Source organism: Burkholderia arboris (genome assembly GCF_038723655.1).
Lineage (GTDB): Bacteria > Pseudomonadota > Gammaproteobacteria > Burkholderiales > Burkholderiaceae > Burkholderia > Burkholderia arboris.
In genome coordinates this window covers 1,646,704-1,704,374 of record NZ_CP109822.1, presented here as the reverse complement: position 1 = coordinate 1,704,374, position 57,671 = coordinate 1,646,704, and the positions used below count along the sequence as shown (strand labels likewise).

Genomic DNA, 57,671 nt, shown 5'->3' with positions numbered 1-57,671 from the left:
CGGGCGCTCGACGCCGCATGCGAGCCTCGAGAACAACACGACGTGGCATCTGGTCGCCGATATCGAACGCCTGCGCGAGATGGTCGGCGCCGAGCAATGGCTCGTGTTCGGCGGATCGTGGGGCAGCGCGCTGTCGATCGCGTACGCGGAAACGCACCCCGAACGCGTGAGCGCATTGATCGTGCGCGGCATCTTCACGATGCGCCGCGCAGAACTGCTGTGGTACTACCAGGAAGGCGCATCGTGGCTGTTCCCCGATCTGTGGGAAGACTTCCTTGCGCCGATTCCGGAAGCCGAGCGCAGCGACCTGATGGCCGCCTATCATCGCCGCCTGACCGGCGACGACGAAGTCGCCAAGCTCGAAGCCGCGCGCGCATGGAGCATCTGGGAAGGCCGCACGATCACGCTGCTGCCCGATCCCAGGCTCGCCGCGCATTTCGCGGACGGCCACTACGCGCTCGCGTTCGCGCGGATCGAAAACCACTACTTCGTGAACAAGGGCTTCGTCGAGGAAGGCCAACTGCTGCGCGACGCCCATCGCCTCGCCGGCATTCCAGGCGTGATCGTGCAAGGCCGCTATGACGTCGCAACGCCCGCACGCACCGCGTGGGAACTGTCGAAGGCGTGGCCGGAGGCGACGTTCGAGATCGTGCCCGGCGCCGGGCATGCTTACAACGAACCAGGGATCCTGGAAGCGTTGATCGCGGCGACGGACAGGTTCGCCGCGTAGTCCGCACAAGCGCAACACAACGCAACGCAACGCGGCGCGTGCTGCCGTGCCTGCCGGCACGCCCACGCGCCGCCCGGTCAGAGCGCGGTTTCGACGATCGTCCTGCCGCTGATTGCCCGCTCGACGAGTTGTTCGTCTCCGACCTTGCGGATCGCGTCGTCGAGCAGCCCCTCCGGTTCTTCGGTCGCCACCTTCAGCAAGCCCGACAGCCCGCGCGCGTCGAGCACGACCAGCGTCTCCATCGAATCCGCGCGGCTCACGAGCACGCGGCGCAGCGCCGGCCCCGCGCCGAAGCTCGCGCAGAGTGCAATCGTCTCGCTGCCGAGCGTGTAGTCGAAGTGCTTGATCATGGTCTGCCGCCGTTGCAAGGACAGGGTGACGCGCGACGGCGCGGCGCCGTGACGTCGACGCACCCGCGCGTGCCGCCGACGCGCCGGACCAGGGCCCGGACCGTTCGCCGGCATCACCATGCTAGGCGTGCAGTATTAACGAAGACTTAAAGCACCGGCCCGGTATCCGGCGCCGCTCGGACGAGCATGGTGGAGAGCCAAACCAGCCGGCCGTTGCACTGCCAACACTCACCACGAATAACCCTGCATGCCGTAGTCGGTGTCGTGCCGGCGTCCCCACCACGGCAGGTAGGCGTTGTTTCCGCCGCGTGCGCGGAACCAGTCCTTGTCCGGATCGATCGTCGTAAGCGTCGACGGTGGCAAAACGACGACCGCAACCGGATGGTCTGGATCGGTCGTACCGGCGACCAGCGCATTTCCGCCATAGTGGTTGATCCGCCCGATCGCGAGCGCAACATCGGTCAATGCGCTCCCTGTACCCATGTCACCGAGGAGTGCGGCCGTGTTGAACGACTGCTTCGAGTGGTCGTATTCGGGAATCGTTTCCGTCAAGGTCTGGGCGAGCGCGGCAAGACGTGCCGACGATGCATTGCTGCCTGTACCTGCGTCGTGAACGATGAAATGGAGGTCCGGTACCGCGACACCGGCATTGCGTGCGGCTTGATCGATGGTCGCCTTCCACGCCTGCACGATGCGCGTCGTGCCGACCTTCGGCGGAAAGTCACGCGAGTTGCCGGTTGCGGCCCGGCCGATCCAGGCGAGCGGTTCGCGCTCGGTGTTGAAGGTTGGGCCCGTGAGAAACAGCACGACAAGGTTTTCGTTGATCTGCGCATCCGTGGGCGGGAAGCTCGGTGCATCCCAGTTCATTACCCAGACGCTCTTGTCGGGGTTCGCCTGCAAGTAGTCCAACGCCTTGTTCAGCGATGTGAAGCCGGCGTTCGCACCGCCTTGCGTGATTTGTACATCGGGGAGCGTGCCGCTGCTCCACATCGTCGGGAAATTTGGATTACCGATCGAGAAGGTCTTTCGAATTGAGTCCCGCAAGTAGCTTTGCGACTCGGTTGCGTCAAGTCGCTCCGGAATGGCAAGTTCGACACGGATGCCAGCCAATTCGCGCCAGTCGTGTTTATTGTCAGGTTTTACCGTGTAGAAATATTTCGCGTTGCTCGCATAGCGTGAGCGAAGCAGCAGCGGAAACTTGTACATGTACTTGTGATAGAAACCCTTGAACGTCTCCGTTCCACGATTACCGTATACCAGCGCGCCAATTGATTGAAGCTTCGCAAATGACTTCGGATCGGTGCGAACCATGTCATCGTTCGTATTCGGCGCGGCAAGCCCCTGTGTCCACAACAATTGCCATTCGGTTGGGTAGTCCATGCGTTGCAACGGATTCAACCAGATCAGGCCGACAACCTGTGCAACAAATGGCTTCGCTGGCGCTTCTGCAGTCGGGGTTGCATTTGACGCTGGCTCCGGGACAGGTGCGGAATGTGCCGAACGCACTATGGCCGTCGTGAACAGAAACGCCATGAGCGCCACCAGGCTGGGCACAACGACAAATCGCTTCATCCAATCTCCTACTTCCAATTGTGTTGGATCTGGTTGTTCTACGTGCGCCATCAGCGAGGCCATGACCAGGGCCGCGATCGTCCATGCTGCGACCGCAACAGCGACACGTCGCGGCCATGTAGCGATCAGCGCCTTCATACCGCCCTACCGACCTTCAGATAAAACTGCCCTTCGCGCTCATCCACGATTGCGGTCGGCATCCTGCCTTCGCTGTTCTCCTCATGTATCCAATCCTGTATCGATAGATCGTCAAGTTCACCACGTGCAAAATAGTCGTAGTACTTCTTGTTCGGATTGTCATCGGGGACGCCGTCCCCCATCCTCCAATCTGCCTCAATCCGCAAGTCGTAGAGCTGATCCGGCGTCAGATAGCAAAGCCCGACCGCGACGTCGTACGCAAGCGCCTTTTCAGCATGCTCCGGATTGGTCATCGTCGTGGAGTGGTTCGTCGGGCTGTTGGTCGAGCCACGATCGAGCCAATCGACAATTTGCTTGTCGCGCCATTCCTTGTAGCCATCGGGCATTGCGCTCTTGCCGTCCTCGCCGATCACGCGGCCTTCGCCATCGAGCCAATCCGTGTTCAGTGTCCGCCGCGCCCCCATCCGCATCAGCGCGCGGTCCTCATAGCGCTGTCCGGCTTCACTCTCTGCCGTCCCTTGCGCGACGCTGTCCTGATTCCTTGCCTTGTACTGATCGTACGGATCGTCGGCCCGCTTGTCGGTATCGGTCTTGCTCGCGTCGCGCCATGCAGCGGGCGGATCATTGCCTTCGTTGAAATCGCTTGTCGCGTCGCCGTCCTTCGTTTCGACCGGCTGGCCGAACCGCAACGCCTTCGGCTGGAACGGCTCGTCAAGTGCCGGGGCGTCCGCCACCACGGTCCAGCCCTTCGGCGGATCGGCATTCACGCGGAGCATATTCAACGCCGAACTGATCCCGGTCACGACGAACATGAGCGGCGCAGTTGCTAGCGTCGCCGCCACGCCCCAGACAGTCTCGTTCCCTTTGAGCGCACCGACGAGATTGAATTTGGCGGGTGGCGAAGGCGGATACCAGAATCCCGACGTCTTTCCCTTCTGCACGCGCCGCCAGTCATCTTCCCAATACCGGTAGGGCTTCTGCACGCCAACCGGGAAACCAGACGCAAAGACGCGCTGCGTCAGAACGCCAGCCGCACCGATATCGTCGAGTTCGTGCTTGCCGATGCCGCGCCAGCCGATGCCTTGCACCGTCACCGCCGAAATCACCTGATCGTGCGGGCAGCAATAGGCCGTGACGCGCCCATACGTCGATTCATTCAGGCCGTACCGCACACGATCCTCTTGTGTCGCGTAAGACCTGTTGCTTGTCGGTGATACCCGCTCGTTGGCCATCTCTTCATCGATCCTGCTGGCGGGTAGCCCGTGGGCTTTGCGCGTGCCGACGATCGACAGAAACGTGCCGAACGTTATCGCGCGCGCGGCGTAGGTCTGCCGTCCGCGACGGCCGCTGCCGTCCTTCGTCGCGCGTTGCGACCATGTATCCATGAACGTATCGGATGGGTTGGGGCCGTCTGCGCGCGCCAGACTATACGGCGCATTCGCCAGCACGTAGGCGTCCGCCACGCAATGCCCGCTGCGTCCCCAGGGATCTTCGGCATCCGGCAGCGCATCGCCGAAGAACGCGGCCGTCAGGCCCACGATATTGCCCTGGCTATGGCATACGACGGTAATCGGGACGTCGGCCTGCATTCGACGAATCGACTCGATCAGACGGGCCAGGCGCAACGCGGCGAGCACGCCATACGCGCGGGGCGGCGCGCGATACAGGGGCCGGTTGGTCGGATTGATACCCTGCACGGTCATCCATCCGGCCGTGCGATCGTCGAGGCCCCCGTGCCAAAGATCGGGCAGACTCGCACAGCCATTCGTGAACGGACCGCCGCCCCAATAGTCCTTCTCGTTCAGGAAAATCTTGTCGCCGTACTCTTTCAGCTCTTCGGCTGTCGCCCGGTAGCCCCACCGGAAATGGATGACGGGCGAAAACGACGGATCCGGCTTGACGTAGTTGTCCGCAAGCAGCTTCGGATTCAGGAATCCGTCCGGCGTCACGCTTTTCGTGTACTTCGCAGGCTTCAACTGCCCGGCATCGATGCCGCGATACTTCAGTTGATCGTCCAGGCGCCCGAGCCGCCGATTCAGGCCGTCGCACAGTCCCTGCTCGGATGCCGCGAACCATTCGCCTTCGGAATTCACACCGTGTACGAAGATGACGATACCGGGCAACGGCAATTGCTTGATGCAAATCAGCCGGGTGTCCTTTGTCAACATCGCCACCCCTTCGCCCCGGCCGACCATGATCGGTGGAGGCTTGCGTGACGTCGCGGTGCGGCCTGATTCGGTTGCATCGACCGATCGTGCGACGGGTTCTGCCGTCGTCGATTGAAGATCGGGATAAAGCTGGGTCACCCTGGCTCCTGCGCGCGGTTCGGTGTTGTTCTGCCGTTCTGCCGCCAGTCATTCAAGCTGACCGTACATGAACGTAGACCCGGATCATCGGAAATCCGCGCACCAGCGCACAAGTGCAGTTTTCTCTTTTCCTAAGAAATTGAACCCGTCTGATTAAATTGCCGCGAATGTCATCCGACATTCCGGTCATGTCTCACGGTCGAGTACTAAGCCTCTACCGAGCCACGAGGTTGCGACTGTCAAATTCGTGTCGCCGTCATCGGCATATGCACCCACCGGCCGCAGTCAACCAACGACCGGTCCGATCAGCGAGCCCGCGCTGCAGACCCGCGTCAATCGACGTCGAGCGGTTCGACCGTCACCCCGACCTTCAGCTCCTGATCCGCGCCACCGCCGCGAATCACGCCGCGCAACGGCGTCACGTCGGCATAGTCGCGGCCGATCGACAGCATCACGTAATCGTCGCCCGGCGCACGATCGTTGGTCGGATCGAGCTGCAGCCAGCCGTTGTCTTCGGGCCACGCCGGGTCGTACACCTCGACCCACGCATGCGACGCATCGGCGCCGATCAGCCGAGGCTGACCGGGCGGCGGCTGCGTGAGCAGGTAGCCGCTCACGTAACGCGCGGCCAGCCCGAGCGAGCGCAATGCGCCGATCATCACGTGCGCGAAATCCTGGCAGACGCCCTTGCGCAACCGCAGCGCGTCGAGCGCCGACGTCGTGATGTCGGTGCTGTTCGGCGTGTACGCGAAATCGGCGTGCACGCGCCGCATCAGGTCCCAGGCGGCCTGCACGAGCGGCCGCTGCGGCGTGAAGCTCGCGGCCGCATACGCGGCGAGCTCGGGATCGCACGCGACGTGCGGCGACGCGAACACGAATTCACTCGCCGCGTCGTACGGCTGCCCCGCGCGGAACCGCAAGCGGTCGCGCACGGCCTCCCACGTGGTCGCACGTTTTGCGTCGGGATTCGCGATCGCGGGCGGCGGCTCGCCGCGCGCGCCGAGCGACCACACGGGCGGCGTCACGCGCACCGTGCTGCGGCTGCGCACGAGCAGCGCGTCGTGCGGCTGGTTCAGCGCAAACGACGCACGCGCATTGCCGAATGCGTCGATCTCCGTGCCGACCGATTCCGGTGCGGGCTCGATGTCGAGCGAGAACGACAGCACCTGCTGGCGCGGCGTCACGAGCGGTTGCAGGCGCGCCTGGTGCTGCGCGGATTCGACACGCGCCGCGTAACGGTATTCGGTGTCGTGCGTGACGCGCAGCAACCGGCCGGGTGCAACGGCGGCGGGTGCAGCCGCTGCTTGTCGTGCATTGCCGGCGCCAGGCGGCGCCTTTCCCGCGCCTTTCGTTGTCACCATAGCGTCCTGCCCGCCTCGCGCACGTGGCTGAAGTAGCGCTCGCCGATCCGGTTCGACAGTTCCCAGACCGCTTTCACGGTCGTGTCGAGCGCGGCGAGCAGCTTGTCGTGCCGGCCGCCTTCCGCGGTTTCGCACAGCTCGTGCAGCGACCACGCGGGCACGTCCGGAATCGTCTCGGCCAGCTCGGACAGCGCATAGCCTTCGCTGCGCTCGACCTTCGTCAACCGGCCGCGCAGCGCCTGCACGACCCAGCCGAGCGAGCGCGGGTTGTCGGTATCGAGCACGACGAGCGACAGCAGCGGCGCGACGTCAAAGCCACGCTGGAACCGCGAACGGAACGTGATCGTGCTGTCGAACAGCTCCAGCACGAGTTCGAAACCATCCTGGCGATGCACCGCCCCTTCGTCGAATGCGAACTTCAGCACGCTGCACAGGAAGTCCAGCCGGTCGATCTGCCGGCCGATCGACAGCAAGCGCCAGCCGTCGTCGCGCGTCATGTTGTCGGTCTGCGCGCCGGTGATCGCGCCGAGCAGCAGGCCGAGGCGCTCCAGCAGCTGCAGCGCCTCGTTGCCGATCTGCTCTTCGGCCTCGGGCAAACCGGCACTGTCCGCGAACAGTTGTGTCGCATCGTCGATCAGCCGCCACTGATCGCTCGACAGCCGTTCGCGGATCGCGGCAGCCGCACCGCGCATCCCGAACAGGCACGACGCGATGCCCGACGTGCGATCCGCGCCGCGCGTCAGCGACGTCGCGAGCGCGTGCTGGAACGCGCGCGGCGCATCGACGGCATTCGGCGCGTCGGCTGCGATCAGGCCCGTGTCGCGGCACAGCGTGTCGATCAGCTCCAGATGCGCGGGACTGTCGACGTCGTCTTCGCCGCGCAGCCGTTCGAGCGCGGCGCGCGCCAGCCGCATCAGGTTGGTTGCGCGCTCCGTGTAACGACCGAGCCAGAACAGGTTCTCGGCCGCACGGCTCGCGATCGCGCGCGGCCGCTCGACGAGGTCGTCAGGGCCGAGGTGCGTCTGCAGCAGCGTCGTCGAATCGACGATGCCCTCGGTCATCACCCACGTATCGACGGTGCTGCCGCCGCGCGGCATCGGCGCATTGAACAGCGTGTCGCGCGTGCCGACCCGCGACAGCCCGCCCGGCAGGAGCCGCCAGCGCTGCGCGCCGTCGGCGAGCGCGAAGACGCGCATCAGCACCGGCTTCGGCACGATGCGGGCACTGCCGTTGCCGTCGGGTGCGTCTTGCCGCGGCCAGGTCGGCGCCTGCGACAGCGGCAGGTCGGCCTGCACCGTGTAGTGTTCGGGCCGCGCGAGGATACGTGCGCGCCATTCGGCCAGCTGTGCCTGCGTGAGCCGCGCGCCGATCACCGGCTCGAACGCGCCGCCGGCCTGCACGTCGGGTGGATAGGATGCCTTGACGATACTGCGCGCGAGCTGCGGCAACGCATCGTCGCAGGCAGCCGCCTCGCCGCACCACCACGAATGCACGGCCGGCAGCGTCAGCGTTTCGCCGAGCAGCCCTTCCGCGAGGCGCGGCATGAAGCCGAGCATCGCCGGCGATTCGAGGAAGCCCGAGCCGGGCGCGTTCGCGAGCAGCACGTTGCCCGCGCGCACGGCCTGCAGCAGCCCCGGCACGCCGAGCATCGAATCGGGCCGCAGTTCGAGCGGATCGAGCCACGCGTCGTCGACGCGGCGCAGGATGCCGTGCACCGGTTCGAGCCCGCGCAGGGTCTTCAGGAAGACGCGGTTGTCGCGCGCGGTCAGGTCGCCGCCTTCGACGAGCGTGAGGCCGAGGTAGCGCGCGAGATACGCGTGCTCGAAATACGTCGCGCTGTGCGGCCCCGGTGTCAGCAACACGATCCGCGAATTCTTGCGGGCCGGGCTGAGCGACTGCATGCTCTGCAGCAGCGCGCGATACGCGGACGCGAGCCGCTGCACGCGCAGCCCGCGAAACCCGCGCGGAAAGAGCCGCGACACGATCAACCGGTTTTCGAGCAGGTAGCCGAGCCCGGCCGCGCCCTGCGTGTGCTGCGCGACGATCCGCCACTGCCCGTCCGGGCCGCGCGCGAGATCGAACGCGACGACGTGCAGCCACGTGTCGCCCGGCACGCGCGCGCCGCGCATCGCGCGCAGGTAGCCGGGATGCCCGGTGACGAGCGCAGGCGGCAGCAGCCCGCGCTGCAGGATCGTCTGCGGCCCGTACAGGTCGGCCAGCGTCGCGTTGAGCAGCCGCACGCGCTGCAGCACGCCGCGCTCGATCGCGACCCAGTCCTCGGGCGTGACGATCAGCGGCAGCAGGTCGAGCGACCACGGGCCGGCCGCGCCGTCGCCCGCGCGCTGCTCGTGCAGCTGGTAGAACAGCCCGTTCTCGCGCATGCGCCGGTGCAGCGCGTCGGCGCGGCGATCGAGGTCGGCCACGCCGTCGCTGCCGATCGATGTGAAGAAACTGCGCCATGCGGGCGCGAGCGCAGGCGCGTTCAGGCCGGCGGCGCTGCCGCGCAGTTCGTCGTAACGGCCGGCCGCCGCCGGCGCCGCAAGCGCGGCGGCCAGTTCGGCAGCGTCCGGCTGCGCGCCGGAATCGAAAAGCGTGGGCATCGCGTCGGGGGCGGCGAGATGATCGGTGTCAATGGGCGGCACGATGTCGTTCCGTCGTCAGGGTGCAACCGCGCACGCGCGCCGCCGCACCGGCGGCAAGCTGCTGCGGTGCGCGGCCGCAATCTGCCCGCATCCTAGCATTCCGGCGAGGCCGCCGGGAGGTCGCGAGCCGCGCATCGTCGTCCGCCCCGTCATCGATGGATCAAGGCCGCCGCAAGTCGAGCGTGAACGGGAACTCGCGGCTCGGCGCAGCCGCCGCGACATCCATCCGCCCCGGCGTATGCCCCATCTCGACGAAGCGTGCGAGCCGGCGGCTCTCGGCTTCGTATGCATTGACCGGGAACGTCGCGTAGTTGCGCCCGCCCGGATGCGCGACGTGATAGCGGCAGCCGCCGAGCGAGCGCTGCAGCCACGTATCGACGATGTCGAACGTGAGCGGCGCATGCACGCCGATGGTCGGATGCAGCGCGGACGGCGGCGACCACGCCTTGTAGCGCACCCCCGCGACGTACTCGCCGACGGTGCCGGTCGGCTGCAGCGGCAGCGCGCGGCCGTTGACGGTCACGACGTGCCGGTTGTCGTTCAGCCCCGTCACGCGCACTTCGAGCCGCTCGACCGACGAATCGACGTAGCGCACCGTGCCGCCGGGCGCGCCCTCCTCGCCCGTCACGTGCCACGGTTCCAGCGCACCGCGCAGCGACAGCTGCATGCCGTTCACCGCGATCTGGCCGAACAGCGGGAAACGGAATTCGAAGTGCGGCGCGAACCACGCCGGATCGAACGCGAACCCGGCATCGCGCAGTTCGGCCAGCACGTCGTCGAAATCCATCTGAAGAAACTCGGGCAGCATGAAGCGGTCGTGCAGCGCGGTACCCCAGCGCGTGAGCGGCGTCGTGTACGGCGCGGCCCAGAAACGCGCGACCAGTGCGCGCAGCAGCAGTTGCTGCACGATGCTCATCCGCGCATGCGGCGGCATCTCGAACGCGCGCAGTTCGAGCAGGCCGAGCCGGCCCGTCGACGAATCCGGCGAATACAGCTTGTCGATGCAGAACTCGCTGCGGTGCGTGTTGCCCGTCACGTCGATCAGCAGGTTGCGCAGCACGCGGTCGACGAGCCACGGCGGCATGTCCTGCCCGAACAGCAGCTTGTTGCGCTGGATCTCGGCGAATGCAATGTCGAGTTCGTAGAGCTGGTCGTTGCGCGCCTCGTCGACCCGCGGCGCCTGGCTCGTCGGTCCGATGAACAGCCCCGAGAACAGGTAGGACAGCGACGGATGGTTGTGCCAGTACGCGATCAGGCTCGCGAGCAGATCCGGGCGGCGCAGGAACGGGCTGTCGGCCGGCGTCGCGCCGCCGAGCACGAAGTGGTTGCCGCCGCCGGTGCCGACGTGGCGGCCATCGACCATGAACTTCTCGCTGCACAGCCGCGACTGCCACGCGGCGTCGTACAGGAATTCGGTGTGGTCGACGAGTTCGTCGAAGCTCGCGGCCGGATGGATGTTCACCTCGATCACGCCGGGGTCGGGCGTCACCTGCAGCAGCTTCAGCCGTGCATCGCGCGGCGGCGGATAGCCTTCGAGCACGAGCTTCACGCCGAGCGCGTGCGCGGTCAGCTCGATCGCGCCGAGCAGGTCGAGATAATCCTCGAGCGCGGCGAGCGGCGGCATGAACAGGTACAGGATGCCGTTGCGCACTTCGACGCACAGCGCGGTGCGCGTGATCCACGCGGCCGATTCGAAGCGCTCGGGCCGGCGCTGCGGATCGTGCGCGGCGGCTCGACCGCCCGCGGCCGTGCCGTCGCTGCGCCGCTGCATGACCGTCTGCGCGGACGCTTCGCGATGCACGCCGGACAGGTAGCGCGGCGCGTCGGCCGGGCCCGCGTAGTGCGCACGGATCGCGGCGGCTTCCGGCAACGCGGTGCGCGGCGCGAACGGATCGCGTTCGACCAGATACGGATAGTCGGCACTCGCGGCCCACGGCAGCGAATCGAGCGGCAGCCGATAGCCCATCGGCGAATCGCCCGGCACGAGGTACATCCGCTCGTCGCGGAAGAACCACGGGCCCGTCTGCCAGCGCGGCCCGTCGAGGCCGGGTGCATCGTCCACACGCTTCACCGGCAGCACGTAGCCGACGACGCTGTCGAGCTGCTGATCGAACACCTTGCGCAACCGCGCGCGCTCGAGCTCGTCGTCGAGTCGCGAGTCGAACGGATCGACGTTGACGGGCAGCCGGCGCTCGCGCCACAGGTAGTACCAGACATCCTCGTAGCCGGGCCGGATGAATTCGCCGGTCAGGTTCAGCCGCGCGGCAAGCGCATCGATGAAGCGCTTCGCGTCGCCGGTCGTATACGCGGACGGCTCGCGCTCGTCGGCGAACAGCGACGGATCGTGCCACACGGGCTGGCCGTCCGCGCGCCAGAAAATCGACAGCGCCCAGCGTGGCAGTTGCTCGCCCGGGTACCACTTGCCCTGCCCGAAGTGCAGGAAACCGCCGTCGCCGTACTCCGCGCGCAGCCGCTGCACGAGTTCGGTCGCGTAGCCTCGTTTGGTCGGGCCGAGCGCATCGGTGTTCCACTCGGCGCCGTCGCGATCGTCGATCGACACGAAGGTCGGCTCGCCGCCCTGCGTGAGCCGCACGTCGCCGGCCGCCAGCGCGCCGTCGACCTGCGCGCCGAGCGCCAGCACGGCGCCCCATTGCGACTCCGTATACGGCTTCGTCACGCGCGGCGATTCGTACACGCGCGTCACGCCCATCTCGTGCTCGAACGACACCTCGCATTCGTCGATCAGCCCTTCGACCGGCGCGGCGCTCGTCGGCTGCGGCGTGCACGCGAGCGGGATATGCCCTTCGCCGGCAAGCAGGCCCGACGTCGGGTCGAAACCGATCCAGCCGGCACCGGGCAGGTAGACCTCGCACCATGCGTGCAGGTCGGTGAAATCGACCGACGTGCCGCTCGGGCCGTCGAGCGATTTCACGTCGGGCGTGAGCTGGATCAGGTAGCCCGACACGAAACGCGCGGCGATGCCGAGATGACGGCACAGCTGCACGAGCAGCCACGCGCTGTCGCGGCACGATCCGGACGCGAGCTCGAGCGTCTGCTCGGGCGTCTGCACGCCGGGCTCCATCCGCACGAGATAGCCGATGTCGCGCTGCAGCTGCTGGTTCAGCGCGACGAGGAAGTTCACGGTGCCGGCCGGCGTGAGGTCGACACCGTCCAGATACGTGCGGAACAGCGTCGACGCGCTCGTCTGCGGATCGCACGCGAGATACGGCGCGAGCTCGGTCTTCAGCGCGTCGTCATAGCTGAACGGGTATTGCTCGGCGCTCGCTTCGAGAAAGAAGTCGAACGGGTTGTACACCGACATCTCGGCGACGAGATCGATCGTGATTTCGAAATGCTCGGTGCGCTCCGGAAACACGAGCCGCGCGAGATAGTTCGAGAACGGATCCTGCTGCCAGTTGATGAAGTGCTGCGCGGGCTCGACCGTCATCGAATACGCGAGGATCGGCGTCCGGCAATGCGGCGCGGGCCGCAACCGCACGACCTGCGGGCCGAGATTGACGAGCCGGTCGTAGCGATAGCGGGTGGTGTGATGCAGCGCGACGTGGATGGACATGGGAGCTCGGTTCGGGTTGGGCCGGCCGCGCACGCCGCGTCGCACTCGACGCGGCGGCCCGGCATGGCGGATTCGGCGAAAGCGTGCGCCGGGTCAGACGAGCTCGGGCGTCTGCACGACGCTGATCTCGACGCCGACGGCCGTCGCGCCGAGCCCCGTCACCGGCTGCGCGTCGCGATAATCGAGGCCGGCCGCGATGCGCACGTAGCGCTCGTCCGGGCAGCGGTTCATGAACGGATCGAACCCGACCCAGCCGAGCCCTTCCACATACGCCTCGGCCCATGCATGGCCGGCCGGCTGCTGCATCAGCGCGGCAGCCTGCGGCTGCGCGCCGAGCGCCGGTTGCGGCATCCCTTGCGATTGCGCGGCGTGCGACGCGCCGAGCGCCTGCTGCATGCCCTCGCCGCTCTGCAGCGCGAGCGCTTCCTCCTCCTCGACGTCGCCCGTGTTCTGCTTCGCATCGGCCATGCGCTGCATCGCGCTGTCGGCGAGCACGTAGCCCGAGATGTAACGCGCGGGAATCTTCAGCACACGCGCGGCGGCAATGAACGCATGCGCATGGTCGCGGCTCGTGCCCTCGCCGCTTTGCAGCGCGGTTTCCGCGTCGACGGGCGCGTCGGCGGCCAGGTTCGGCGCATATGCGATGCGGCCGTGCACTTCCGTCATCAGCCAGTGCAATGCGTCGAGGCCGAGCGGCTCGATCGGCAGCGCTTCCGTGAGCGCGCGTACCGTATCGCCCGCCTTCGTGAGCGCGGTCTCGCGCTCGAAGATCCACGGCGGCGCATAGCCTTCAGGATTCCCGATGATGCCCGCGCGGTCCTGCGTCTCGACGACACCGGCCGCGATGACGACGATCTCGGCCTTCGCACCGCGGTCGTGACGCACGAGATCGATCCGGTTGCCGAGCCCGTCGGCGTACGACAGCGACGGCTCGACGCCGTCGATCGTGACCTGCCACGCGCGCACCGTCTGCCCGGGGCCCGACTGCGGGCGCAGCCGCAGCCGTTGCAGCGCATGGGTGGCTTGATCGTCGAACTGATAACGCGAGATGTGTCGGATGGCGAGTCGCATGGCAAGTTCTCAGTCGAAGTTGTAAGCCTGGGCGATTTCGAGCCCGAGGCTGTTGTTGCGGCCGATGAAGTCGGTCAGGAATTCGTGCAGGCCGCTCTTGAAGATCCGCTCGACCGAGGTATCGGACAGCATCTGCAGGATCTTCGTGGCCGTGTCGTGACACGGGTGTGTCACGCCGTAATCCTTCGCGAGCAGGTTCAGGCTCGACACGACGCGCCCGTAGCAATAGCGCAGCGAACGCGGCATGCGGCCGTTCAGGATCAGGTAGTCGGCGATGTTCATCGGCTTGTACTGCACGTCGTACACCCAGCGGTACGACCGGTGCGCGGCGACGCAGCGCAGGATCGTCTCCCACTGGTAGTTGTCGAGGATCGTGCCGACGTGCGACACCGACGGCAGCAGCAGGTGGTATTTCACGTCGATGATCCGCGCGGTGTTGTCCGCGCGTTCGATGAATGCGCCGATCTGCGCGAAATCGAAGATCTCGTTGCGCAGCATCGTGCTGTAGAAGCTGCCGAGGATCAGCGCGGTTTCGCGCTTCACCTGGTCGAGCACGGCCGGCAGCTCGCTCTCCGGCACCGGCTGCGCAAGCGCGCGGCGCAGCGAGAGCCACGCGCCGTTTACGCTCTCCCACGCCTCGCGTGTCAGCGCCGTGCGCACCATCCGCGCGTTCGAGCGCGCGGCCTCGATGCACGCCAGCACGCTCGACGGGTTGTCGCGGTCGCGCAGCAGGTAGTCGGTCACGGTATCGGCCGCATACGCATCGTATTTCTGCCGGTAGCCGTCGTCGGTGCCCGAGCTGACGAGCACCGACGACCATTCGGCCGGCGCGTCGGACGTGCGCGTGAGCGCCATCCGCAGCCCGGCATCGACGATGCGCGCGATGTTCTCCGCGCGCTCGATATAGCGGTACATCCAGTAGAGACCGCTTGCAGTACGTCCCAGAAGCATCTCGTGTCCACTCCGTCTTCGTTCGGTTGGCGCGCCGGCTCCGGCGCGCGCGGTCGCGTCCGGCTCAGTCGGCCAGCACCCAGGTGTCCTTGGTGCCGCCGCCCTGGCTCGAGTTGACGACGAGCGATCCCTCTTTCAGCGCGACGCGCGTGAGCCCGCCCGGCGTGATGCGGATCCGGTCCGACACCAGCACGAACGGCCGCAGGTCGACGTGGCGCGGCGCCAGGCCGGCGTCGGTCAGGATCGGTGTCGTGGACAGCGCGAGCGTCGGTTGCGCGATGTAGTTCGCGGGGCGCGCGCGCAGCTTCGCGGAAAACGCCTCGAGCTCGGCCTTCGACGCGCACGGCCCGACCAGCATCCCGTAGCCGCCCGAGCCGTGCACTTCCTTCACGACCAGTTCGTCGAGATGCTCGAGCACGTACTTCAGGCTGTCGGCCTCGCCGCAACGCCAGGTCGGCACGTTCTCCAGCAGCGCCTTGCGGCCCGTGTAGAACTCGACGATCTCCGGCATGTACGAGTAGATCGCCTTGTCGTCGGCGATGCCCGTGCCCGGCGCATTCGCGATCGTGATGTTGCCCGCGCGGTACACGTCCATGATCCCCGCGACGCCGAGCACCGAATCGGGGCGGAACGTGAGCGGATCGAGGAACGCGTCGTCGACGCGGCGGTACAGCACGTCGATCGGGCGGAACCCTTCGGTCGTGCGCATCGCGACGCGGCCGTCGATCACCTGCAGGTCGCTGCCCTCGACGAGGTGCACGCCCATCTGGTCGGCGAGGAACGAATGTTCGTAGTACGCGGAATTGTGGATGCCGGGCGTGAGCACGGCGATGGTCGGGTTGTCGGCGTTGCCGCCCGGCGGGCACACGGCCGCGAGCGACTGGCGCAGCATCTGCGGATAGGTTTCGACCGGGCGCACCTTCACCTGCTGGAACAGCTCCGGGAAGAGCTGCATCATCGTCTCGCGGTTTTCCAGCATGTACGACACGCCGGACGGCGTACGCGCGTTGTCCTCCAGCACGTAGAACTCGTTCTCGCCGGTGCGCACGATGTCGACGCCGATGATGTGCGTGTAAACGTTGCCGGGCGGCCGGAAGTCGATCATTTCCGGGATGAATGCTTCGTTGTGCGCGATCAGGTGCTTCGGCACGATGCCCGCGCGCACGATTTCCTGCCGGTGGTAGATGTCGTCGAGGAAGGCGTTCAGCGCCATCACGCGCTGCTCGATGCCGAGCGACAGCCGGCTCCATTCCGCGCCCGAGATGATCCGCGGGACGATGTCGAACGGAATCAGCCGCTCGGCGGCCTCCGCGTCGCCGTAGACGGCGAACGTGATGCCAGTCTTGCGGAACACGCCCTCCGCGTCGTGGGCCTTCTGGGCGAGGCTCGCGGGATTCTGCGTGTCGAGCCATTGCTTCAGGCGCGCGTAAGGCGCCCTTACCATGTCGCCGGATTGCAGCATTTCATCGAATGGCTTCATCGATCTTTTCTCCATCGATCGTTTTCCCCGGCATTGCGCATGCCGGACCGGCGTAATCAATGCGTCGCAAGGAACGTGCCTTGCGCAATCTCCTCGATATCCCCCCGTTTTTGCGCCGCGCCAGGCACGCCCGCGCGGCATTGCGCACCACAACGGTGCAGCGCCCGACGCGACGTGCGCCCGCATGCGCCGCGAGCGCGCACGGCCGATGCTGCGCCGCGTCTTTCAAACATAGTTCCCCCGCGTGTCACGACTGTGCAATCTGCACTGCACAAAAAAACGGCGCGACCGGGCACCGGACCGCCGCGATGGAGGCGGGCCGGCACGCATCCAGCGCAGCCGGCCCTGGGGGAAGTACCGTCTGCGGCGCGCCGGCAATTCGACGCTGTGAACTGTCCGGTTAGCCGGGTCCGGCACCTCAACGCTATGCAGCCGTAATCCCGCCGACAACGCTCATGCATATTTCGACTGACACCCATCGAAAAAAAACATCGCGCCGACCCACGCGAGGCGCGGTACGCTAGAAAATTGGTGCAGCACACGGTGCCGCCGCCCTCAGGCGCCCGACTATAAAAAGCGACGATCGAAATGGAAGCAAAGTGGCTGGAAGATTTCCTGAGCCTTGCGGATACCAAGAGCTTTTCCCGGGCCGCACGTCACCGGCACCTCACGCAGTCGGCATTCAGCAGACGAATCGCCGCACTCGAAACGTGGATGGACGCGAAGCTGGTCGACCGGAGCATCAATCCGGTCGCGCTGACGCCGGCCGGCCAGATGTTCCGCGGGCTCGCCGCGGACATCCTGCGCAGCATGTATGCGGCGCGCAATCTCGTGAACGGCTATGACCAGTTCGCGGCCAGCGACCAGGTCGTGCGTTTCGCCGTCGCGCATACGCTCGTGTTCACGCTGTTTCCCGAATGGCTCAAGCAACTCAACGGCGAGGTCGGCCACGTCACGGCACGCGTGAACGCAGTGAACGTGCCGGAAGGCGTGCAGCAACTCGTCGAAGGCGAATGCGACCTGCTGCTCGGCTATCACCATCCGCAACTGCCGATCGTGCTCGACCCGAACCACTTCCCGTTCGTCAGCCTCGGCGTCGAGCGGATCCTGCCCGTATCGACACCCGATGCACGCGGCAAGCCCGTGTTCCAGCTGCCCGGCACACCCGATGCCCCGCTGCCGTTGCTCGCGTATTCGTCGGGCGCGTTTCTCGGCAACATCGTCGAGATGCTGCTGCTGAATGCGACCGAGCCTTACGTGTTGCACCGCTGCTTCGAGACACACATGTCCGAGGCGCTGAAAGGGATGGTCGTGGCCGGTCACGGGATCGGCTGGCTGCCGGAGAGCTGCGTCGCGAAGGAGCTCGCGGATGGCACGCTCGTGTGCGCGGGCGCCGGGGACTGGATCACCGAACTCGAAATCCGCCTGTATCGATCGGCACGCCAGCGCGGGCTCGCGGCCGAGCAGCTGTGGACCTACATCATGAACCGGCCACGCGCGGCGGTCGAAGGTGCGGTCGCCGCCGAGCAAGCCGCCGCGCCGGCGATGCGCACCGCGCGGCGAATCGCCGGCGGCAGCCGCTGACTTATGCATGCGCGCGGTGCGGATTCGCCGCGCGAGTGCCCTTTCGACAGCAATCGGCACTCCCGCCGCAGTCCGTAATATCCCTGTGCCCGACCCGTAATCGATATCAGACGAAATGCAAACGTTTGCGTTTCAATATCGCATTTTTTACTGTCACGTCATTACATCCGAATATTCAGCCTGATTTTTCGGACAGAAATACCCTGTTACAGAACAAATCAAAAGTTTCCATTTACCTGCGGCAGTCAAAAATTACAAAGACGTCGCACCCTCTTTTCACAATGCGCGGCCTGTATCCGGACCTTCATTGATTCGCCGCGAACACAGCCGCAAAAATTCCTTTTATCAGTCGTTATTATTCGGCACGAACGTCGATACCTCCGACGTGATTCAATGCGTGCTCGATCATCACTGCCGACGAGCAATAATCATATTCGGCAATATCGACTTTCTTCAGCGTTAAACGAGTCATACGAATCCGTCGTTATCCTATTTAAATAGGATTATTCACCCTCGTCCCATTCGTGCCACACGCGGTTGTTGGTTCAAAAGTCATCGTGTATCAATAGCGTGTCGCAAAAAAACGCCGGCAAATCTGACTCGGAATAAATGCATGTCATTGACTCCAGACGGGAGGTTGCAATGTCTTCCTCGTTTCGACAGCATGCTCGCCCTTTCCTGAGCGTCTTCATCTCCGCGCTCTGCATCAATGCAATGGCTCAGGCCCCTGCGTCCGGTCCGGGCGCGGGCCGCTACGTGATCTCGTATATCTGCGGCGACGCACGAATCGACGGAACGGCACCGCTTCCCCCCGACGGCCGGCCCTACAACCTGGGCGTGTCGTTTGCTTCCGCCCGTACCGGGCAACCGCTGGCCGACGTGCAGGTACGCCTGCGGCGACATGGCCGCGTACTCGTCGAATTCAACGCATCGGGGTCGCGCTGCCTGTTCAGCGTACCGGATGCGAGCTATCGGGTCGAAGGGACCTATCAAGGCGCCACCCAGTTCGCGATCGTCGAGACGGGCGCGCTCACCACGCAGTTGCGATGGTGAACGTCGCCTGAATCCACGCCGATCGCGTCATTCACCGCAGCGTATCGAATCGAGGAGCATTGAATGACTCGTGCAGAACGACCGGACGACTCACCCGCCCGCCAGCCGAAGCCCTCGTGGGGGCCCGGAAAGAACGCGGCACTCAGCATCGTCGCGTTCGCCGCGATCTTCGGTCTCTTCGCGTATGCCGAGCGGGACTCGGTGGTCGGCCACGCGAGCATCGCGCACGACATCTCCCGCGTGATCGCCACCGCCGTCGGGAAATACCGCAACGCGATCGTGGCGGCGACTTCCCGCGCAACCGGTGCGTCCGGCGCGACGGTCGCCACCGCACCCGCATCGACGATTGCACAACCGGTCATGCCGCCCGCGCCGCCGGTGCCGATTCCCGAACCCTCCGCGTCGACGGCACGCGCGGTGTCGACCGTGCGGGCCGCCCCGGTCGCGGTCGAGCCGGAAGCCGCGCCGCGAACCACGCCATACATCGTTGCAAAACACCGGCAACCGTCCCATGCGACGCCCATGACATTCGCCGCCAATACGGGTGCCGCGCCGGCCTCCGGTCGTGCCATCGCACGGCACGGCGCGGCGCATCACGCGCAGCGAACCGAAACGCTGGCGGGCACGAGAAAGCGCCTGGACGACACGGCGAAGCCGCGCTCGTACGGCACCGACACGGCGCGCATGCAGACGGCAAGCGTCACACCTGCGGAACTGGAAGGTGCGCGTGCGCTGGCAAAGGCGCGCTCGTGCGCGCAGATCGACGAATGGAACTGCGTGGAGCAGAACGCGAGCCGTGCGCTCGCGATCGACCCGAAGAACAGCGAATCGCGCGCGTTGCTTGGACAAGCGATCCGCAATCGCCTGTGAACCGGTCGGATGCCGCCGGGCCTCGCCGCCCGGCGGTGCGACGGCCGGCGACGCGCGTCGTCGGGCGTGCAACCGACGTGATCGTTTCAGAGTGAGGACACACCGTGGACAGCAATCGGAAACAACAATGCCCCACCGTCGCTCCGCCGAACCGGCGGATCCTCCTGCATGCGCCATTGCTGCTCCTGCTCGTCGCGTCCGGCCCCTGCTTTGCCGCCGAAGGCGACGCGGAACCGGGCGGCGCGAGAGAAATCGCTGGGGCTGCCCCCGACGCGCTTGCGCCCGACATGCAAGCAGCCGGGACGCCGATGAAGATCGCCCTGGGTTCGGGCACGCTGCCCCCTCATGCGCCGACACCGATCGCACAGGCGTCGGATGCGTCGATGCAGATCGCACAGGCACCGAACCCGGCGATGCCGACCACGGTCGTGGTGGACCCGGACGCGCCGCAGCCGGGCGATCCGGGCCCGGGCGCGACATCGCCGAATGCGCCGGCCCCGGTCGCGCAGGCGTCGAACCCGACGATGCGGCTTGCGCAGGCCTTCGACACCGCGCCTCCGAATACGTCCGCATCGCACGCACAGACGTCGAATGCCCCGATGCAGCTTGCCCAGGCATCCGGCACCGCGCAGCCGGAGACGCCGGCGCCGGTCGAGCACACGTCGGGCGCCCCGCCGCAGTTCGCCCAGACCGCGACCTCCACGCAGCCAACCACGCCGACGCCGACCGCGCAGGCCACCGGCACCCCGATGCCGAACTCGCCTGCGCCCGTCACACCGCCCCCCGGCTCGCAACCGCCGTCGTCCCAGGCACCGAATTCAGCGACACCCGGCGCGCAGCTACCCGGCGAAACGATCCAGCGATCGCAAGGACCCGACGTCGAAACGCCGAATGCGCAGGCGCCGAATCTTCATACCGCCGATGTCGCGACGGTGCGCAACGACGTGTTCGGCCTCGCGGCGAGCGGCGGCGCGGTCAAGGCGCTCGATGAAGCGAAGGCCCGGCCCGACGCCTTCTCCGCAGTCGACATCGCGCAACTGGAAGAACTGTCGATTCGCCAGCAAGTACGCGGCGGACGCGACAAGTCGCGTTCGATGACGAGTTCGGACCGCTTCGACGGGCTCGACAACGCGCTGCGCGCGGCCGACGACCTCGACAGGCGAATGCCGGCCACGCCGGAATACACGCCGGTCCGGACGGCGCTCGCGGGCGACCGCACGGTCGCCTATGCGGCACGCGGCGACATGAAGACGGCCGTCGCGACGTTCGAGACGATTCCCTCCAACGCGGAAATCTCGATCGACGCGCTGGCCGCCGTCGGCGATGCGTACCTGTACCTGAGCGAACCGGTCAAGGCCAACGCCGTGTACCGGCGCGCGCTGCAGCAGGCCACCGCGTCGCCGACCGACCGCGCGACCCGCGGCTTCCAGTACGGCGCCCGCACGCGTCCGATCGAACTGCGCGAAGGGCTGTTCTGGTCGTACGTCGACCAGGGGCGTGCGCCGGAAGCAAAGCAGGCGCTCGACGAGATGGGCAAGTCGCTGCCGCCCGCCAAACAGGTGACCAGCGTCGGCCCGGAAGAAGGCGACTACCTGCGCTACTACCGGCTGCGCGCGCAATACCTGATCTTCACGGGTCATGTCGACGAAGGGATCGCCGCGCTCGAACAGCTCGAGAAACAGGTGCCGTTCAACGCGGAGATCCGCGCCGCGCACGCGGACGCGGTCTCGGGCCAGTCGCATCCGCGTCAGGCGATCTCGATGTATCGCGCATCGCTGACCGATCATCCGGACAGCGTCGAGATGCTCGCGGGCCTCGGTCGCGCGTCACTCACGGCAGACGACTACACGGCCGCGAAGACCGTCGACCAGACCCTCGGCAACACGTTCCCGGACAGCGGCGCCGTGCGCAGCTTCAAGCGCGACTACAACGCGTACCGCAGCCCCGTGTTCACGACCGACCTGAGCTACGAGCACGGCAACAGCGCGCTGGCGGACAACAGCTTCTCGTCCGACAGCTATGTGTATTCGCAACCGTTCGGTGACAACTGGCGGGTCTTCTCGCATACGTTCTTCGGCTATGCGCAAACCGACAGCGGCAACATCAGCCGCACGCGGACGGGCATCGGCGGCGACTACCGGCACGGCCCGCTCACCGTGCAGGGCGAAGTCACGCGCTCGCTCGGCACGGACGGCCGAACCGGCGGCCGCGGGACGGTCGCGTATGCGCTGAACGACTACTGGACGGTCAGCGCCGGGCTCGACACCAACGACAATTCGCTGCCGTGGAAGGCCTATGCCGCTCACATCTGGGGACGCTCCGCGAACGTCGAGGTCGTGTATCGCCAGAACGACCGCCGCCAGGTCAAGCTGAGCTACGGCGTGAGCCGCTACAGCGATTCGAACCTGCACCAGGAGATCGCGGCGAACGTCACGCAGCGCGTGTACACGTCCGCGAACCAGCTCGTCAACGTATCGCTGGATCTCGGTACCGACAGCAACACGCGCCAGGACGCGCCCTACTTCAACCCGGGTCGCGACTATGCGGCCGCGGCAACCGCCATGCACCAGCTGACGCTGTGGAAGAAAGGCGACATGTCGCTGCAGCAGCGCGTGTCGGTGTCCGGCGGCGTGTACAACGAGCGCGGCTTCGGCACCAGTCCACTGTGGAGCGCGCGCCTCGAGCACGCGTGGACGTTCAAGCACGACATCACGCTGACCTACGGCGTCGAAGTCAGCAGCCACGCGTACGACGGCCAGCGCGAACGCTCCGAAACCGGCTTCCTGTCGGTCAACCTGCCGTTCTAGCAAGGAGATCGCGCAATGCAAACCAGACGGACCTTCATGTGCGGATGCCTCGGCACGTTTGCCGCCTGTTCGTTGTTCCCGGGCGTGACGAACGCCAAGATGATCGACCTGCTGCCGCCGTCCGATCCGGCCGACGGCAAGACATTCCGCGTGATCTGCATGCACGATGTGCGCGACAACCTGATGGCGTCGTTTTCGTCGCCGACGGCGATGGTCGATCCGTTCGCGGTCGATACCGGTACGCTGACCGCGATCTTCTCGTGGCTGCAGACCAACAACTACCACACCGTCACGGTCAAGCAGATCGAGGAGTCGCGGCACGGCGGCAGGCCGCTGCCGCCGCGCGCAGTGCTGCTCACGTTCGACGACGGCTTTCGCAGCCACTACACGAAGGTGCTGCCGCTGCTCGAGCGCTTCAAGTATCCGGCCGTGATGGGCATCGTCACCGCGTGGATCGATACGCCACCGGATACGCCGATCCGCATCAGCGACAAGGTCCAGGTGCCGCGCGACTACTTCATGTCGTGGGACGAAGTGAAGCAGCTCGGCCAGTCGCACCTCGTCGAGCTCGGCTGCCACACCCACAACCTCCATCATGGCGCGATCGCGAATCCGCAAGGCAACGAGTTGCCGGCGACCACCTCGCACCTCTACCTGCAGGACCAGAAACGTTATGAAACCGATGCCGAATTCCAGGCGCGCGTGCACGACGACCTGCAGACATGCGTGCGGCAGATCCACGAACACACGGGCATCGTCGCACGCTCGATGGTGTGGCCCTACGGCGCGGAAAACCAGCCGGTGCGCCAGATATCGACGTCGCTCGGCATGGACATCCAGTTCAGCCTCGATGCCGGCCCGAATACGCCGGACGTGCCGCTGGACCGGCTGAGACGGATCCTGATGATGTACGACGTCGATATCGGCGGGTTCGAACGCTCGATGCGCGAGCCGGCGTCCAACCGCGGCGACGTCGACGTGCCGGAGCGCACCGTGCAGGTCGATCTCGACCAGGTCTACGATCCCGATCCCGCGCGCCAGGAAGCGAATCTCGGCAAGCTGATCGAGCGTATCTACCGGATGCAGCCCAAATCGGTGTATCTGCAGGCGTTTGCGGACCCGAAGGGCACCGGCGTGGCCGAATCGGTGTATTTCCCGAACCGGCACCTGCCGATGCGCGCCGACCTGTTCTCGCGCGCCGCGTGGCAGCTCAATACGCGCTCCAACGTGCAGGTGTACGCGTGGATGCCGGTGCTCGCGTTCCGGCCGCCGGCCGACAAGCAGCGCGGGCTCGAGGCCGTCAGCGCATACGGCGGCGCGCCGGCCCGCGAGAGCGGCACGCGCGTGTTCCGGCTGAGCCCGTTCGATCCGGATGCGCGGCTGATGATCCAGCAGATCTACGAGGATCTCAGCAAGCACGCGTCGTTCAGCGGCATCCTGTTCAGCGACGACGCCGTGCTCGACGACTACGAGGATGCGGGCCAGCACGCGCTGCGCACCTATTCGCAATGGGGGCTGCCGGCCGACGTCGGCAAGATCCGCGAGAACCCCGACCTGATGAAGCGCTGGACGCGCGAGAAATCGCGTTATCTGATCGACCTGACCCGGCAGCTCGAGCAGATCGTGCTGGCGCACCAGAACGTCGGCGACGTGCTGACCGCGCGCAACATCTTCGCGCTGCCGGTGCTCAAGCCCGAGTCGGAAGCGTGGTATGCGCAGAACTACGACGATTTCCTCGCCACCTACGACTACGTCGCGCTGATGGCGATGCCGTACATGGAGCAGGCGAAGGACCCCGAAGGCTGGCTGGACCAGCTCGTGCGGGCCGTGCGCGCGAAGCAGCGCGGGCTGCAACGCACCGTGTTCGAACTGCAGTCGTACGACTGGCACGCGCACAAGGACGTGCCGGCCAGCACGCTGCTCGCCCAGATGCGACGGCTACGCAGCGAGGGCGCCGTGAACTTCGGGTACTACCCGGACAACTTCCTGAACGGCCAGCCGGAGCTCGACACGATGCGCGACGTGATGTCGCTGAAGTCACGCCTCGACGCCACCTCGATCAACGCGCTGATGCAGATGCAGCAGTCGCACGGAGCAAAGACGCCATGACCACCCACGGCATCATCCAGCGCCTGCAGGATTTCGTCTTCTACTACCCGTTCTTCATGTCGTATCTGTGGATGATCGGCGGCGTCGTGCACTACTTCCTGCTGGAAGAAGGCCGCGAGCTGTCGACACGGACGATCGCGTCGAGCGGCATCCCGAAGATCTCGATCATCGTGCCCTGCTTCAACGAAGCCGCGAACGCGCGCAGCGTGATCAGCCACCTGACCCGGATGCAGTATCCGAACTACGACATCATCGCGGTCAATGACGGCAGCCAGGATCGCACCGGCGAGATCCTCAACGAGCTGGCCGTCGAGATTCCACGGCTGCTCGTGATCCATCACGCACGCAACGAAGGCAAGGCGGTCGGGCTCACCACCGCGGCCGCGATATCCAATGCGGAGTACCTGCTCTGCATCGACGGCGACGCGCTGCTCGCGCACGATGCGATCGGCTGGATGCTCGAGCACTTCCTGACCGACCCGGGCGTCGGCGCCGTGACCGGCAACCCGCGCATCCGCACGCGCACGTCGCTGCTCGGCCGCATGCAGGTCGGCGAATTCTCGTCGATCGTCGGGCTGATCAAGCGCACGCAGCAGGTGTACGGCCGCATCTTCACGGTGTCGGGCGTCATCACGATGTTCCGCAAGACCGCACTCGCCGACGTCGGCTACTGGAGCTCGGACATGCTGACCGAGGACATCGACATCAGCTGGAAGCTGCAGTGCCGCGACTGGCGCGTCGTGTACGAGCCGCATGCGCTGAGCTGGATCCTGATGCCCGAGACGCTGAAGGGCCTCTACCGGCAGCGGCTGCGCTGGTCGAAAGGCGGCATCCAGGTGCTGATGAAATATGCGGGCACGCTCGCGCGGCCGACGCAGATGATGATGTGGCCGCTGTTCGTCGAATACCTGATCGGCATCGCGTGGGCCTATTCGATGTCGTTCATCCTGCTGCTCGCGCTGGTCGACGTCGTCTACCCGTTGCCGCCGAGCTGGCACGTATCGGTCGTGCCGCACTGGCACGGAATGCTGCTGGTCGCCACCTGCATCCTGCAGCTGATCATCGGCAGCATGATCGATCGTCAGTATGACGAAAAACTCCTGATGTATTTCCTGGACACCATCTGGTATCCCGTTGCTTTCTGGCTGATCAGCATGATCACCACCGTCGTCGCCCTGCCGGCCGTCGTGCTGCGGGGCCGCGGCAAGCGGGCCGTATGGGTCAGCCCCGACCGAGGCATTCAACATGAAGAACGCGCCGATTATTGACCTTTCCCTGCGCACGCCGCGCGAAATGATCGCCGAACGCGGCCGCATCGCCGGCTCCGTGCTGGTCGTCTGGTTCCGCCTCGTGCGGCCGGCGCTGGTCGGAGCCGTGTGGGCGTCGATCTGCATCTATACGTACCGCTACCTGCTGCCGTTCAACCAGGCCGAGATGCCGATCGAACAGATGGTGTTCTACGGGACCGCGATCGCGACCATCGCGGGCACGATCGTCACGTGGCTGATCGCGGGGCGCGTCGTGCATCCGCTCGCCTACCGGCTGCGCGTGTCGAAGATGCTGCGGCGCTCGGCCAGCGCGAAGGTGCGCTCGGTGCCGGCCACCGCGCTGGCCGGCGCCCGCCGGCGTGGCGCGCGGCGCACGACACGCATTCTCGTCGCGTCGCACGACGCGAACGGCTCCATTTCCGGCATCGAATGGGTCGCCCACGCGGGGCCGCAGCCCCGCGAGTAATTCAGCGGAGACGCGCCGCCGCGCACGGGACGCCATCCGTGCGGCGCGGCGCCGCTCCTGACGCCGCGCTGCCATGCATCGCCGGCAGGCCGGCAACTTCTTCTGGACGAGGTGAATCATGTGCGGAATCGTCGGAGCAAGCGGCCTGAACAATCAGGTGCCGCAACTGGTCAATGCGTTGAGCCGGCTCGAGTATCGCGGCTACGATTCGTGCGGCATCGCCGTGCAGGGCGACGGCCGTCTGCGCAGCGAACGCACGTTGCGGCGCGTGACGGACCTGCAGGCGCGCGTGCTGACGCTCGGCCTGGAAGCGCAGACCTGCATCGCGCATACCCGCTGGGCGACGCATGGCGCACCGTCGGAAACGAACGCGCATCCGATCATGTCCGGCGACACGATCGCGGTCGTGCACAACGGGATCATCGAGAATCACGACGCGCTGCGCGTCGAGCTGCGGGAACGCGGCTACACGTTTCGCGGCCAGACCGACACCGAGGTGATCGCGCACCTGATCCACAGCGTCTATCGCGACGACCTGTTCGACGCGGTCGTGCGCGCCGTCAAGCGGCTGCACGGCGCGTATGCGATCGCGGTGCTGAGCGCACGCGAGCCGCAGCGCCTCGTCGCCGCGCGCGCCGGCTCGCCGCTCGTGATCGGCATCGGCGCCGATCAGAACTACCTCGCGTCGGACTGCGCGGCGCTCGGCGACCTGACCGACCGTTTCGTCTACCTCGAAGACGGCGATGTCGCGTTGATCACGCCGGACCGCATCGCCGTGATCGACTCGGGCGGGCATGAAGCCCGGCGCCCGCTCTGTGAAGTGAAGGCGCGCGAAGGCGACGCCGCGCTCGGTCCGTACCAGCACTTCATGCAGAAGGAAATCTTCGAGCAGCCGAAGGCGATCGACAGCACGCTCGACGGCATCGACACGATCTCGCCGGCGCTGTTCGATGCGACCGACGGCGCGCACGCGCTGTTGTCGAGAGTCAGGAGCGTGCTGCTGCTCGGCTGCGGCACCAGCTACTACGCGGGCCTGACCGCGAAATACTGGCTGGAGAGCATCGCCGGCATTCCCGCGCAGGTCGAGATCGCCAGCGAATTCCGCTACCGCGACACGGTGGCCGATCCGCGCACGCTCGTCGTCGGCATCTCGCAGTCGGGCGAAACGGCCGACACGATCGGCGCGCTCGAACAGGCGCGCGCGATGGGCCAGGCGCTGTCGATGGCGATCTGCAACGTCGCGACCAGCACGATCGCGCGCAACGCGCCGCTGCGGTTTCTCACGCGAGCCGGTATCGAGCTCGGCGTCGCGTCGACCAAGGCGTTCACGACGCAGCTCGTCGCGCTGTTCGTGCTGACGCTGACGCTGGCGCAACAGCGCGGCCGGCTCGACGCGGCGCACGTCGCGATGCACCTGAAGCAGTTGCGTGCGCTGTCCGGCCGCATCGGCCACGCACTTGCGCTGGAAACGCAGATCATGGGCTGGGCCGCGAAGTTCGCGCACACCGAGAACGCGCTGTTCCTCGGGCGCGGCATCCATTTCCCGATCGCGATGGAAGGCGCGCTGAAGCTCAAGGAAGTGTCGTACATCCACGCGGAAGGCTATGCGGCCGGCGAGCTGAAGCACGGCCCGCTCGCACTCGTCACGAGCGCGATGCCGGTCGTCACGATCGCGCCGGACGACCGCCTGTTCCAGAAGCTGAAGTCCAACATGGCCGAGGTTCGCGCGCGCGGCGGCCGGCTCTACGTGCTGGCCGGCAACCAGCTCGAAATCGACGCCGACCGCGACACGCACCTGATCCGCGTACGCGAGTCGGGCGACCTGCTGTCGCCGATCGTCAACGTGATCCCGCTGCAGCTGCTCGCCTATCACGTCGGCTGCGCGCGCGGCGCCGACGTCGACAAGCCGCGCAACCTCGCGAAATCGGTGACCGTCGAATGACGCGGCGAATGCGCCCGGCGCGGGCGGCCGTGAAGCGCGTCGCGGCCGCGCTCTGCGGCGCGTGCTGCATCGGCGCGGTGCCGCTGTTCGCGCTCGCGGTCGCGCCGGCCGTGCATACGGTCGCCGTGCCGGCGGCGTCGACGCCGCAGGAAACCGGCGACCCGCGCCGCTTCATGCACGGCATCGGCGTGGCCGATGCCGGCAACGGCAAGCGCTGGGTGTTCTTCAGCAGTTCGGGCATCGTGCCGCGCGGCGCGCTGCGCAACGGCAACTGGCCGCATGACGTGTACGTCGGCGAATGGCTGCCGGGCAAGCCGCGCCTGCTGCATGTCCGCACGTTCATCAGCCGCCCCGAGGCACAGGAACCGGTATCGATCGCGCAGAACGCGCGCGGCGACATCTTCGTCACGTTCGAGGACGGCTGGAACGCACCGCAGGAAGTCAGCCAGCGCTATGGCGTCTATCGACGCGACCTGAAGCCCGTCAAGCCCTACCCGAACGACGTCGAGCCGGGCGGCCATTCGGGCCATGTCGCAACGGTCGGCGAACGCTTCGTCGTGTTCTATTCGGCCGACTGGGTCAACGGCGGCGGCGTCGACAATCTCGGCACCGGCAACGGCGTCTACCTGAAAACCTACGACGCGGCCGGACGTGTGCTGAACCACGTGGCGGTCGCGCCGCACCGCCGCGAGTGGTGGCCCGTGATCGCGGGCTCGCCGCGCACCGCGTTGCTCGTCTGGCAGAAATTCATCGAAGGCAGCACCGACGCGACGCTCGAGTACGCGACGTTCGATCCCGTCACGGCCAGGCTGGACCTGCTCGGGACGCTGAACGACAGGATCCGGTACTACGTGTACTCGTCGGCCTATGTGCCGGAAATCGATCGCTTCATCGTCGTCACGACGACAGCGGACGATCGCGGCGTCGCGATCCTGATCGCCCCGGACGGCCGCCGCACGGCGACGCTCGATTGCCTGCCGGCGTCGGTGCGCGAAGCCGGCATCGGGGTCTCCGGCACGCATGCGTACGTACCGACCCGCGACGGGCGGCTGCTGACGCTGGCGCTTGGGGCCTCGGACATTTCGGTAAGTGGCATGCAGCGTTCGCCGATTCCGTGGGGCTCGACCGGTATCGCCGGGTTCCCGGCGCGCGGCACGGCGATGCATTTCGTGTCGCTGACGCCGTCGGGCACGCGCGAAGCCGATTTCGAAGCGGAGCGCGACACGCCGATGCCGAACGGCGAAGTGCCTTGTTCGAGTCATTGACGCCGCATGACCCGCCCGGTTGAAGCCGTTCAGCCGGCGATCCCGCTACCCTGGCCGAACCGCGCCACGCAATGCCACACCCACTTGGCCGTCTGGTAGTCGAGCAAGCCGTCGCGCGCGCGGCCGAGCACGGCCGGCGTCACGACGCGGTCGACGGCAATCTGCGCGATGGCATCGGCCGCCGCCGGCCCGCGGAACTGCTCGCACTCGGCAAGCCGATCCAGCGACAGCCGGAAACCGCCGTGCCACTCGACCCGGCAGCCCGACCGCCCCGCCGCCGCCTCGACCGGCGTATCGCGATAGCTCGGATCGAGCACGATCGCGTCGACATCGTCGCCGAGACTGACCGCACCGTGGACCTGCGCCTCGATGTAGTTGTCGAGCAGCGCATCGAGCCCGTCGCGGTTTTCAGCCGCGAGCGGGATCAGCGCCGTGCAGTCCTGGATCGCGAAATGCGCGGGCTGGTAATGGCTATCCGGATAGCAGAAGGTCGTTCGCCGGTGCACGTCGTTGCGCAGACGCAAATGACAGGATCCAAAGCGTCTCGATCCGCCAACCGGATCGAGCCGATGATTCAGCGCACCGTACTTGGGCCGCAGTGCGGGATCGGCATCATCGTATGCCCGCCCGAACATCCTGCTTTCCCATTGCCAGCGATCGCCGCCGGGATACGCAGTCAGGCCGCCGTTGCTCGTCGCCGTTTCGAACTGCGACCGGTACATGCCGTCGCGGACAATCCGCTCGAGCGTGCCGATGCCGGCGGCCAGCGTGTCCGGATGAAAATTGAGCGTAACGGGGAAGGCAGCGCCCAGCCGCTCCGGCGGCGGCCAGGATCGTCGGATATGGGCGAGCGCCCGGTCTGCGGCAGTGTCCATGCGTGGTGTCCGGTAGCGTCGAACGTTGCCGACGGTATCGTGGCGTTGCCGGCCCGGCGCCGGGGCGGATGGCCGCGTCGGGCACGTGCCGAAGCACGATACTACCGCGCACGTGCTCCGATCGCCCCTCCGTCGCAGAATTCGCCAGCGCCGCGCGTAGCGGATAGACTGTCGCCCGATTCCTTCCATCGGCCGCGGCGCCCGCCTCCTGCCGCCGCCGGAACGCCCTTCCCAGGAGAACGAATGCTGAAGCGCCAGTGGTTTTCGCTCGTGCTGCTGATGGTCTGCCTGATCGGACAACGCGCGTCGGCCCAGCCCACGCTCGAACTCGAAACCGACGGCACGGCCCGCACCCTCACCCGGCAGACGCTGCTCGCGCGCCCCGACGCCACGGACATCCACGTGCCGCGCGACATCGCGTATGGCCGGCCGATGACGTTCCGCGCGGTGCCGTTCGCCGCGCTGCTCGGCGATACGCCGCTGCCGGCCGACGGCGTGCTCGAAACCCGCGCGGCCGACGGCTTCGCCGCGCAACTGCCGATGGATCTCGTGCGCCGCCAGGCACCGTCCCGCGCCGTCCCGTGGCTCGCGATCGAGGATCCGGCCCATCCGTGGCCGAAGCTGCCCGGCAAGCAGGTCAGCGCCGGGCCGTTCTACCTCGTGTGGCTCGGGCCGGATGCGTCGTCGGTGCGCGGCGAGCAGTGGCCGTACCAGATCGTGCGCGTGACGATCGAATCGTCGCCGCTCGCGCGCTGGCCGTCGCTCGCCGTCGATGCCGCATTGCCCGCCAACGATCCGGCCCGCGCGGGACAGCGGCTGTTCGTCACGCAATGTCTCGCGTGCCACCGGCTCGACGGCGCGGGCAGCAGCCACGCCGGCCCTGACCTGAACGCGCCGATGAATCCGGTCGACTACTTCCAGCCGGCCGCGCTGCGCCGCTATATCCGCAACCCGGCATCGGTGCGCGACTGGCCGGGCCGCAGCATGCCGGCGTTTCCGCCCGACCAGTTGAGCGACCGCGAACTCGACCAGATCGTCGCGTATCTCGCGGATAGGGCAAAGCGCAAGGCCGGCAAATAACGGGCAGCCGGATCATCCAGGGGACGTTGATGACGCCACGCGACACGCTGTTCACCATCGCACCGATCGACGCCGTGCAGACGCACCCGCTCAGGGCGACGATCCTGCTGAACGGCGACCTGACCGCGTGCGAACTGGCGGGAGACCATGCGCCGACGACGCTGCACGTCGGCGTGCGCGACGGCCGGTCGAGCATCGTGGCAGTCGCATCGCTCTGCGAGGAGCCGCGCGACGACGACCCTGCGCGGCCGGCGTGGCGGCTGCGCGGGATGGCCGTCCACCCTGCCGTGCGCGGCATGGGATTCGGGCGTGTGTTGGTGCAGGTTTGCGTGCGGCACGCGGAACAACGCGGCGCCGCGCTCGTCTGGTGTACGGCGCGCGAAGCGGCGTACCGGTTCTACGAACAGCTCGGGTTTGCGGCCGATGACGCGTTGATGACGATGCCGGGCCGCACCGATACGGCGTTCCATGTGATGCGCCGTTACATCGATCGGCGTTTGCCGTCAGCCTGACGCCACCCGCGCGCGGCGCCGCGCCGGAAGGATGCACGTTCAGCCCGGCGAACCCCTTCCCGCCGGGCCGCGCGCATCACCCTCAGGCTTCCTGCGCGCTCTGCAGCACCGCACGCAACAGTACGTCGGCCCCCGCCGCCGCCCATTCGGGCGTAATCGCTTCGGCTTCGTTGTGGCTCAGCCCGTCGACGCACGGCACGAAGATCATCCCGGTCGGCGCAACCCGCGCGACATAGCACGCGTCATGGCCCGCGCCGGACACGATATCCATGTGCGACAGCCCGAGCACCTCGGCCGCATCACGCACCGTGTCGATGCAGCGCGGCGCGAACGGGATCGGCGCATACGTGAAGATCTGCTCGATCTGCGCGCCGAGCCCGGTTTCGTCGGCCACGCGTGCAAGCTCCGCACGCAGCACCGCATCCAGTTCGTCGAGCACCGCATCGTCGGGGTGACGGAATTCGACCGTGAAGAAACAGCCGCCCGGCACCGTGTTGCGCGAATTCGGCCGCGCCTCGATCATCCCGACCGTTGCGCGCGCATACGGTGCGTAACGGCGGCCGAGCACTTCGATGAACGAGATCATCCGCGCGGCACCGACCAGCGCATCGCGACGGACCTCCATCGGCGTCGTGCCCGCATGCGCGTCGACGCCGGTCAGCGTCACTTCGTACCAGCGCTGCCCCTGCCCGGCCGTCACGACGCCGATCGTCTTGCCGGCCCGTTCGAGAATCGGGCCCTGCTCGATATGCAGTTCATACGCCGCGTGCACCGGATAGCCGCCGACGGGTTCGGCGCCCGCGTAGCCGATCCGTTCGAGTTCCTCGCCGATCGTCCTGCCCGCGCCGTCGGTACGCGACAGCCCGTATTCGAGCGTATAGACGCCCGAGAACACGCCGGCCGACACCATCGCCGGTGCGAAGCGCGAGCCTTCCTCGTTGGTCCAGATCACGACGTCGACCGGACGCTCGGTCTCGATACCCGCATCGTTCAGCGCGCGCACGACTTCCAGCCCGCCGAGCACGCCGTAGATGCCGTCGTAGCGGCCGCCGGTCGGCTGCGAATCGGCGTGCGAGCCCGTCATCACCGGCGCGGCATCGGGGTTGCGGCCCGCGCGGCGCGCGAACACGTTGCCCATCCGGTCGACGCGCACCGTGCAGCCGGCGTCGCGCGCCCATTGCACGAACAGGTCGCGCGATTCGCGATCGAGATCGGTCAGCGCGAGGCGGCAGACGCCGCCCTTCGGCGTCGCGCCGATCTGCGCCATCCGCTCGAGCGACGTCCACAGACGGTCGCCGTCGACACGCGGCGCATTCACGGTGTCGTCACGCATCGCCGTTCTCCGGCACGCTTTGCCGTGCGTAGCGGAAATCGCAGCGCTTGCCGCCCTGCATGATCGTGCTCGTGCGCGTGAGCGCGATGTCGGGCGCATAGCCCTGGATGAAATAGCTGTCGCGCGCGCAGCTCAGCAGGTGCCCGATCTCGCCGAGCCCCATTGCGTGATACATCTCCGCGTAGCTGCAGCGATGCACGTCGTAGTCGTAGTGCGCGTCGTCCGCACGCCGCACCTCGACATCGAGCGCATCGTCCTTCTCCCACAGCACCTGCAGCGCGATGAACGACTGCACGCTCGTGCCGCCAGGCTCCTGCGTGGCGAACGTGCGGCCCGCGTCGACGGCCGCGCCGCGCACGGCTTCCGCGATCACGGCCTGCGCGCGCTCGGCGCCGAACTCGCGCTTCATGATTTCGTAGATCGGCTTGATGATTTCCGCTTCGATGCGGCGCCGCGCGAGGATCCCGAGGCGCGTGTCCTCGGGTGCGGCGGCGGATGTCTGGGTCGCTTCGGTCATGGGGATCGTCTTCGTTGTCCGGTTGCTTACTTGACTGCGGTGCGCGCGCCGCCGAGCACATCGACGACGGTCCACTTGCCGCCGCGCACCTGGTAGATCGTGAAAGCCGGGTCCTTCAGGTTGCCTTCGGCGTCGAACGCGATGCGCCCCGTCACGCCTGGCCGCTCGATCGCGCGCACCGCCGCGACCAGCTTCGCCGGCTGTGTCGTGCCGGCCTTCTGCGCGGCCGCGATCAGCGTGGCGGCCGCGTCGTACGCGAACGGCGCATGCAGTTCGATCGGCGCACGGAAGCGTGCCTGGTATTGCGTGTCGAACGCCTTGCCGCCCGGCATCCGGTCGAGCGGCAGGCCCGGCTCGAGCGCCGTCACGCCGTCGCCGTCCTTGCCCGCGAGCGACAGGAAGGTCTGGCTCACGAAGCCGCCCGCGCCGAGCAGCGGCGCGTTCACGCCGAGTTGGCGCATCCGGCGCGAGATCGGCGCGGCCTGTGCGTCGAGGCCGCCGAAGAACACGAGATCCGCGCGCTTGCCCTTGATCGCGGTCAGCACGCCGCTGAAGTCGGTCGACTTGTCGTTCACGTACTGACGATCGACGATCGTGCCGCCGTTCGCCTGCACGCCCTTGATGAACTGCTCGGCCAGCCCCGCGCCGAACGACGTGCGATCGTCGATCACCGCGATGCGCTTCGCCTTCAGCGTCTTCACCGCGTGCGCGCCGGTGAAATTGCCGCCTGCGTCGTCGTGACCCATGATGCGGAACGCTGTCGCGTAGCCCTGCTGCGTGTATTGATGGCCGGTGGACGCCGGCGCAATCTGCGGGATGCCCGCATCGCGGTACACGCGCGACGCCGGCACGCTGCAGCCCGTGTTCCAGTGACCGACGACGCCGATCACGTGCTGGTCGACGAGTTGCTGCGCGACCGCGACGGCCGTGCGCGGGTCGGACTGGTCGTCGGCTGCGACGAGCTTGTAGACGACCGGCTTGCCGCCGATGGCCGGATGTTTCGCGTTCGCGTCGTCGATCGCGAGTTGCGCGCCGTTCTGCAGATCCTTGCCGATCCGCGCGGAGGGGCCGGTAAGCGGCGCGGCGAGACCGATCAGGATCGTCTGCGGCGCGGATTGCGCGAACGCGGGAACGGAGGCGACCAGGGCGGCCGCCGAGCATGCGAGGCTGGCGTGGAGAAATGCGATTTTCATGTGCGAGGGATCGGTGAATCGGATCAAAACATGAAAAATATTAAATATTCATCACCCAAACCCCAAATACCCAATTGTTGGATGCTTATGCCGTTCTCGGCACATTAAAGCACAACCCTGTAAACAAAGGATATTTTCATGTTGTCGCTTTCCCTGACTTTTCGATAAAATTCGACACATGAAAAATATCGAACAATTGCCGCACGATCCGCCGCTGCGCGCGGTACGTGCGTTCGAAGCGTTTGCGCGTCTCGGATCGGTCACCGCGGCGGCGGGCGAACTCGACATCACGCCGTCGGCGGTCAGTCATCAGCTGCAACTGCTGGAAGCATTCATCCAGACGCCGCTGACGGTGCGCGAGGGTCGGCTGCTCGCGCTCACCGACGAAGGGCGCGACTACTACCGGTCGATCAGCGCCGCGTTCTCGGTGCTGCGCAGCGCGACGCGCTTCGTACGCGACCGTTCGTCGCTGCGGCAGATCACCGTCAGCCTGATTCCGCTGCTCGGCATCGGCTGGTTCATTCCCCGGCTGCACGCGTTCCTCGCGGACAACACGGACGTCGACGTGACGGTGCTGTACGCACATCACCGCAACTACCGAAGCGATGCGTCGGACCTGTCGATCCGCTTCGGCACCGGCGACTGGCCCGGCTACCGCTGCGAGCGGCTGCTGCCGGGCGCGATGGTGCCGATGTGCAGCCCGTCGTTCCTGAAGCGCCACGGGCCGTTCCGCACGCCGGCCGATCTCGCGCGTGCGCCGCTCGTGCACGACGAGGACCGCAGCACGTGGGTCAACTGGCTGCAGGGCGCCGGCGTGCGGCATGTGTCACACGCGGTGGGACCGATGTTCGAGGATGGGCAGCTCACGCTGAGCGCCGCGCGTGCGGATCTCGGCGCGGCGCTGCTGCGTGCGCCGCTGGTCGAGCGCGAGCTGGCGAACGGCGAACTGGTGAAGCTGTTCGATCACGCGCTCGACGACGGGCGCGATTACTACCTGTGCACGCGCGAAGACGCGGATATGCCGGACGGGGCTCGGCGGCTGGCGGCGTGGCTGAGGAAGATGGCGGGGATTTGAGCGGAGGCATCCCGCCAGCTCCACGCAATCAAGGGCCGGAAGCAGATAGAAAATCCCGATGCCCCGGATTGAAACAAGCAATTTCCCAAACTCAGGGTGAACCCGGATACTGGCAACACTCCACTCACCACTGACGAAAAGGAATTCTCCAGATGCCGATCATCAACACCCAAATCAAGCCGTTCAAGGCAACCGCTTACCACAACGGCGATTTCGTGCCCGTCTCGGAAGAGAACTTCAAGGGCAAGTGGTCCGTCGTCGTGTTCTACCCGGCCGACTTCACGTTCGTCTGCCCGACCGAGCTGGGCGACCTCGCCGACCGTTACGCGGAATTCCAGAAGCTGGGTGTCGAAATCTACGGCGTGTCGACCGACACGCACTTCACGCACAAGGCATGGCACGACACGTCGGACACGATCGGCAAGATCAAGTACCCGATGATCGGCGACCCGACGCTCACGCTGTCGCGCAACTTCGACGTGCTGATCGAGGAAGAAGGAATGGCCCTGCGCGGCACGTTCGTGATCAACCCGGAAGGCGAGATCAAGCTGTGCGAAATCCACGACAACGGCATCGGCCGCGACGCAGGCGAACTGCTGCGCAAGGTGCAGGCTGCGCAATACATCGCGGCGCACCCGGGTGAAGTGTGCCCGGCCAAGTGGACGCCGGGTGCGGAAACGCTGACCCCGTCGCTCGACCTGATCGGCAAGATCTGACGATCGCGCCGCGCGCCTCGCACGAGGCGCGCGGCGGCGGGCCGCCGCAGCGCGGCCCGCCCCCTCCTCCGGCACGACGTGCCCGACCAGCATAATCAATACGGAATCCGAAACGCCATGCTCGACGCCAATCTCAAGAACCAACTCAAAGCGTACCTCGAAAAAATCACGCGCCCGATCGAACTCGTCGCCTCGCTCGACGACGGCGCGAAATCGCAGGAACTGCTGGCGCTGCTGAACGAGATTGCGTCGCTGACGGATCGCGTGACCGTGACCGAACGCCGCGACGACGCCGAGCGCAAGCCGTCGTTCTCGATCGGCGAGCCGGGCAAGCCGGCCGGCATCCGCTTCGCCGGCATCCCGATGGGCCATGAATTCACGTCGCTCGTGCTCGCATTGCTGCAGACGGGCGGCCACCCGATCAAGCTCGACGACGATGTCATCGAGCAGATCCGCGCGCTCGACGGCGACTACGCGTTCGAGACGTTTTTCTCGCTGTCGTGCCAGAACTGCCCGGAAGTCGTGCAGGCGCTGAACGTGATGTCGCTGATCAACCCGCGCATCCGTCACGTCGCGATCGATGGCGCGCTGTTCCAGGATGAAGTCGAGTCGCGCCAGATCATGGCCGTGCCGACGATGTTCCTGAACGGCGCCTCGTTCGGCCAGGGCCGCAGCAGCGTGAAGGAAATCCTCGCGAAGCTCGATACGGGCGCCGGCGAACGCGCCGCGAAGTCGCTCGAAAACAAGCCGGTGTTCGACACGCTGATCGTCGGCGGCGGCCCGGCAGGCGCGGCAGCCGCGATCTACTCGGCCCGCAAGGGCATCGCGACGGGCGTCGTCGCCGAGCGTTTCGGTGGCCAGGTGCTCGACACGATGGCGATCGAGAACTTCGTGTCGGTGCAGGAAACCGAAGGGCCGAAGTTCGCAACGGCACTCGAGCAGCACGTGAAGCAGTACGACGTCGACATCATGGACGTGCAGCGCGCCGACGCGCTGATTCCGGGCGACGTGCACCAGATCCACCTCGCGAACGGCGCGGTGCTGAAGGCGAAGACGATCGTGCTCGCGACCGGCGCGCGCTGGCGCGAGATCAACGTGCCGGGCGAGCGCGAGTACCGCAACCGCGGTGTCGCGTATTGCCCGCACTGCGACGGCCCGCTGTTCAAGGGCAAGCGTGTGGCAGTGGTCGGCGGCGGCAACTCGGGCGTCGAGGCCGCGATCGACCTCGCCGGCATCGTGAAGGCGGTCACGCTGATCGAGTACGGTGCGCAACTGCGCGCGGACGAAGTGCTGCAGCGCAAGCTGCGCAGCCTGCCGAACGTGACGATCGTCACGCAGGCGCAGACGACCGAACTGACCGGCGACGGCAGCAAGCTGAACGGGCTCGTCTACAAGGATCTGCGCTCGGGCGACACGCAGCGCATCGATCTCGAAGGCGTGTTCGTGCAGATCGGCCTCGTGCCGAACACCGAATGGCTGAAAGGGACGGTCGAACTGTCGAAGCACGGCGAGATCGTCGTCGATGCGCGCGGTGCGACGTCGGTGCCGGGCGTGTTCGCCGCCGGCGACGTGACGACGGTGCCGTTCAAGCAGATCGTGATCGCCGTGGGTGAAGGCGCGAAGGCATCGCTCGGCGCGTTCGATCACCTGATCCGCCAGGACGTGGCGCCGGTCGCCGCTGCGCAGCCGCAAGCCGAGGAAGCGGTCGCCGCATAACGCCCGTCGGCATACCCGATTGTCTCTCTTGGCCCCGCATGCTTTGGTCGGCGTGCGGGGTCCTTTTTATTCCGAAACCGATCGCGGTTACTTGGTCGCGGTCGGATCGCCGTTCGCAGGCGCGGGTGTCGTCGACTTGAAGTTGCTCGACGCCCGGACCAGTTGTTCGGTCATCGCGGCGGCAACCGGATTCGCGCCGGACGACGAACTCCCCTGCCGGTACGAACCGGCGCTTGCCGGCATCGACGACATCGGCGGCGCGGGCAACGACGGGTCGAGCTTCGCCGATTCCCGGACGAGCGCGGCCGTCTCCGGCGTTTCGGATTTCGTCGTAGCGGTCGCGTGACGTTCCAGGCCGTCGCGCTTGCGCGGCGCACGTTGCGTGACCTGCGCCGGCGCGGCCGGCTGTGCCTGCTGGGCGGCCGGCGGCGGCGCTGGCGGGGTCGAATCCTGCGCATCGACCGTCACGACATTCACCTTCGGCGGCGGCGCACCCGGCTTCGTCACCGGCTGCGCTTTGTCGCTGACGACCGGTACAGCCGGGGCAGAAGGCGGCGCGGCGCTGACGCGCGCGGGTGCGGCCGGCGCAGGCGCCGGTGCGGGTGACGGGGGCGGAACCGCAGCCTGTTGCTGCGGCGCCGCGGCGGCGGGCGCCGGCGGCGCAATGGTGCCCTGCACCGCGTGATCGTTGTTCGCGGGCGCCACGGCAACCGGCGCGGCCGAATCGCCGATACCGGCGTCTTCGATCGCACGGTGGTCCGCGCGCAGGAGCATCACGTAGGCAGTGCCGGCCGCGGCTACCAGGAGCCCACCGGCGATCATCAAGGTCTTGCGGGTACTCGTCATGCTTGCTCACCGATCATGTCGACGTGAACAAGCCATCATACGCGGCCATCGGCCGGCGATCCCGCATGAATACATTTGGTTGCATTGTGCCGGGAGCCGCTCGGCGTGACGTTCGTCAGACGTATTGCCGCCCTGCTCCGGCCCGATCGAAGCGCCGCCTTTACTCCGGAAACGGCAATTCCGTCTGTCCGTCCGCACGCATGCCGAACGTGTTGAGCGTCATCGCGACAAGCGCGTAATAGCCGAGCAATGCAACGAGATTCACGACGGTTTCGTGGCCGAAGCGTGCTTGCGCACGTGAGAACGTCGCGTCGCTGACGCGCCGCGTATCGTACAGCTCGCTCGCGAACGCATGGATCAGCGCATCGTCGTCCGATTCGAATGCGGGTGCGACGCCAAGCCGGATCGCGTCGGCCGTCGCGGCCGGCACGCCCGCGTCGAGCGCGATCGGATGATGGATGTGCCACTCGGCCTGCGAGCGCCAGCGTGCAGCCGTCACGAGAATTGCGAGTTCCGACAGCCGCAGCGGCAGGCCCGTGCGATAGCGGCAGAACGCGCCGAGCTTCTGCGCGTGCTGCGCCAGCTCGGGGCTCGCGATCCAGCCGAGGAACGGCCCGTTCAGGTTGCCGCGCGGGCCGCTGAGAATGTCGGCCAGCACGGCTTTCTGCTCATCGGTGGCCGATGCGGGATCGAACGGAGGCAATCTGTTTGTCATGGCAAGGTCCGGACCAGGTTCGACGAAAAAGTTCATGCACCGGCCGACGCGAGCGCCGCGCCGAGCGCGCCCGACAGTCGCTCGACGATCGTATCGATCTGCTGCGCGGTGCTGATGAACGGCGGCGCCACCAGGATGTGATCGCCGTGGACGCCATCGATCGTGCCACCCATCGGATACACCATCAACCCGCGCTGCATCGCTTCGCGCTTGACCGCCGCATGCAGCTTCAGCGCGGGATCGAACGTCGCCTTGGTGTCGCGATCGCGCACGAGTTCGACGCCGACGAACAGCCCGCGGCCGCGCACGTCGCCGACATGCGGATGCGCGCCGTAGTGCTCGCGCAATGACGCCCGCAGTTGCTCGCCGCGCGCCTTCACGTTGTCGAGCAGCTTCTCTTCGGCGATCACGCGCTGTACTTCGAGCGCGGCCGCACACGCAGTCGCATGGCCGAGGTAAGTATGGCCGTGCTGGAAGAAGCCCGAGCCATCGACGATCGTCCGGTAGATGCGGTCGCTGACGAGCGTCGCACCGATCGGCTGATAGCCCGCGCCAAGCCCTTTCGCGATCGTCAGCAGGTCGGGCGCGATACCGTCTTCTTCGCACGCATACAGGTAGCCCGTGCGCCCCATCCCCGACATGATCTCGTCGAGGATCAGCAGCACGCCGTACTTGTCACACACCGCGCGAATCTGCTTCAGGTACGTGCGCACCGGCGGCACCGCGCCGGCCGTTGCGCCTACCACCGTTTCCGCGACGAATGCCGCAACGTTGTCCGCGCCGAGTTCGACGATCTTCCGTTCGAGCTCGTCCGCCAGACGCTGCGCGTACGCTTCGTCGGTTTCGCCCGATTGCCGGTCGCGGTACGCATAGCACGGGCTCACGTGGTGCGCCTCGATCAGCAGCGGCAGGAACGGCTCGCGCCGCCATGCGTTGCCGCCGATCGCGAGTGCGCCGAGCGTATTGCCGTGATAGCTCTGCCGCCGCGCGATGAAATGCCGGCGCTGCGGCTCGCCCTTCTCGACGAAATACTGGCGCGCGAGCTTCAGCGCGGCCTCGATCGCCTCCGAACCGCCCGACACGAAGTACACGTGTTCGAGGCCGGCCGGCGCGGCATCGACGAGCCGGTCGGCGAGTTCCTCGGCCACGTCGGTCGTGAAGAACGACGTATGCGCGTACGCCAGTTGCTGCGCCTGACGCTTGATCGCGTCGATCACGCGCTGATTGCTGTGACCGAGACACGACACGGCCGCGCCGCCGCACGCGTCGATATAGCGTTTGCCGGTGGAATCGATGATCTCGATGCCGTCGCCTGCAACGGCAACGGGCAAGGTGGCGCGCGGAGCGCGATGGAAAACGGTCGTCATGCGTTGCCTCATGGATCAGGACGCGTCGTGCGCGCGTCCGGACGGCACGATGCGCGTCGCGAAACGCTGCGTGCCGTGTTGGTGAATGGTGAAATCGATCGCGGCCGCACCGATCGCGAACACGGCGGTGGCCAGCGTGTTCTCGTCGTCGGGGTCGGCCGGGTCGTCGCGGTAGATCGGCAGCCCTTCCGGCGCGCGATCGCCGAGCACGCCCAGCAGCGCGGCTTCGTCGATCGTGTCGATGCCGGGCGTCAGCGCGTCGACGCGGCGCTGGCGGTCGGCCGACGATTGCGTGACGATCTGTGCTTGCGCATCGCAACCGGGATGCACGAGATGGTTCGCATGGCCCGCGAGCCGTGCGACGTCGACGACCGAGCAGCGCGCAACGCTCGCTTCGATGCTCAGCAAGCGGCCATCGCCGGTCGCGCCGAGCGTGTGATGAAAGCCGCTTGCGCGTGCATGCGCGCGCAATACGTCGGCCGCCGCATCGAGCGACGTCGCGTCGAGCACCGCACGCGCGAGGATCATGCGCGGCACGCCCGGCGCCGGCGTACGGATTCGCAGGTTGTTGATCGCTTGCGCGATACCCGCCCGGTTCGCGGCAAACGTATGGCCCGGCAGCGAACCGGGGTAATAGAAACTGATGAAACCCGGCTTGCCCGCCGGCTGCACGTCGACGAGCAGGCACCGCTCGCGCAGGAACGGATCGCCGTCCTCGTTGTGCGCGATCCAGCGTGTGCCGTTGGCGTCGCGCGCGGCGAGCGTCGTGCAGCCGTCCGGCGCGTGGTGGATCAGCTCGCCACGGCAGTTCCACAGGAAAATGTCGTCGGCCGGCCAGCCGATGCCCGCCGCGATCCCGTCCAGTTCCGCGACGAGATCGGGGGACGCGGCCAGCGCGGCCTGCCGCAGCGCAGCGACGAACGGATGGCCGCGCCAGCGGCGCACGGCCTGCCACGCGCTGCTCTGCTGCATGTACGTGTCGAATACGGGGCGGGCGAGTTCGCCGAGGCGCACGCCGATGTCGAACGGCGCACCGGCGATGACGGGGGAAAGGGAAAGCGGCATGTCGGCCATTTCGGTTTGGTTCAGGACACGTGTTTCAGGAATTCCTTCAGGCGCGGCGTCGGCGGCCGGTCGATCAGGTCGACGGGATGGCCGTCCTCGGCGATGCCGCCCTGATCCATGAACAGCAGCCGCGTACCGACCCGCTTCGCAAAGCCGATCTCGTGCGTGACGACGATCATCGTCATCCCTTCAGTCGCGAGATCCTGCATCACCTTCAGCACTTCGTGGCGCAATTCCGGATCGAGCGCCGACGTCGGCTCGTCGAACAGCATCAGCCGCGGCCGGATCGCGAGCGCACGCGCGATCGCGACGCGCTGCTGCTGGCCGCCCGACAGTTCCGACGGATAGTGATTCGCGCGCGATTCGAGGCCGACCTTGTCGAGCAGCGCCATCGCCTGGTCGCGCGCGTCGGCGCGCGATGCGCCACGCACCTGGATCGGCCCGAACATCACGTTCTCGAGCGCGGTCATTTGCGGAAACAGGTTGAACTGCTGGAACACCATCCCGGCTTCGAGCCGGATGTTGCGGATCGCCGTCGCGTTGCCGCGCACGCTCTGGCCGTCGACGAGCAACTCGCCGCCGGTGATTTTCTCGAGCGCGTTGATACAGCGCAGCATCGTCGACTTGCCCGACCCGGACGGGCCGATCACGACGACCACCTCGCCCGCGTCGATCTTCAGGTCGATATGCTTCAGCACCGGCACGTGGCCGAAGCTCTTCGACACGTTCTGGAATTCGATCATGCTCATAAGATGCTCCAGTCAACGCTGAAATTTTTGGCAAAGCGGAAAGAAGCGTTGTCGACAGACAGCTTCTTCCACGGACCAGCATAACCGGCATGATTCTTGTCTATCGCTGCCGGGTGAAGTCGCTCAACGGCCTCCTGAACCAGCAGAGCCGCGCGGTGAACGACGTCTGGAACTTCTGCAACGACACGCAGAAGCACGCGCTCAAGTGGAACAACATGCGGACGCGCATCGCCGGTTGTGGGAATTGCTCCGCCTCGGGGAAGCAGGGACGTCAAAGGATCCGCATCCTCTTCTCGACGAGCCGCAGCGTCAACGTCATGGCGCCGGTCAGCAACAGGTAGATGACCGCCACGGCGCTCCAGATCTCGACCGCCTGGAAATTGCCCGCGATGATTTCCTGCCCCTTGCGCGTCAGTTCGCCAACGCCGATCACGATGAACAGCGACGTGTCCTTGAGGCTCACGATGCACTGGTTGCCGAGCGGCGGAATCAGCCGCCGGAACGCGAGCGGCCCGACCACCTTCAGCAGCACGCGCGGCATCGACAAGCCCATCGCGAGCCCCGCTTCCGTCAACCCCTTCGGGATCGACAGCAGCGCGCCGCGCACCACTTCCGCGAGATACGCGCCGGAATTCACCGTGATCGCGATGATCGCGGCCGTCAGGCCGTCGATGCGGATATGCGCGAGCAACGGCAGCGCGAAGTACAGGAACATCACCTGCACGACGATCGGCGTGCCGCGGATCAGTTCAATATAGACCTGGACGAGCACGTTCATCGCCTTCGGTCCGTATGCGCGGAACATCCCCGCGACCATCCCGACGATGAAACCGCCCGCCAGCCCGAAAAATGCGATGAACACCGTCAACCGGACCCCGTCCATCAGGTCCGGCAACGCCGCCCAGATCGCCGACCAATCGAAATTCACTTGTCGCTCCCCGTTCGATTCAAGACCGGCGCGGCCGCCCGGCCGCGCGCTGTTGCCGCGTCACGCTCACATCTTCGGCGGTTCGGCACCGAACCACTTCTTGTAGATCTGCGCGTAGCGGCCGTCGGCCTTGATCTTCACGAGCGACGCGTTGACCTTCGGCACGAGCGGGCTGCCCTTCGGGAAACCCATCCCGTACTTGTCGCCGCTGACCGGCTGGCCCGCGACTTTCACCTTGCCCTTGCCTTCGTTGTTCACGAAGAACAGCACGTTCGGCGTGTCGTGCATTGCCGCGTCGACGCGGCCGGCCTCGAGCGCGAGATACGCCTGGTCGATGTTCGGGAACTGGCGGATCTCCTTCGGCTTCAGGTGCGCCTTGATCCAGTCGATCGTCGCGGTGCCCGTCTTCGCGGCGATCACCTTGCCGTTCAGGTCGTCGATCGACTTGATCGACGTGTTGCCGGCCTGCACCATCGCCGCAAGGCCGCTGTCGTAATACGGCGCGGAGAAGTCGATCGCCTTCTTGCGCTCCTCCTTGATCGTCATCCCCGACAGCGCGACGTCGATGTTCTGCGTCTGCAGCGCCGGGATCAGCCCCGCGAAATCCATCGGCTGGATCGTGTATTTCCAGCCCTGGTCCTTCGCGATCTCGGCCCACAGGTCGAGATCGAAGCCGACGTACTTGTCGCCCTGCTTGAACTCGAACGGCATGAACGACGTGTCGGTCCCGACGACGAGCGTCTTGGTGTCCGCGTGCGCGATGCTGGCGCCGAGCGCGACGGCGACCGCGACGGCTTTCAGGAAGGAACGGCGACTCATGGTTTCTCTCCGCATGATTGAGCGATGTAACCGGCCAGCCGGCCGGCGGTAACGACGACATCAAGCCGCACCGCAACATGCGATGTCGAATTAGACCTTAGTGCAACAAGTGTTGTCAATGGCGATACTACGACAACAAAAAAGTCCGCAACGGGTAAATGCATCGAGACAAACCCGAGCCGCGTGGGGCGGATTGATCGGAGGAAACGGGAGAACGGTCGGGCGAGGCATGCAGACCGGCGCACGACTCGCGGGTACGCGCAAGGCGGGAGCGTGCAGAAGGGATCGTGGTGGCTGGCGCGGGTCGCGGACGGCGGCGCGCGCCAGCTGTCAAACGAAGGCGACGCGCCATGCGCCGCCCGCGCATTCGTTCGCGCGGACGGTCAGCGGTTCAACAACGCGTGTCCCGCCAACCGTCGGCCCGATTCAACGCGTGTTGCGGAAGGGGTTCGCCGGCGTCGCCCGGCGACGCGGCGGTGCAGCGTCGATCACGCCGCCACCCCACTCGCCTGATGCGACACGAGCCGCGCATACGCGCCCTGCCGCGCCATCAGGTCCGCGTGGCTTCCGGCTTCGATCACGCCACCGCGCTCGATCACGAGGATCAGGTCGGCATTGCGCACGGTCGACAGCCGGTGCGCGATGATGATCGACGTGCGCTGCGTCATCAGGTCTTCCAGCGCCGCGCGGATCTGCTGTTCGCTGATCGTGTCCAGATGGGACGTCGCCTCGTCGAGGATCAGCACCGGCGCATCCTTCAGGAACGCGCGCGCGATGGCCACGCGCTGGCGCTGACCGCCCGACAGCTGCACGCCGCGCTCGCCGACGCGCGTCGCGAGCCCGTCCGGCAACCGTGCGACGAAGTCGCCGAGCGCCGCGTGGTCGATCGCGCGCTGCACGTCCGCGTCGGACGCGTCGTTCCCGGCGAGCCGGATGTTCGCCTCGAGCGTATCGTTGAACAGGTAGGTATCCTGCGCAACCAGCGCAATGTGCTGCCGCAAGTCGTCGAGCCGCAGGTCGCGCAGGTCGACGCCGCCGAGCGTCACGCGGCCCTGCTGCGGATCCCAGAAGCGCAACAGCAGGCTCGCGACCGTCGACTTGCCGGCGCCTGATGCGCCGACCAGCGCGACCGTGCTGCCGGGCGGCACGTCGAAGCTCACGCGGTCGATCGCGGGCACGCTGCGGCCCGGATACGTGAACGATGCGGACTCGAAACGCACCGCCGGATTGCCGGGCATCGCGTGCGTGCCGTCCGTCACGGTCACGGGCTCCTTCTCCAGCGCGCGCAAGCGGCGCGTCGACGCAATCGTGTCGGCAAGCTGGCGCGCGACCTGGCCGATTTCGGCCACCGGCATGAACGCCGCCACCGCAACCAGCACCAGCAGCGGCAACGATTCGCGCGGGAACCAGCCGCGTGCGCACAGCAGCGCACCGAGCGCCGCGACGGCCAGCCCGCCGAGCCCGCTCGCGACTTCCAGCGCGGCGCTTTGCGTCGACAGGTCGTCGAGCAGCTTCGCGCGCTGCTGGCGGTACGCATCGACCTCGGCCAAGAACGCTGCCCGCCGGCGCGCGATCGCCTGGAACGCGGTCAGCTCTGCAAGCCCCTGGATCGTTTCGGTCAGGTGTGCACCGAGCTGGCCGAGCGCTTCGCGCGCGCCGGTGCCGAGCCGGTCGACATCGCGCCGGGCCAGCACGGGCGCGAGCCCGGCCCACAGCAGGAACGGCAGCAGCACGAGCGCGAGCGGCCACGCGACCGAGGCCAGCAACACCAGCACGCCGGCCGGCACGAGCACCGCGACGAACGCCGGCGCCAGCGTGTGGGCATAGAAATATTCGACGGTTTCGACGTCCTGCGTCGCGAGCGACACGAGATCGCCGGAGCGGCGGCGCAGCAGCCCGGCCGGCGCGAGGCGTTCGAGCGTCGCGAACAGCGCGATGCGCATTTCCGCGAGCAGCCGGTATGCCATGTCGTGCGCAAGCCACGATTCGAGCCAGTGCAGCACGGCCGCCACCGGCGCGATCACGAGCAGCGCGGTGACGAGCGCCGGGCTCACCCGGCCGGACGACACCGCGCCGACCACCATCGCACCGATCACGCCGACGCCGATGAACGCGAGCACGCGGCCGATCCCGAACAGCACGGTCAGCGCCACCTTGCCCTTCCACGGCTGCACGAAGCGCAGCAGCGTCCGCAACGTTTCCGGCCAGCCGATCGTCGCCGCGTCGTCGTTCAGCGGCCGCACCTGCGGGCCCGACGACGCGCGCGCGGTCGCCCCCCCGGCCGTCGCCGTCGCGCCGACGGATTCGGCGACCGCCTCCAGTTGCGGCCCCATCAGCCGGCGATACGGACCGTCGCGCGCGATCAGCGCCGCGTGCGTGCCTTCATCGACCACCTGCCCCTGGTCGAGCACCAGGATGCGGTCGGCGCCGATCACGCTGGACAACCGGTGCGCGAGCACGAGCGTCGTGCGGCCGCGCGTGAGCCGGTCGAGCGCCTGCTGGATCAGCGCTTCGTTTTCCGCATCGACCGACGACAGCGCCTCGTCGAGCAGCAGGATCGGCGCATCGCGCAACAGCGCGCGGGCAATCGCAATACGCTGGCGCTGGCCGCCCGACAGCATGAGCCCGCGTTCGCCGATGCGCGTCGCGTAGCCGTCGGGCAGCGCCGAGATGAAATCGTGCGCGTTGGCGGCGCGCGCGGCCGCGATCATGTCGGCATCGCTCGCGTCGGGGCGGCCGAGCCGCAGGTTGTCGGCGACGCTGCCGTCGAACAGCGTCGCATCCTGCGCGACAACCGCGATCATGTCGCGCACCTGGTCGTCATCGAGCGCGCGCACGTCGTGGCCGCCGATGCGGATCGCACCGCCCTGCGCATCGTGCTGGCGCAGCAACAGCCGCACGATGGTCGACTTGCCCGCGCCGCTCGGCCCGACGATCGCGACCGTTTCGCCTTCGCGCACCGTGAAGCTCAACGCCGCATGCGCATCCGCGCGGCGCCCCGGATACGCGAAGCTGACGTCGTCGAACGCGATCTCCGGCCGCAGCCCCGTCACGCGCGGCGCGTCGGCTGCCGGCGCCTGGCTACCCGCGTCGAGCAGCGCATGGATCGCATTCGCCGCAGACTGGCCGATCATCCCCTGGTGCAGCACCGCGCGCAGGTCGCGCAACGGCCGGAAGATTTCGCTGCCGGCCATCAGCACGATCAGCAATGCTTCGAGACTCATGTCGCCATGCCGCACGCGCCACGCACCCACCGCGATCGCCGCGGCCGCGCCGAGACCCGTGCCGAGATCGGTGAAGAGCCGCGTCAGCAGGCCGAGCGCGAGCACCCAGAACGTGCTGTCGGACAGCGCGCGCGCCTTCGCGGCCAGCTTCGCGCCGAACGCGGTGCTCTGCCCGAACGCCTTCAGCGTCGGCAAGCCCTGCACCGCGTCGAGAAACTCCTCGCCGAATGCCTTGAACGCGGCCGACCGTGCGAGCGCCGCGCGCTTGTCGGCACGATGCACGAGTTGCGGCAGCGCGAGCGTCACGAGCGCCGCGACCAGCAGGATCGCGGCCGTCGGCACGTCCCACCATGCGAGCACCGCGAAGATCATGACCGGCGCGCACGCGGCGATCACGAGCTGCGGCAGGTAGACGCCGAAGAAGGTTTGCAGCTGCTCGACGCCGTCGACGACGGCCAGCATCACACCGCCCGTGCGTTCGCCGCTGAACCACGCGGGGCCGAGCGCGGCGATCCGGTCGAACAGCCGTGCGCGCAGCGTGGCCTGCACGCGTCCGGCCGTGTGTTGCGCGAGCACGGTGCGGCGATGATCGAGCCACGCGCGCAGCAGCACGCAGGCCGCCGTTGCAACGACGGCTGCGCCGATGCTGCGTACCGGCGCACCGGTAAAAACCAGCGCCAGCACGCGGCCGAGAAATACGAAACGCAGGATGCCGACACCCATCGCGACGAGCCCGAGCGCGACTGCCGCGGCTACCCGCCAGCGCAGTCCCGCCATCATTGCCCATAGTCGTCGGTCGAAATACATGAAGCCCTCCGGTCGGTGTTTCGTTGAGTTGTTTTCTTGACCGGATCGAGGCTACCCGCGCCACCCGCGCGCGGCAAAAGATGATTTTTCAACGGGTGTTGAGTCAACTACAATACCCGCCATGTCGCATCTTCCCCCCCTTAGCGCACTGCGTGCTTTCGAGGCGGCCGTCCGCCTCGGCGGGTTCGCGCGCGCGGCGGCCGAGCTGAACGTGTCGACCAGCGCGGTCAGCCACCAGATCCGCTCGCTCGAGGAATCGCTGGGGGCGCGGCTGCTCGAACGCAGCACCGGGCTTGGCGGCATCGGGCTCACGCCGGCCGGCGCACGCCTGCTGCCGGCCGTCAGCGATGCGTTGTCGCGCCTGACCGATGCCTGCGCCGAGATTCGCGGCACCGCACAACGGTTGACCGTCTCCGCCAACGCGCCGTTTTCGTCGATGTGGCTCGCGCGGCGCCTTGCGGAATTCTCTTCACTTCATCCCGAAACGCCGCTGCATGCCGTCGTGCTCGACGACGAGCCGGATTTCGCACGCAGCGGCGTCGATCTGGCGATCGTGCACGTGCCCGCGCACCGGCTGCGGGCCGACGACGACATGCTGATGCGGGAAACCGTGTTTCCGGTCTGCAGCCCCGAACTGTTTCCGTACGCATCTGGGCACGTGTGCCGCTCGCGGCTCCTGCAGGAAATGCACGAGGACAGCCCGGAGATCGACTGGCGCAACTGGGCATCCGACTTCGGCCTGCCCGGCGATTTCGAAACGAAGATCGTGCGTTACAGCAGTTTCAGCCAGGTGATCGGCGCGGCGGTCGGCGGCGCGGGCATCGCGCTCGGCCGCGTGCCGCTGATCGAGCCCGAACTGCGCAGCGGGCGTCTGGTGCCGCTGGTGCCGGGCCTCGCACGCGATGCGTCGTGGTGCTTCGTGCTGCGCCGCCATCCGTCGACGCGGCACCGGCTGCTCGACCCGTTGATCGCGTTCCTGCGCAGCGAAGCGCAGGCACCGCCGTTCGTCGCGAAGATGGTTGCGCCCGCATCCAACGACAGTCACGCCCGCGGCGCGGGCGGCGCCTGACGGGTGACGGGTGACGGGTGACGGGTGACGGGTGACGGGTGACGGGTGACGGGTGACGGGTGACGGGTGACGGGTGACGGGTGACGGGCCGGCATATGAAGCCGGCCCTCGCCTTCGCCGAACGCCCGCTTACGGCGTGGCGAAGAACAGCGCGACGACGCACGCCATCCCGCCAAACCACACGAGCGAACGCAGCGACGCCCAGTTCAGCAGGTACATCAGCGCATAGACGATGCGGATCGCGACGAACGCCATCGCAAGCTGGTCGACGCGATGCACGTTCGCGCCGTTGTGCCACGCCACCACCAGCGCGGCCGTGAACAGCGCAAGCGCTTCCCACGCATTCTGATGCGCGGCCTGCGCGCGTGCGCGCCAGCCTTCGAGCTTCGCCAGGTAATCGCGCGGCGCGCGGTTGTCGTAGCCCTTGCGGGCCTTGGCCAGGAACGTCATCGGGAACGGCAACAGCGCCACGATGAACAGGCACAGCTGGGACGTCGTCATCTAAGTCTCCTCCGTTATGATTACATTGATCAATGACAAGATCGCCGAGAGCTTAGCATTGCGCCGCGCTGTTCGCGCACCGGTTTTCTAGACGGGGGACTCGGCCACGCGGGCCTCGGGCGGCCGCGACCGGCCTGCTTGATCACCCCAATTTCCACCAAATCGTCGACAAATACGTTAATTAAAACTGGTCGAACACCAATAAGATAGCGCTCAACACTGGCTTGACGCGCTATCGCGCGCCAGCCTGCCGTTTCAATCCGCGCCGCCGCGCACCGAACGACATCCGACCCGAGCCATCGCCATGCCCCGTCCCATCGTCGCCCATATCCGCCCCGAAGCCGTCCGCCACAATCTCGATTTCATCCGCCGCACCGCCGCGCAATCGCGTGTGTGGGCCGTGATCAAGGCCAACGCGTACGGCCACGGCATCGAACGGATCTACCCGGGCCTCGCGGCCGCCGACGGCATCGCGCTGCTCGATCTCGACGAAGCCGTGCGCGTGCGCGAACTCGGCTGGGACAAGCCCGTGCTGCTGCTCGAAGGGATCTTCGAGCCGGCCGACGTCGAACTGGCCGATCGCCATCGGCTGACGGTCAGCGTGCACTGCGACGAACAGCTCGACCTGCTGATCGCCGCGAAGCCGCAGCAGCCGATCGACATCCAGCTCAAGATGAACTCCGGGATGAACCGGCTCGGCTATCGGCCCGACGTGTTCCGCGCCGCATGGGAACGCGCGGCAAGCGCACCGTCGATCGGCAAGATCACGCTGATGATGCATTTCGCGAACGCCGACGAAGGCGAGGTCGACTGGCAGCTCGACCAGTTCGACGCGACCACGGCCGGGATTCCGGGCGAGCGCTCGGTGTCGAATTCGGCGGCCGTGCTGTGGCATCCGCGCGCGCACCGCGACTGGGTGCGGCCCGGCACGATCCTGTACGGCGCATCGCCGACGGGCGCGTCGCGGCATATCGCCGACACGCCGCTGATGGCCTCGATGACGCTGACGAGCAAGCTCATCGGCGTGCAGACGCTGTCGCCGGCGGAAACCGTCGGCTACGGCCGCCGCTTCACGACCGACCAGCCGATGCGGATCGGCGTGGTCGCATGCGGCTACGCGGACGGCTATCCGCGCCACGCGCCGACCGGTACGCCGATCGCGGTGGACGGCGTGATGACACGCGTCATCGGCCGCGTGTCGATGGACATGCTGACCGTCGACCTGACGCCGTGCCCGAACGCGGGCATCGGATCGAGCGTCGAGCTGTGGGGTGACCAGGTGAAGGTGGACGACGTCGCGGAAGCCAGCGGCACGATCGGCTACGAGCTGATGTGCGCGCTCGCGCCCCGCGTGCCGGTCGTGATCGTGCCGCCCGGCGTGTCGGCCGTGGAGCCGGCGCGGCGGACCGGGAGCTACGGCCGCTGATCCACGTCGACGCGGCGGCGCGCTGTCGTGTCGCCGTGCGTGCCGCACGCCTTGCTTGCGGGCCGCCTCGGGTGGCCCGTTTGCTTTCCGGCGCAGCGGCACCGCATGCGAGCCAAACCGGCAAAACCAACGAAATCGCGTGACGTTCCTTCCGAACCGCACGCTGCCCGCTTGCGCCGACGCGTCACGAACGCCACGTCGGCTGGCGCTTTTCGAGAAACGCGTCGATCCCCTCGCCCGCATCCTCTTCCATCATGTTGCGCGCCATCACGTCGCCCGCATACGCATAGGCTTCGTCGAGCGGCAACTCGCGCTGGCGATAGAACATCTGCTTGCCAAATCGCACCGCGGCCGGGCTCTTCGCGACGATCTCCGCGACCTTGCGCGCGACGGCCGCATCGAGCGCGTCCTCGGGCACGGCCTCGTTGACGAGCCCCCACGCGGCGGCCGTCGCCGCATCGACGAAACGCCCGGTCACGAGCATGTCGAACGCGCGCTTCGCGGCGACGTTGCGGCTCAACGCGACGGCCGGTGTCGAGCAGAACAGCCCGACGTTGATGCCCGATACCGCGAAGCGCGCGGTATCGGCGGCGATTGCAAGGTCGCACGCGGCAACGAGCTGGCAGCCGGCCGCCGTCGCGATGCCGTGCACGCGCGCGATCACCGGCACTGGCAATGCGCGCATCGCGAGCATCACGCGGCTGCACTGCGCGAACAGCGTGCGGTAGTAGTCGAGTTCGGGCCGGCTGCGCATCTGCCGCAGGTCGTGGCCCGCGCAGAACGCCTTGCCTTCGGCGGCCAGCACGACGCAGCGCACGTGCGGATCGGCCGCCAGCGTATCGAACGCATCGTGCAGGCTCGCAAGCATCGCCTCGGACAACGCGTTGAACTGCTGCGGGCGATTCAACCGCAGCGTGACGACGCCGTCGTGCGCGTCGCGCAACAGGATCGGCTCGGCAGTCTCGTGATCGGGTTCCATGATGTTCCACTCGGCGGCGTTCGGCAGGATTCGGTGCGGCACGAACGGACGGCCACGGCATGCGTCCGTTCGCAGCATCGTGACGAAATGGTCCTCCACATTCCGTGTGACGTCCAGTCATGTGCCACTCGTCTTGCGGCCCGCCGTGCCGCAAAGGCGGCCGTCGCACAGGCGACGCATCCGAGCGCCGCGACCGCCCGCAGCGCGTCGCTCCGATCCGGCAACAGGATCGTCGCGGCGCCTGCAATGGCCACGCCGGACAAGCTTCCGGCCTGCCTCGCCGCATTGAGGCCCTCCGATGCCGCGCCCGCCGCGTCCGCGGGCACCTGTTCGAGCACGGTCGCGATCATCGGCGCTACCGACAACGCGGCCCCGGTGCCGAATGCGATCAACGCCGCCCGGACCACCGGCCACGGCGCACGCAGCGCGAGTGCGGCGGCGACCGAAGCCGTCGTCGTCGAATTTGCGACCGCCGGGCCTTCCGCCCGGTAGCGGGCTTCCGCGTCAGCGCGCGACCGGCTGGCGCCCGCCGCGCCACGCGCGCACACCCGACCACAGGTGCCCGACGCCCGCGCCGAAAAAGACGGCGCCCATCGCGCCGAAGATCAGCACGTCGCCCCAGATCGCGCCGAACGTATTCAGCTGTGCGGTCATCCTGGGCTCGTCCGGCGCGTAGCGCACCTCGACCGTCGCGCCGTCCTGCTCGCTGACCAGGCCGCCCTGCGCATATTCGACATGCTCGCCCGCGAGCGTCGTGAACGCGATCTCGGGATGATGCTTGCCGGCGTTCAGCTTGATGACGCGGCCCGGCACGACGACCGACGTTCGCAGGAATTCGCGCGTCGACTGCGCGTACAGCGCGATGCCGATCAGCAGGCCCGCTCCGACCAGGGTAAAAAGGACGCCTTTCGCGATCAGCGTCTCCGTGCGCGGCTTGGCGGCGCCTTCGGATCGGGACACCATCTCGCTCACCTCACGGGCGCGACTGATAGAACGACACGTCGATCTTCGACTGCGACTTGCAACGGTACATCACGCCGCGCCCCGTTTCGTCGGTCACGCCTTCGTACGGGCCGTTGCAGCCCATGACCTTGTATTGCGCGAACGGAATGCGCTTGCCGTCGGTCGGCCGGACCAACACCGGGATGCGCCCCGTCGGGCCATCGCCGACGATACGCACGAGTATCATGCGCGCCGGATCGATCGGCGCGGCGGAACGCATGAAAATCGTGCGTCCCTGCGCGTCGGTCGCGCCTTCGACTTCGAGTTCCCGGTTGTCCAGGGATGCGCTCGTATAGAGCGCGAATGCATAGCGCGTGTTCGGCAGCGCCTGCTTCGTCGCGGGATCGTGCAGCACGAAATAGCACCCGTTGGCGCCCTTCCCGGCCGTTGCCTGCCCGTCGACCTGCGTGGGATTGCACGTGTACGACGAACCGTTGCCGACGGCAGCCTGCTGTGCATGCTGCTGCGCGGTGCCGGCGCATCCGCCTGCCAGCGCGGCCACCAGCGTCACGCATGCGCCGCGCACGAGCGCTGCCCGGTCGATCCTGGTTGTCATTGGAATCCTGTTCCTGATTGCGATGGATGCCGGGCGTGCTGCGCATGACGCGCAGGCACGCCGCCCTCGGCATCCGGCAGGATACGGACATCGCGGCGCACTGTAAATCGTTGCGCCCGCAATCGGCCGCGCGGTGCCGCTACCCGTCGCTACCCGTCGCTACCCGCCGCTCGCGACGCGCGCGATCGTCTGCCGCAGCCAGACGTGCGCGGCGTCGCCATGCCGGCGTTCATGCCAGTGCTGCGCAAACTCGAACGGATCGATCGGGAACGGTGGCTCGAACACGCGCAGGCGCGCGTCGTCGCGCACGCGATCGAGGTTCCGGCGCGCGACGGTCAGCACGAGATCCGTGCCGGCGATCAAGTCGTTGGCGACGCCCCAGAACGGCAGGATCACCGCAATGTGCCGCTCGCGCCGCAGCCGTGCGAGCGCGCGATCGACCTCGTTGTCCATGCCGTCGCGCATCGCGACGAGTGCATGCGGCCGCGCGAGCCACGCGTCGAGCGCGAGTTCACCGCGGCGCGGCAGGCGGCTCGCGTCGGCCACGCACGCGAACGATTCGACGAACAGCGGCTGCGCATGCAGGTCGCGCTGCAATGCAGGCAGCACGCCGAGTGCAAGATCGACCTCGCCATCCATCAGCTGCATGCGCATCGCCTCGCGCGTGGCCTGCGACACGATCAGCTCGATGCCCGGCGCGTCGGCGCGCAACGTCTTCACGAGCGTGGGCAGCACGATCCGCGCGCCGTAATCGGACATCGCGATCCGAAAGACGCGCGTGGCCGCGGACGGATCGAACGCCGGCGGCTCGATCAATGCGCCGAGCCGGCCAAGGACGTCGTTCAGCGGCTCGACCAGCTCGTTCGCCCGTGCAGTCAGCTCGAGCCGGCCTGCGCGCCGCACGAGCAGCGGATCGCCGAAAATCTCGCGCAGCCGCGCGAGCGCATGGCTCACGGCCGGCTGGCTCTTGTGCAGCCGGGTCGCCGCGCGCGAGATGTGACGCTCGCTCAGCAGCACATGCAGCGTGACGAGCAGGTTCAGGTCGATACGGGCGAGGTTATTCATGGGGCGAATATGAAGCATCCGAAAGACGAATTTCCATTCGCCATCTTAATGGATGACAATCTTTTCGACACCCTTTCAAGACCGACCAAGATGACGACTTCGCTTTCCTTCGCCACCCTTCCGCTCGCCGTCGCGGCTTTCGTCGCCGGCGCGCTCGTACCGCTGCAGGGCGGCAGCAATGCCGCGCTCGGGCGGGCGCTCGGCCACCCGCTATGGGCCAGCGTCGCGTCGCTGACGGTCAGCCTGCTCGCGGTACTGCCGGTGCTGCTGGCGACGCGCGCGAACGCGCCGCTCGTCGGCGAAGCGCTGCAGCGCCCGCTGTGGATGTGGCTCGGCGGCCTTGCGGGCGTGATCTACATCACGCTCGCGCTGATCCTGACGCCACGGCTCGGCGCGACGACCTTCATCGTCTGCGTCGTGGCCGGACAGATGCTCGCGTCGCTGCTGATCGATCACTACGGGCTGATGGGCCTCGCGCAACGGCTCGCGACGCCCGGCCGCATCGCGGGCGTCGCGCTGATCTTCGCGGGCATGATCGTCGTGCAATGGCAGACGCCCGCGCCGGTTCCGGCGCGCAGCGCGGCGGCCGCGCAACCCGAACCGCAGCATTGACGGCGACGGTGACGGGCCCGCTGCGGCCGGACGTGCGTCAGCCCGCGAGCTTCTTCAGTGCGTCGAGCACCGCGTCGCCCTTGAACGGCTTCACGATCCAGCCCTTCACGCCGGCGGCCTTGCCGCGCTCCTTCATCGCCGGGCTGCTTTCGGTCGTCAGCATCACGACGTTGACCGTCGCGTTCGCCAGTTCGCCGCGGATCTTCTCGACCATCGTCAGGCCGTCCATGTTCGGCATGTTCACGTCGCTGATCACGAGGCGCACGCCGGGCGTCGCCTTGAGCTTCGCGAGCCCGTCCTTGCCGTCGACGGCCGTCGCGACGTCGAGCCCGTGATTGCGCAGGAAGCCCGCGACTTCGTCGCGCACCGTGCCCGAATCGTCGACCACCAGAATCTTTGCCATGTCGTATTCCCCTTTCCTTGTTGCTGACTTCAAAACAGTTCGAGTTCGCCCGATTCGACCATCGGCCCCACGTCCTGCACCGATTCGCGGAAATCCTCCGGCGACCAGCTCAGGCTGAACACGAAACGCTGGTCGAGGCAGACCGAGCGCCCCGATTGCGGATCGGTCATCCGGTACTTGAAACAGAGCTGCGGACAGTCGCCGCCGAACGAGATGAACTTCTGCTTGTGATTGACGACGAGCGGCACCTGCACCGGATGGCGCGCCAGTGCCTCGGCGTCGCCGAGATAGCGGTTCTTGAACGCGCCCCACACGAGGTTCGTCAGTTCGCCGAGCACGCTGTTCACGTCGCGGAAATCCGGCGCTCGGCCGTCGTCGCGGGTGCCGCCGATCATGTCGAGCAGCGGCTGCTCGCTCGTCTGCAGCAGCATGTAGCCGCGGCACCATGCGCTTTCGAGCGCGATCAGGCTGAACACTTCGCCGAAGATGATCTGGTCGCGGACGATGCACGGCGTGTCGTGCTCGATCGTCATGCCCGGGAACAGGCTGTCGATGCGCGCCTCGGTGATCTCCGAAATGCCGCGCACGAGCGCGTTCGGATAATCGCGGCCGAACAGGTATTCGTCGATTGCGCGCTTGAGCGGCGTCATGTCGTCGGCGACGTACGCCGCGCACGCGACGCGCGCGAGCGCATCCGGCAGCCCGTCGCGCGACGCGAGCGATTCGCGGCGCAGGATGATCGGCAATTCGGGGCGCAGCGCATCGATCTGCGTCGCGATGATCGCGCTCTCGGCCGGCGAGCCGCCGTAATCCTCGGCCAGCAGGATCGCGCCGAGATCGATGTTCGAACGCAGCACCTTCAGCAGCCGGCTGCGCCGCACGGTCAGGCCGACCAGGTTGTGCTCGTCGCAGAAGCGCTTGATCGCTTCGGCATGCATGCGGCTGTCGTCGAGGACGAGCACCTTGCTGACGGGTTGGTCTT

The 57,671-nt window shown here is 67.1% G+C and carries 47 protein-coding genes and 1 pseudogene (2 of these 48 only partly in view); 20 read left to right on the top strand and 28 right to left on the bottom strand.

Annotation, left to right across the window (positions count from 1 at the left end; genetic code table 11):
* Window positions 1-730 carry the 3' portion of a prolyl aminopeptidase gene (gene pip / locus OHZ10_RS24965; protein WP_059237063.1) on the top strand. The gene continues 203 nt to the left of window position 1, outside the view, so 730 of the gene's 933 nt are visible here — the last part of the coding sequence; the start codon falls outside the window, past its left edge; the stop codon is at window positions 728-730.
* Window positions 731-807: 77 nt separating this feature from the next.
* Here pip and OHZ10_RS24960 read toward each other — a convergent pair whose 3' ends face one another.
* The 9 genes from OHZ10_RS24960 to OHZ10_RS24920 all read right to left on the bottom strand — a co-directional run bounded on the left by OHZ10_RS24960 (window position 808) and on the right by OHZ10_RS24920 (window position 16,175).
* Complete coding sequence (locus tag OHZ10_RS24960; RefSeq protein WP_048251347.1) at window positions 808-1,080, bottom strand: hypothetical protein; 273 nt, start codon at window positions 1,078-1,080, stop codon at window positions 808-810.
* Window positions 1,081-1,308: 228 nt separating this feature from the next.
* Window positions 1,309-2,790 carry a virulence factor gene (locus OHZ10_RS24955; RefSeq protein WP_342705970.1) on the bottom strand — a complete coding sequence of 494 codons (1,482 nt, stop codon included), beginning with the start codon at window positions 2,788-2,790 and terminating at the stop codon, window positions 1,309-1,311.
* Window positions 2,787-4,985, bottom strand: coding sequence for a T6SS effector phospholipase Tle3 domain-containing protein (locus OHZ10_RS24950; RefSeq protein WP_342705987.1), 2,199 nt, complete (start codon window positions 4,983-4,985; stop codon window positions 2,787-2,789). The genes OHZ10_RS24955 and OHZ10_RS24950 overlap by 4 nt, the downstream gene beginning before the upstream one ends.
* 443 nt (window positions 4,986-5,428) lie before the next feature.
* A complete protein-coding gene (locus OHZ10_RS24945) occupies window positions 5,429-6,457 on the bottom strand; it encodes a transglutaminase family protein (RefSeq protein WP_256086517.1) in 1,029 nt (342 codons plus the stop codon).
* On the bottom strand, window positions 6,451-9,057 hold the full coding sequence (locus OHZ10_RS24940) for a circularly permuted type 2 ATP-grasp protein (RefSeq protein ID WP_059237066.1): 2,607 nt from the start codon (window positions 9,055-9,057) through the stop codon (window positions 6,451-6,453). The genes OHZ10_RS24945 and OHZ10_RS24940 overlap by 7 nt, the downstream gene beginning before the upstream one ends.
* 202 nt (window positions 9,058-9,259) lie before the next feature.
* On the bottom strand, window positions 9,260-12,673 hold the full coding sequence (locus OHZ10_RS24935) for a transglutaminase family protein (RefSeq protein ID WP_342705969.1): 3,414 nt from the start codon (window positions 12,671-12,673) through the stop codon (window positions 9,260-9,262).
* Between the two features lie 93 nt (window positions 12,674-12,766).
* Window positions 12,767-13,744 (bottom strand): transglutaminase family protein, encoded by a 978-nt coding sequence (locus tag OHZ10_RS24930; RefSeq protein WP_342705968.1) that lies wholly within the window; start codon window positions 13,742-13,744, stop codon window positions 12,767-12,769.
* 9 nt (window positions 13,745-13,753) lie between these two features.
* On the bottom strand, window positions 13,754-14,695 hold the full coding sequence (locus OHZ10_RS24925; RefSeq protein WP_059237069.1) for an alpha-E domain-containing protein: 942 nt from the start codon (window positions 14,693-14,695) through the stop codon (window positions 13,754-13,756).
* Window positions 14,696-14,759: 64 nt separating this feature from the next.
* On the bottom strand, window positions 14,760-16,175 hold the full coding sequence (locus OHZ10_RS24920; RefSeq protein ID WP_059237070.1) for a circularly permuted type 2 ATP-grasp protein: 1,416 nt from the start codon (window positions 16,173-16,175) through the stop codon (window positions 14,760-14,762).
* A gap of 588 nt (window positions 16,176-16,763) precedes the next feature.
* Between OHZ10_RS24920 and OHZ10_RS24915 the strand changes: the two genes are divergently transcribed.
* From OHZ10_RS24915 to OHZ10_RS24875, 9 genes are all read left to right on the top strand, one after another.
* Window positions 16,764-17,759: a LysR substrate-binding domain-containing protein gene (locus tag OHZ10_RS24915; protein WP_059237071.1), complete on the top strand. Its 996-nt coding sequence runs from the start codon at window positions 16,764-16,766 to the stop codon at window positions 17,757-17,759.
* Window positions 17,760-18,401: 642 nt separating this feature from the next.
* On the top strand, window positions 18,402-18,812 hold the full coding sequence (locus tag OHZ10_RS24910; protein ID WP_059237072.1) for a hypothetical protein: 411 nt from the start codon (window positions 18,402-18,404) through the stop codon (window positions 18,810-18,812).
* Between the two features lie 63 nt (window positions 18,813-18,875).
* Window positions 18,876-19,682, top strand: a complete 807-nt coding sequence (locus tag OHZ10_RS24905; protein WP_342705967.1) for a hypothetical protein — start codon at window positions 18,876-18,878, stop codon at window positions 19,680-19,682.
* 104 nt (window positions 19,683-19,786) lie between these two features.
* The gene (gene pgaA / locus OHZ10_RS24900) at window positions 19,787-22,489 is read left to right on the top strand and encodes a poly-beta-1,6 N-acetyl-D-glucosamine export porin PgaA (RefSeq protein ID WP_342705966.1); all 2,703 of its coding nucleotides are present in this window, start codon (window positions 19,787-19,789) and stop codon (window positions 22,487-22,489) included.
* A 15-nt stretch (window positions 22,490-22,504) separates the two neighbouring features.
* Entirely contained in the window at window positions 22,505-24,598 is a 2,094-nt protein-coding gene (gene pgaB, locus OHZ10_RS24895) for a poly-beta-1,6-N-acetyl-D-glucosamine N-deacetylase PgaB (RefSeq protein ID WP_340625083.1), read from the top strand.
* Window positions 24,595-25,866: a poly-beta-1,6-N-acetyl-D-glucosamine synthase gene (pgaC, locus tag OHZ10_RS24890; RefSeq protein WP_174991886.1), complete on the top strand. Its 1,272-nt coding sequence runs from the start codon at window positions 24,595-24,597 to the stop codon at window positions 25,864-25,866. Before pgaB ends, pgaC begins: the two co-directional genes overlap by 4 nt.
* Window positions 25,844-26,332, top strand: a complete 489-nt coding sequence (locus tag OHZ10_RS24885) for a Biofilm PGA synthesis auxiliary protein PgaD (RefSeq protein WP_342705965.1) — start codon at window positions 25,844-25,846, stop codon at window positions 26,330-26,332. Before pgaC ends, OHZ10_RS24885 begins: the two co-directional genes overlap by 23 nt.
* A 118-nt stretch (window positions 26,333-26,450) precedes the next feature.
* Complete coding sequence (glmS, locus tag OHZ10_RS24880) at window positions 26,451-28,274, top strand: glutamine--fructose-6-phosphate transaminase (isomerizing) (RefSeq protein WP_342705964.1); 1,824 nt, start codon at window positions 26,451-26,453, stop codon at window positions 28,272-28,274.
* Window positions 28,271-29,539, top strand: a complete 1,269-nt coding sequence (locus tag OHZ10_RS24875; protein ID WP_407045091.1) for a hypothetical protein — start codon at window positions 28,271-28,273, stop codon at window positions 29,537-29,539. Before glmS ends, OHZ10_RS24875 begins: the two co-directional genes overlap by 4 nt.
* Window positions 29,540-29,568: 29 nt before the next feature.
* Here the strand turns inward: OHZ10_RS24875 and OHZ10_RS24870 are convergent, their stop codons facing one another.
* Window positions 29,569-30,414 carry a DUF3626 domain-containing protein gene (locus OHZ10_RS24870; RefSeq protein ID WP_342705963.1) on the bottom strand — a complete coding sequence of 282 codons (846 nt, stop codon included), beginning with the start codon at window positions 30,412-30,414 and terminating at the stop codon, window positions 29,569-29,571.
* 243 nt (window positions 30,415-30,657) lie between these two features.
* Here OHZ10_RS24870 and OHZ10_RS24865 point away from each other — a divergent pair, with 243 nt between their 5' ends.
* Both OHZ10_RS24865 and OHZ10_RS24860 read left to right on the top strand, forming a co-directional pair.
* Window positions 30,658-31,494: a cytochrome c gene (locus OHZ10_RS24865; RefSeq protein ID WP_342705962.1), complete on the top strand. Its 837-nt coding sequence runs from the start codon at window positions 30,658-30,660 to the stop codon at window positions 31,492-31,494.
* A 29-nt stretch (window positions 31,495-31,523) separates the two neighbouring features.
* Window positions 31,524-32,006, top strand: coding sequence for a GNAT family N-acetyltransferase (locus tag OHZ10_RS24860; protein ID WP_342705961.1), 483 nt, complete (start codon window positions 31,524-31,526; stop codon window positions 32,004-32,006).
* Window positions 32,007-32,088: 82 nt separating this feature from the next.
* On the opposite strand, the gene OHZ10_RS24855 is transcribed toward OHZ10_RS24860, so the two are convergent.
* From OHZ10_RS24855 to OHZ10_RS24845, 3 genes are read right to left on the bottom strand one after another with little or no spacing between them, the layout of a single operon-like run.
* Complete coding sequence (locus tag OHZ10_RS24855) at window positions 32,089-33,339, bottom strand: Zn-dependent hydrolase (protein WP_059237083.1); 1,251 nt, start codon at window positions 33,337-33,339, stop codon at window positions 32,089-32,091.
* Window positions 33,332-33,856: an L-2-amino-thiazoline-4-carboxylic acid hydrolase gene (locus OHZ10_RS24850; protein ID WP_059237084.1), complete on the bottom strand. Its 525-nt coding sequence runs from the start codon at window positions 33,854-33,856 to the stop codon at window positions 33,332-33,334. Before OHZ10_RS24850 ends, OHZ10_RS24855 begins: the two co-directional genes overlap by 8 nt.
* A gap of 26 nt (window positions 33,857-33,882) precedes the next feature.
* A complete protein-coding gene (locus OHZ10_RS24845) occupies window positions 33,883-35,049 on the bottom strand; it encodes a branched-chain amino acid ABC transporter substrate-binding protein (RefSeq protein WP_342705960.1) in 1,167 nt (388 codons plus the stop codon).
* 178 nt (window positions 35,050-35,227) lie between these two features.
* Between OHZ10_RS24845 and OHZ10_RS24840 the strand changes: the two genes are divergently transcribed.
* From OHZ10_RS24840 to ahpF, 3 genes are all read left to right on the top strand, one after another.
* Complete coding sequence (locus OHZ10_RS24840; protein WP_059237086.1) at window positions 35,228-36,124, top strand: LysR substrate-binding domain-containing protein; 897 nt, start codon at window positions 35,228-35,230, stop codon at window positions 36,122-36,124.
* Window positions 36,125-36,276: 152 nt separating this feature from the next.
* Window positions 36,277-36,840 (top strand): alkyl hydroperoxide reductase subunit C, encoded by a 564-nt coding sequence (gene ahpC / locus OHZ10_RS24835; protein ID WP_006488685.1) that lies wholly within the window; start codon window positions 36,277-36,279, stop codon window positions 36,838-36,840.
* A 117-nt stretch (window positions 36,841-36,957) separates the two neighbouring features.
* A complete protein-coding gene (gene ahpF, locus OHZ10_RS24830; protein WP_342705959.1) occupies window positions 36,958-38,556 on the top strand; it encodes an alkyl hydroperoxide reductase subunit F in 1,599 nt (532 codons plus the stop codon).
* Window positions 38,557-38,643: 87 nt separating this feature from the next.
* Here ahpF and OHZ10_RS24825 read toward each other — a convergent pair whose 3' ends face one another.
* From OHZ10_RS24825 to glnQ, 5 genes are all read right to left on the bottom strand, one after another.
* Window positions 38,644-39,402 carry an extensin gene (locus OHZ10_RS24825; RefSeq protein ID WP_342705958.1) on the bottom strand — a complete coding sequence of 253 codons (759 nt, stop codon included), beginning with the start codon at window positions 39,400-39,402 and terminating at the stop codon, window positions 38,644-38,646.
* Window positions 39,403-39,562: 160 nt separating this feature from the next.
* Entirely contained in the window at window positions 39,563-40,117 is a 555-nt protein-coding gene (locus OHZ10_RS24820) for a carboxymuconolactone decarboxylase family protein (RefSeq protein WP_059237089.1), read from the bottom strand.
* A gap of 32 nt (window positions 40,118-40,149) precedes the next feature.
* Window positions 40,150-41,484, bottom strand: coding sequence for an aspartate aminotransferase family protein (locus OHZ10_RS24815; RefSeq protein ID WP_059237090.1), 1,335 nt, complete (start codon window positions 41,482-41,484; stop codon window positions 40,150-40,152).
* 15 nt (window positions 41,485-41,499) lie between these two features.
* Complete coding sequence (locus tag OHZ10_RS24810) at window positions 41,500-42,549, bottom strand: C45 family autoproteolytic acyltransferase/hydolase (protein ID WP_174991894.1); 1,050 nt, start codon at window positions 42,547-42,549, stop codon at window positions 41,500-41,502.
* Between the two features lie 20 nt (window positions 42,550-42,569).
* Window positions 42,570-43,298: a glutamine ABC transporter ATP-binding protein GlnQ gene (glnQ, locus tag OHZ10_RS24805; protein ID WP_174991895.1), complete on the bottom strand. Its 729-nt coding sequence runs from the start codon at window positions 43,296-43,298 to the stop codon at window positions 42,570-42,572.
* Window positions 43,299-43,387: 89 nt separating this feature from the next.
* Between glnQ and OHZ10_RS24800 the strand changes: the two are divergent.
* Window positions 43,388-43,510, top strand: a pseudogene (locus tag OHZ10_RS24800) (RNA-guided endonuclease InsQ/TnpB family protein); the annotation flags it as partial.
* Between the two features lie 59 nt (window positions 43,511-43,569).
* On the opposite strand, the gene glnP reads toward OHZ10_RS24800, so the two are convergent.
* The 3 genes from glnP to OHZ10_RS24785 form a co-directional block, all read right to left on the bottom strand.
* Entirely contained in the window at window positions 43,570-44,226 is a 657-nt protein-coding gene (gene glnP / locus OHZ10_RS24795) for a glutamine ABC transporter permease GlnP (RefSeq protein ID WP_059237092.1), read from the bottom strand.
* Between the two features lie 66 nt (window positions 44,227-44,292).
* A complete protein-coding gene (gene glnH / locus OHZ10_RS24790; protein ID WP_256086527.1) occupies window positions 44,293-45,045 on the bottom strand; it encodes a glutamine ABC transporter substrate-binding protein GlnH in 753 nt (250 codons plus the stop codon).
* A gap of 488 nt (window positions 45,046-45,533) precedes the next feature.
* A complete protein-coding gene (locus OHZ10_RS24785; RefSeq protein ID WP_342705957.1) occupies window positions 45,534-49,076 on the bottom strand; it encodes an ABC transporter ATP-binding protein in 3,543 nt (1,180 codons plus the stop codon).
* 121 nt (window positions 49,077-49,197) lie between these two features.
* On the opposite strand from OHZ10_RS24785, the gene OHZ10_RS24780 reads away from it, so the two are divergent.
* Window positions 49,198-50,145 carry a LysR family transcriptional regulator gene (locus OHZ10_RS24780; RefSeq protein WP_059237095.1) on the top strand — a complete coding sequence of 316 codons (948 nt, stop codon included), beginning with the start codon at window positions 49,198-49,200 and terminating at the stop codon, window positions 50,143-50,145.
* Between the two features lie 129 nt (window positions 50,146-50,274).
* On the opposite strand, the gene OHZ10_RS24775 is transcribed toward OHZ10_RS24780, so the two are convergent.
* Window positions 50,275-50,646, bottom strand: coding sequence for an MAPEG family protein (locus OHZ10_RS24775; protein ID WP_059237096.1), 372 nt, complete (start codon window positions 50,644-50,646; stop codon window positions 50,275-50,277).
* Between the two features lie 304 nt (window positions 50,647-50,950).
* Between OHZ10_RS24775 and alr the strand changes: the two genes are divergently transcribed.
* Window positions 50,951-52,072, top strand: coding sequence for an alanine racemase (alr, locus tag OHZ10_RS24770; RefSeq protein WP_174991898.1), 1,122 nt, complete (start codon window positions 50,951-50,953; stop codon window positions 52,070-52,072).
* A gap of 184 nt (window positions 52,073-52,256) precedes the next feature.
* Here the strand turns inward: alr and OHZ10_RS24765 are convergent, their stop codons facing one another.
* Window positions 52,257-53,051 carry an enoyl-CoA hydratase gene (locus OHZ10_RS24765; RefSeq protein WP_256086529.1) on the bottom strand — a complete coding sequence of 265 codons (795 nt, stop codon included), beginning with the start codon at window positions 53,049-53,051 and terminating at the stop codon, window positions 52,257-52,259.
* 246 nt (window positions 53,052-53,297) lie between these two features.
* Here OHZ10_RS24765 and OHZ10_RS24760 point away from each other — a divergent pair, with 246 nt between their 5' ends.
* Complete coding sequence (locus OHZ10_RS24760) at window positions 53,298-53,543, top strand: hypothetical protein (RefSeq protein WP_340625095.1); 246 nt, start codon at window positions 53,298-53,300, stop codon at window positions 53,541-53,543.
* A gap of 12 nt (window positions 53,544-53,555) precedes the next feature.
* Here OHZ10_RS24760 and OHZ10_RS24755 read toward each other — a convergent pair whose 3' ends face one another.
* From OHZ10_RS24755 to OHZ10_RS24745, 3 genes are all read right to left on the bottom strand, one after another.
* Window positions 53,556-54,014, bottom strand: coding sequence for a DUF3592 domain-containing protein (locus OHZ10_RS24755; protein WP_059240752.1), 459 nt, complete (start codon window positions 54,012-54,014; stop codon window positions 53,556-53,558).
* Between the two features lie 10 nt (window positions 54,015-54,024).
* The gene (locus tag OHZ10_RS24750; RefSeq protein WP_256086532.1) at window positions 54,025-54,609 is read right to left on the bottom strand and encodes a hypothetical protein; all 585 of its coding nucleotides are present in this window, start codon (window positions 54,607-54,609) and stop codon (window positions 54,025-54,027) included.
* Between the two features lie 159 nt (window positions 54,610-54,768).
* Window positions 54,769-55,674: a LysR family transcriptional regulator gene (locus OHZ10_RS24745; RefSeq protein ID WP_256086533.1), complete on the bottom strand. Its 906-nt coding sequence runs from the start codon at window positions 55,672-55,674 to the stop codon at window positions 54,769-54,771.
* 90 nt (window positions 55,675-55,764) lie between these two features.
* On the opposite strand from OHZ10_RS24745, the gene OHZ10_RS24740 reads away from it, so the two are divergent.
* Entirely contained in the window at window positions 55,765-56,286 is a 522-nt protein-coding gene (locus OHZ10_RS24740; RefSeq protein ID WP_059237101.1) for a DMT family transporter, read from the top strand.
* Between the two features lie 37 nt (window positions 56,287-56,323).
* Here OHZ10_RS24740 and OHZ10_RS24735 read toward each other — a convergent pair whose 3' ends face one another.
* Together OHZ10_RS24735 and OHZ10_RS24730 are read right to left on the bottom strand one after the other, a co-directional pair.
* A complete protein-coding gene (locus OHZ10_RS24735) occupies window positions 56,324-56,689 on the bottom strand; it encodes a response regulator (RefSeq protein WP_031401467.1) in 366 nt (121 codons plus the stop codon).
* Window positions 56,690-56,718: 29 nt separating this feature from the next.
* Window positions 56,719-57,671: the 3' portion of a chemotaxis protein CheX gene (locus OHZ10_RS24730; protein WP_059237102.1), read on the bottom strand. The gene runs 7 nt beyond the window's last position; only the last 953 of its 960 coding nucleotides appear in the window; the start codon falls outside the window, past its right edge; it ends in the stop codon at window positions 56,719-56,721.

What these genes read in the sequence shown, in the direction of transcription:
- OHZ10_RS24960 (WP_048251347.1), bottom strand. Translation starts at nt 1,080, where the DNA reads ATGATCAAGCACTTCGACTACACGCTCGGCAGCGAGACGATTGCACTC.
- OHZ10_RS24955 (WP_342705970.1), bottom strand. Translation starts at nt 2,790, where the DNA reads ATGAAGGCGCTGATCGCTACATGGCCGCGACGTGTCGCTGTTGCGGTC.
- OHZ10_RS24950 (WP_342705987.1), bottom strand. Translation starts at nt 4,985, where the DNA reads ATGGTCGGCCGGGGCGAAGGGGTGGCGATGTTGACAAAGGACACCCGG.
- OHZ10_RS24945 (WP_256086517.1), bottom strand. Translation starts at nt 6,457, where the DNA reads ATGGTGACAACGAAAGGCGCGGGAAAGGCGCCGCCTGGCGCCGGCAAT.
- OHZ10_RS24940 (WP_059237066.1), bottom strand. Translation starts at nt 9,057, where the DNA reads ATGCCCACGCTTTTCGATTCCGGCGCGCAGCCGGACGCTGCCGAACTG.
- OHZ10_RS24935 (WP_342705969.1), bottom strand. Translation starts at nt 12,673, where the DNA reads ATGTCCATCCACGTCGCGCTGCATCACACCACCCGCTATCGCTACGAC.
- OHZ10_RS24930 (WP_342705968.1), bottom strand. Translation starts at nt 13,744, where the DNA reads ATGCGACTCGCCATCCGACACATCTCGCGTTATCAGTTCGACGATCAA.
- OHZ10_RS24925 (WP_059237069.1), bottom strand. Translation starts at nt 14,695, where the DNA reads ATGCTTCTGGGACGTACTGCAAGCGGTCTCTACTGGATGTACCGCTAT.
- OHZ10_RS24920 (WP_059237070.1), bottom strand. Translation starts at nt 16,175, where the DNA reads ATGAAGCCATTCGATGAAATGCTGCAATCCGGCGACATGGTAAGGGCG.
- OHZ10_RS24915 (WP_059237071.1), top strand. Translation starts at nt 16,764, where the DNA reads ATGGAAGCAAAGTGGCTGGAAGATTTCCTGAGCCTTGCGGATACCAAG.
- OHZ10_RS24910 (WP_059237072.1), top strand. Translation starts at nt 18,402, where the DNA reads ATGTCTTCCTCGTTTCGACAGCATGCTCGCCCTTTCCTGAGCGTCTTC.
- OHZ10_RS24905 (WP_342705967.1), top strand. Translation starts at nt 18,876, where the DNA reads ATGACTCGTGCAGAACGACCGGACGACTCACCCGCCCGCCAGCCGAAG.
- pgaB (WP_340625083.1), top strand. Translation starts at nt 22,505, where the DNA reads ATGCAAACCAGACGGACCTTCATGTGCGGATGCCTCGGCACGTTTGCC.
- pgaC (WP_174991886.1), top strand. Translation starts at nt 24,595, where the DNA reads ATGACCACCCACGGCATCATCCAGCGCCTGCAGGATTTCGTCTTCTAC.
- OHZ10_RS24885 (WP_342705965.1), top strand. Translation starts at nt 25,844, where the DNA reads ATGAAGAACGCGCCGATTATTGACCTTTCCCTGCGCACGCCGCGCGAA.
- glmS (WP_342705964.1), top strand. Translation starts at nt 26,451, where the DNA reads ATGTGCGGAATCGTCGGAGCAAGCGGCCTGAACAATCAGGTGCCGCAA.
- OHZ10_RS24875 (WP_407045091.1), top strand. Translation starts at nt 28,271, where the DNA reads ATGACGCGGCGAATGCGCCCGGCGCGGGCGGCCGTGAAGCGCGTCGCG.
- OHZ10_RS24870 (WP_342705963.1), bottom strand. Translation starts at nt 30,414, where the DNA reads ATGGACACTGCCGCAGACCGGGCGCTCGCCCATATCCGACGATCCTGG.
- OHZ10_RS24865 (WP_342705962.1), top strand. Translation starts at nt 30,658, where the DNA reads ATGCTGAAGCGCCAGTGGTTTTCGCTCGTGCTGCTGATGGTCTGCCTG.
- OHZ10_RS24860 (WP_342705961.1), top strand. Translation starts at nt 31,524, where the DNA reads ATGACGCCACGCGACACGCTGTTCACCATCGCACCGATCGACGCCGTG.
- OHZ10_RS24855 (WP_059237083.1), bottom strand. Translation starts at nt 33,339, where the DNA reads ATGCGTGACGACACCGTGAATGCGCCGCGTGTCGACGGCGACCGTCTG.
- OHZ10_RS24850 (WP_059237084.1), bottom strand. Translation starts at nt 33,856, where the DNA reads ATGACCGAAGCGACCCAGACATCCGCCGCCGCACCCGAGGACACGCGC.
- OHZ10_RS24845 (WP_342705960.1), bottom strand. Translation starts at nt 35,049, where the DNA reads ATGAAAATCGCATTTCTCCACGCCAGCCTCGCATGCTCGGCGGCCGCC.
- OHZ10_RS24840 (WP_059237086.1), top strand. Translation starts at nt 35,228, where the DNA reads ATGAAAAATATCGAACAATTGCCGCACGATCCGCCGCTGCGCGCGGTA.
- ahpC (WP_006488685.1), top strand. Translation starts at nt 36,277, where the DNA reads ATGCCGATCATCAACACCCAAATCAAGCCGTTCAAGGCAACCGCTTAC.
- ahpF (WP_342705959.1), top strand. Translation starts at nt 36,958, where the DNA reads ATGCTCGACGCCAATCTCAAGAACCAACTCAAAGCGTACCTCGAAAAA.
- OHZ10_RS24825 (WP_342705958.1), bottom strand. Translation starts at nt 39,402, where the DNA reads ATGACGAGTACCCGCAAGACCTTGATGATCGCCGGTGGGCTCCTGGTA.
- OHZ10_RS24820 (WP_059237089.1), bottom strand. Translation starts at nt 40,117, where the DNA reads ATGACAAACAGATTGCCTCCGTTCGATCCCGCATCGGCCACCGATGAG.
- OHZ10_RS24815 (WP_059237090.1), bottom strand. Translation starts at nt 41,484, where the DNA reads ATGACGACCGTTTTCCATCGCGCTCCGCGCGCCACCTTGCCCGTTGCC.
- OHZ10_RS24810 (WP_174991894.1), bottom strand. Translation starts at nt 42,549, where the DNA reads ATGCCGCTTTCCCTTTCCCCCGTCATCGCCGGTGCGCCGTTCGACATC.
- glnQ (WP_174991895.1), bottom strand. Translation starts at nt 43,298, where the DNA reads ATGAGCATGATCGAATTCCAGAACGTGTCGAAGAGCTTCGGCCACGTG.
- glnH (WP_256086527.1), bottom strand. Translation starts at nt 45,045, where the DNA reads ATGAGTCGCCGTTCCTTCCTGAAAGCCGTCGCGGTCGCCGTCGCGCTC.
- OHZ10_RS24785 (WP_342705957.1), bottom strand. Translation starts at nt 49,076, where the DNA reads ATGTATTTCGACCGACGACTATGGGCAATGATGGCGGGACTGCGCTGG.
- OHZ10_RS24780 (WP_059237095.1), top strand. Translation starts at nt 49,198, where the DNA reads ATGTCGCATCTTCCCCCCCTTAGCGCACTGCGTGCTTTCGAGGCGGCC.
- OHZ10_RS24775 (WP_059237096.1), bottom strand. Translation starts at nt 50,646, where the DNA reads ATGACGACGTCCCAGCTGTGCCTGTTCATCGTGGCGCTGTTGCCGTTC.
- alr (WP_174991898.1), top strand. Translation starts at nt 50,951, where the DNA reads ATGCCCCGTCCCATCGTCGCCCATATCCGCCCCGAAGCCGTCCGCCAC.
- OHZ10_RS24765 (WP_256086529.1), bottom strand. Translation starts at nt 53,051, where the DNA reads ATGGAACCCGATCACGAGACTGCCGAGCCGATCCTGTTGCGCGACGCG.
- OHZ10_RS24760 (WP_340625095.1), top strand. Translation starts at nt 53,298, where the DNA reads ATGGCCACGCCGGACAAGCTTCCGGCCTGCCTCGCCGCATTGAGGCCC.
- OHZ10_RS24755 (WP_059240752.1), bottom strand. Translation starts at nt 54,014, where the DNA reads ATGGTGTCCCGATCCGAAGGCGCCGCCAAGCCGCGCACGGAGACGCTG.
- OHZ10_RS24750 (WP_256086532.1), bottom strand. Translation starts at nt 54,609, where the DNA reads ATGACAACCAGGATCGACCGGGCAGCGCTCGTGCGCGGCGCATGCGTG.
- OHZ10_RS24745 (WP_256086533.1), bottom strand. Translation starts at nt 55,674, where the DNA reads ATGAATAACCTCGCCCGTATCGACCTGAACCTGCTCGTCACGCTGCAT.
- OHZ10_RS24740 (WP_059237101.1), top strand. Translation starts at nt 55,765, where the DNA reads ATGACGACTTCGCTTTCCTTCGCCACCCTTCCGCTCGCCGTCGCGGCT.
- OHZ10_RS24735 (WP_031401467.1), bottom strand. Translation starts at nt 56,689, where the DNA reads ATGGCAAAGATTCTGGTGGTCGACGATTCGGGCACGGTGCGCGACGAA.